At 71.3% G+C, this 56,711-nt stretch carries 55 protein-coding genes (2 of these 55 only partly in view); 36 read left to right on the forward strand and 19 right to left on the reverse strand.

Translation table 11 applies throughout. The annotated features are described in order from the left end of the window. From OG381_RS40205 to OG381_RS40225, 5 genes are all read left to right on the forward strand, one after another. Positions 1-1,158, forward strand: partial view of a glycoside hydrolase family 2 TIM barrel-domain containing protein gene (locus OG381_RS40205; protein WP_327720888.1) — the final stretch only. The gene continues 2,703 nt to the left of window position 1, outside the view; 1,158 of the gene's 3,861 nt are visible here — the last part of the coding sequence; its start codon lies beyond the left edge, outside the window; its stop codon occupies positions 1,156-1,158. A gap of 108 nt (positions 1,159-1,266) precedes the next feature. Further along, the gene (locus OG381_RS40210; protein ID WP_327720889.1) at positions 1,267-1,509 is read left to right on the forward strand and encodes a DUF5302 domain-containing protein; all 243 of its coding nucleotides are present in this window, start codon (positions 1,267-1,269) and stop codon (positions 1,507-1,509) included. 335 nt (positions 1,510-1,844) lie between these two features. Then, complete coding sequence (locus tag OG381_RS40215) at positions 1,845-2,027, forward strand: hypothetical protein (RefSeq protein ID WP_327720890.1); 183 nt, start codon at positions 1,845-1,847, stop codon at positions 2,025-2,027. Between the two features lie 82 nt (positions 2,028-2,109). Further along, positions 2,110-2,529 carry an aspartate 1-decarboxylase gene (gene panD, locus OG381_RS40220; protein ID WP_327720891.1) on the forward strand — a complete coding sequence of 140 codons (420 nt, stop codon included), beginning with the start codon at positions 2,110-2,112 and terminating at the stop codon, positions 2,527-2,529. A gap of 32 nt (positions 2,530-2,561) precedes the next feature. Continuing rightward, positions 2,562-2,906, forward strand: coding sequence for a GNAT family N-acetyltransferase (locus tag OG381_RS40225; RefSeq protein ID WP_327720892.1), 345 nt, complete (start codon positions 2,562-2,564; stop codon positions 2,904-2,906). A gap of 362 nt (positions 2,907-3,268) precedes the next feature. On the opposite strand, the gene gndA is transcribed toward OG381_RS40225, so the two are convergent. Further along, positions 3,269-4,708, reverse strand: a complete 1,440-nt coding sequence (gene gndA, locus OG381_RS40230) for an NADP-dependent phosphogluconate dehydrogenase (RefSeq protein ID WP_327720893.1) — start codon at positions 4,706-4,708, stop codon at positions 3,269-3,271. A 278-nt stretch (positions 4,709-4,986) separates the two neighbouring features. Here gndA and OG381_RS40235 point away from each other — a divergent pair, with 278 nt between their 5' ends. Then, positions 4,987-6,108: a transglycosylase family protein gene (locus tag OG381_RS40235; RefSeq protein ID WP_327720894.1), complete on the forward strand. Its 1,122-nt coding sequence runs from the start codon at positions 4,987-4,989 to the stop codon at positions 6,106-6,108. Between the two features lie 28 nt (positions 6,109-6,136). On the opposite strand, the gene OG381_RS40240 is transcribed toward OG381_RS40235, so the two are convergent. After that, a complete protein-coding gene (locus tag OG381_RS40240; protein ID WP_327720895.1) occupies positions 6,137-7,303 on the reverse strand; it encodes a DMT family transporter in 1,167 nt (388 codons plus the stop codon). A gap of 210 nt (positions 7,304-7,513) precedes the next feature. On the opposite strand from OG381_RS40240, the gene OG381_RS40245 reads away from it, so the two are divergent. From OG381_RS40245 to OG381_RS40265, 5 genes are all read left to right on the forward strand, one after another. Beyond that, the gene (locus OG381_RS40245; protein WP_327720896.1) at positions 7,514-8,263 is read left to right on the forward strand and encodes a (2Fe-2S)-binding protein; all 750 of its coding nucleotides are present in this window, start codon (positions 7,514-7,516) and stop codon (positions 8,261-8,263) included. Positions 8,264-8,303: 40 nt separating this feature from the next. Continuing rightward, a complete protein-coding gene (glgA, locus tag OG381_RS40250; RefSeq protein WP_327720897.1) occupies positions 8,304-9,458 on the forward strand; it encodes a glycogen synthase in 1,155 nt (384 codons plus the stop codon). Positions 9,459-9,506: 48 nt separating this feature from the next. Further along, on the forward strand, positions 9,507-10,727 hold the full coding sequence (glgC, locus tag OG381_RS40255; protein ID WP_327720898.1) for a glucose-1-phosphate adenylyltransferase: 1,221 nt from the start codon (positions 9,507-9,509) through the stop codon (positions 10,725-10,727). 148 nt (positions 10,728-10,875) lie between these two features. Then, on the forward strand, positions 10,876-12,195 hold the full coding sequence (locus OG381_RS40260) for a wax ester/triacylglycerol synthase family O-acyltransferase (protein WP_327720899.1): 1,320 nt from the start codon (positions 10,876-10,878) through the stop codon (positions 12,193-12,195). A 104-nt stretch (positions 12,196-12,299) separates the two neighbouring features. Beyond that, the gene (locus OG381_RS40265) at positions 12,300-13,817 is read left to right on the forward strand and encodes an SDR family NAD(P)-dependent oxidoreductase (protein ID WP_327720900.1); all 1,518 of its coding nucleotides are present in this window, start codon (positions 12,300-12,302) and stop codon (positions 13,815-13,817) included. 174 nt (positions 13,818-13,991) lie between these two features. Here OG381_RS40265 and OG381_RS40270 read toward each other — a convergent pair whose 3' ends face one another. After that, the gene (locus OG381_RS40270; protein ID WP_327720901.1) at positions 13,992-14,798 is read right to left on the reverse strand and encodes an SDR family oxidoreductase; all 807 of its coding nucleotides are present in this window, start codon (positions 14,796-14,798) and stop codon (positions 13,992-13,994) included. 25 nt (positions 14,799-14,823) lie between these two features. Further along, the gene (locus OG381_RS40275) at positions 14,824-15,219 is read right to left on the reverse strand and encodes a hypothetical protein (RefSeq protein WP_327720902.1); all 396 of its coding nucleotides are present in this window, start codon (positions 15,217-15,219) and stop codon (positions 14,824-14,826) included. Positions 15,220-15,682: 463 nt separating this feature from the next. Here OG381_RS40275 and OG381_RS40280 point away from each other — a divergent pair, with 463 nt between their 5' ends. Genes OG381_RS40280 through OG381_RS40290 form a run of 3 tightly spaced genes read left to right on the forward strand, consistent with a single transcriptional unit; the run spans position 15,683 to position 16,943 of the window. After that, positions 15,683-15,856 carry a hypothetical protein gene (locus OG381_RS40280; protein ID WP_107080540.1) on the forward strand — a complete coding sequence of 58 codons (174 nt, stop codon included), beginning with the start codon at positions 15,683-15,685 and terminating at the stop codon, positions 15,854-15,856. A gap of 46 nt (positions 15,857-15,902) precedes the next feature. Beyond that, positions 15,903-16,385, forward strand: a complete 483-nt coding sequence (locus OG381_RS40285; RefSeq protein ID WP_327720903.1) for a GNAT family N-acetyltransferase — start codon at positions 15,903-15,905, stop codon at positions 16,383-16,385. Beyond that, the gene (locus OG381_RS40290; RefSeq protein WP_327720904.1) at positions 16,386-16,943 is read left to right on the forward strand and encodes an SMI1/KNR4 family protein; all 558 of its coding nucleotides are present in this window, start codon (positions 16,386-16,388) and stop codon (positions 16,941-16,943) included. Positions 16,944-16,949: 6 nt separating this feature from the next. Here the strand turns inward: OG381_RS40290 and OG381_RS40295 are convergent, their stop codons facing one another. Next, complete coding sequence (locus OG381_RS40295) at positions 16,950-18,293, reverse strand: amidase (protein WP_327720905.1); 1,344 nt, start codon at positions 18,291-18,293, stop codon at positions 16,950-16,952. Between the two features lie 272 nt (positions 18,294-18,565). On the opposite strand from OG381_RS40295, the gene OG381_RS40300 reads away from it, so the two are divergent. Continuing rightward, positions 18,566-20,398, forward strand: a complete 1,833-nt coding sequence (locus OG381_RS40300; RefSeq protein WP_327720906.1) for a family 20 glycosylhydrolase — start codon at positions 18,566-18,568, stop codon at positions 20,396-20,398. A 14-nt stretch (positions 20,399-20,412) separates the two neighbouring features. Beyond that, entirely contained in the window at positions 20,413-21,957 is a 1,545-nt protein-coding gene (locus OG381_RS40305) for an alpha-L-fucosidase (protein WP_327720907.1), read from the forward strand. A gap of 57 nt (positions 21,958-22,014) precedes the next feature. Here OG381_RS40305 and OG381_RS40310 read toward each other — a convergent pair whose 3' ends face one another. Further along, positions 22,015-23,040: an alpha/beta hydrolase family protein gene (locus OG381_RS40310; RefSeq protein ID WP_327720908.1), complete on the reverse strand. Its 1,026-nt coding sequence runs from the start codon at positions 23,038-23,040 to the stop codon at positions 22,015-22,017. 286 nt (positions 23,041-23,326) lie between these two features. Then, the gene (locus tag OG381_RS40315; protein ID WP_307023267.1) at positions 23,327-24,031 is read right to left on the reverse strand and encodes a FadR/GntR family transcriptional regulator; all 705 of its coding nucleotides are present in this window, start codon (positions 24,029-24,031) and stop codon (positions 23,327-23,329) included. Positions 24,032-24,194: 163 nt separating this feature from the next. Here OG381_RS40315 and OG381_RS40320 point away from each other — a divergent pair, with 163 nt between their 5' ends. Genes OG381_RS40320 through OG381_RS40355 form a run of 8 tightly spaced genes read left to right on the forward strand, consistent with a single transcriptional unit; the run spans position 24,195 to position 32,018 of the window. After that, positions 24,195-25,271 (forward strand): sugar ABC transporter substrate-binding protein, encoded by a 1,077-nt coding sequence (locus OG381_RS40320; RefSeq protein WP_327720909.1) that lies wholly within the window; start codon positions 24,195-24,197, stop codon positions 25,269-25,271. Next, positions 25,268-26,773 carry a sugar ABC transporter ATP-binding protein gene (locus tag OG381_RS40325; protein WP_327720910.1) on the forward strand — a complete coding sequence of 502 codons (1,506 nt, stop codon included), beginning with the start codon at positions 25,268-25,270 and terminating at the stop codon, positions 26,771-26,773. Before OG381_RS40320 ends, OG381_RS40325 begins: the two co-directional genes overlap by 4 nt. Then, on the forward strand, positions 26,766-27,791 hold the full coding sequence (locus OG381_RS40330) for an ABC transporter permease (protein ID WP_327720911.1): 1,026 nt from the start codon (positions 26,766-26,768) through the stop codon (positions 27,789-27,791). Before OG381_RS40325 ends, OG381_RS40330 begins: the two co-directional genes overlap by 8 nt. A gap of 37 nt (positions 27,792-27,828) precedes the next feature. Next, a complete protein-coding gene (locus OG381_RS40335) occupies positions 27,829-29,184 on the forward strand; it encodes an L-fuconate dehydratase (RefSeq protein WP_327720912.1) in 1,356 nt (451 codons plus the stop codon). Beyond that, positions 29,181-29,936, forward strand: coding sequence for an SDR family NAD(P)-dependent oxidoreductase (locus OG381_RS40340; protein ID WP_327720913.1), 756 nt, complete (start codon positions 29,181-29,183; stop codon positions 29,934-29,936). Before OG381_RS40335 ends, OG381_RS40340 begins: the two co-directional genes overlap by 4 nt. Continuing rightward, the gene (locus OG381_RS40345; protein WP_327720914.1) at positions 29,933-30,889 is read left to right on the forward strand and encodes an aldo/keto reductase; all 957 of its coding nucleotides are present in this window, start codon (positions 29,933-29,935) and stop codon (positions 30,887-30,889) included. Before OG381_RS40340 ends, OG381_RS40345 begins: the two co-directional genes overlap by 4 nt. Beyond that, positions 30,886-31,200, forward strand: a complete 315-nt coding sequence (locus tag OG381_RS40350; protein WP_327720915.1) for an L-rhamnose mutarotase — start codon at positions 30,886-30,888, stop codon at positions 31,198-31,200. Before OG381_RS40345 ends, OG381_RS40350 begins: the two co-directional genes overlap by 4 nt. Then, complete coding sequence (locus OG381_RS40355; RefSeq protein WP_327720916.1) at positions 31,197-32,018, forward strand: amidohydrolase family protein; 822 nt, start codon at positions 31,197-31,199, stop codon at positions 32,016-32,018. Before OG381_RS40350 ends, OG381_RS40355 begins: the two co-directional genes overlap by 4 nt. Here OG381_RS40355 and OG381_RS40360 read toward each other — a convergent pair. Further along, positions 32,006-33,427 carry a lipase maturation factor family protein gene (locus tag OG381_RS40360; RefSeq protein WP_327720917.1) on the reverse strand — a complete coding sequence of 474 codons (1,422 nt, stop codon included), beginning with the start codon at positions 33,425-33,427 and terminating at the stop codon, positions 32,006-32,008. The genes OG381_RS40355 and OG381_RS40360 overlap by 13 nt on opposite strands. Positions 33,428-33,561: 134 nt before the next feature. Between OG381_RS40360 and OG381_RS40365 the strand changes: the two genes are divergently transcribed. From OG381_RS40365 to OG381_RS40375, 3 genes are read left to right on the forward strand one after another with little or no spacing between them, the layout of a single operon-like run. After that, positions 33,562-34,761 carry a DUF6777 domain-containing protein gene (locus tag OG381_RS40365; RefSeq protein WP_327720918.1) on the forward strand — a complete coding sequence of 400 codons (1,200 nt, stop codon included), beginning with the start codon at positions 33,562-33,564 and terminating at the stop codon, positions 34,759-34,761. A 59-nt stretch (positions 34,762-34,820) separates the two neighbouring features. Next, a complete protein-coding gene (locus OG381_RS40370) occupies positions 34,821-36,896 on the forward strand; it encodes a SpoIIE family protein phosphatase (protein WP_327720919.1) in 2,076 nt (691 codons plus the stop codon). A gap of 36 nt (positions 36,897-36,932) precedes the next feature. Next, positions 36,933-37,796, forward strand: coding sequence for an Fpg/Nei family DNA glycosylase (locus OG381_RS40375; protein ID WP_327720920.1), 864 nt, complete (start codon positions 36,933-36,935; stop codon positions 37,794-37,796). Positions 37,797-37,800: 4 nt separating this feature from the next. Here the strand turns inward: OG381_RS40375 and OG381_RS40380 are convergent, their stop codons facing one another. The 4 genes from OG381_RS40380 to OG381_RS40395 all read right to left on the reverse strand — a co-directional run bounded on the left by OG381_RS40380 (position 37,801) and on the right by OG381_RS40395 (position 40,795). Continuing rightward, positions 37,801-38,673 carry a hypothetical protein gene (locus tag OG381_RS40380; RefSeq protein WP_327720921.1) on the reverse strand — a complete coding sequence of 291 codons (873 nt, stop codon included), beginning with the start codon at positions 38,671-38,673 and terminating at the stop codon, positions 37,801-37,803. Positions 38,674-38,737: 64 nt separating this feature from the next. Next, on the reverse strand, positions 38,738-39,391 hold the full coding sequence (locus OG381_RS40385; RefSeq protein WP_327720922.1) for an anti-sigma factor family protein: 654 nt from the start codon (positions 39,389-39,391) through the stop codon (positions 38,738-38,740). A gap of 207 nt (positions 39,392-39,598) precedes the next feature. Further along, entirely contained in the window at positions 39,599-40,114 is a 516-nt protein-coding gene (locus OG381_RS40390) for a hypothetical protein (protein ID WP_327720923.1), read from the reverse strand. 135 nt (positions 40,115-40,249) lie between these two features. Further along, positions 40,250-40,795: a sigma-70 family RNA polymerase sigma factor gene (locus OG381_RS40395; RefSeq protein ID WP_266899167.1), complete on the reverse strand. Its 546-nt coding sequence runs from the start codon at positions 40,793-40,795 to the stop codon at positions 40,250-40,252. Positions 40,796-40,997: 202 nt separating this feature from the next. On the opposite strand from OG381_RS40395, the gene OG381_RS40400 reads away from it, so the two are divergent. Beyond that, on the forward strand, positions 40,998-42,155 hold the full coding sequence (locus OG381_RS40400; RefSeq protein ID WP_327720924.1) for a CapA family protein: 1,158 nt from the start codon (positions 40,998-41,000) through the stop codon (positions 42,153-42,155). A 21-nt stretch (positions 42,156-42,176) separates the two neighbouring features. On the opposite strand, the gene OG381_RS40405 is transcribed toward OG381_RS40400, so the two are convergent. Then, entirely contained in the window at positions 42,177-42,650 is a 474-nt protein-coding gene (locus tag OG381_RS40405; RefSeq protein WP_327720925.1) for a MarR family winged helix-turn-helix transcriptional regulator, read from the reverse strand. 57 nt (positions 42,651-42,707) lie between these two features. Between OG381_RS40405 and OG381_RS40410 the strand changes: the two genes are divergently transcribed. Further along, on the forward strand, positions 42,708-43,526 hold the full coding sequence (locus tag OG381_RS40410; protein ID WP_327720926.1) for an alpha/beta fold hydrolase: 819 nt from the start codon (positions 42,708-42,710) through the stop codon (positions 43,524-43,526). 6 nt (positions 43,527-43,532) lie between these two features. Here OG381_RS40410 and OG381_RS40415 read toward each other — a convergent pair whose 3' ends face one another. Further along, entirely contained in the window at positions 43,533-43,994 is a 462-nt protein-coding gene (locus OG381_RS40415) for a universal stress protein (protein WP_327720927.1), read from the reverse strand. Between the two features lie 88 nt (positions 43,995-44,082). On the opposite strand from OG381_RS40415, the gene lysX reads away from it, so the two are divergent. Together lysX and OG381_RS40425 are read left to right on the forward strand one after the other, a co-directional pair. Continuing rightward, positions 44,083-47,355 carry a bifunctional lysylphosphatidylglycerol synthetase/lysine--tRNA ligase LysX gene (gene lysX, locus OG381_RS40420; RefSeq protein WP_327720928.1) on the forward strand — a complete coding sequence of 1,091 codons (3,273 nt, stop codon included), beginning with the start codon at positions 44,083-44,085 and terminating at the stop codon, positions 47,353-47,355. A 90-nt stretch (positions 47,356-47,445) separates the two neighbouring features. Beyond that, the gene (locus tag OG381_RS40425) at positions 47,446-48,294 is read left to right on the forward strand and encodes a polysaccharide deacetylase family protein (RefSeq protein ID WP_327720929.1); all 849 of its coding nucleotides are present in this window, start codon (positions 47,446-47,448) and stop codon (positions 48,292-48,294) included. Positions 48,295-48,324: 30 nt separating this feature from the next. On the opposite strand, the gene OG381_RS40430 is transcribed toward OG381_RS40425, so the two are convergent. Beyond that, the gene (locus OG381_RS40430; protein WP_327720930.1) at positions 48,325-48,993 is read right to left on the reverse strand and encodes a class F sortase; all 669 of its coding nucleotides are present in this window, start codon (positions 48,991-48,993) and stop codon (positions 48,325-48,327) included. Positions 48,994-49,324: 331 nt separating this feature from the next. Between OG381_RS40430 and OG381_RS40435 the strand changes: the two genes are divergently transcribed. Then, positions 49,325-49,837, forward strand: a complete 513-nt coding sequence (locus OG381_RS40435) for a hypothetical protein (RefSeq protein ID WP_327720931.1) — start codon at positions 49,325-49,327, stop codon at positions 49,835-49,837. Between the two features lie 97 nt (positions 49,838-49,934). On the opposite strand, the gene OG381_RS40440 is transcribed toward OG381_RS40435, so the two are convergent. The 3 genes from OG381_RS40440 to OG381_RS40450 form a co-directional block, all read right to left on the reverse strand. Continuing rightward, positions 49,935-50,465, reverse strand: coding sequence for a hypothetical protein (locus OG381_RS40440; protein WP_327720932.1), 531 nt, complete (start codon positions 50,463-50,465; stop codon positions 49,935-49,937). A 202-nt stretch (positions 50,466-50,667) separates the two neighbouring features. Continuing rightward, positions 50,668-51,432, reverse strand: coding sequence for a bestrophin-like domain (locus OG381_RS40445; RefSeq protein WP_327720933.1), 765 nt, complete (start codon positions 51,430-51,432; stop codon positions 50,668-50,670). A 16-nt stretch (positions 51,433-51,448) separates the two neighbouring features. After that, on the reverse strand, positions 51,449-51,577 hold the full coding sequence (locus OG381_RS40450; protein WP_307023220.1) for a hypothetical protein: 129 nt from the start codon (positions 51,575-51,577) through the stop codon (positions 51,449-51,451). A 160-nt stretch (positions 51,578-51,737) separates the two neighbouring features. On the opposite strand from OG381_RS40450, the gene OG381_RS40455 reads away from it, so the two are divergent. The 4 genes from OG381_RS40455 (at position 51,738) to OG381_RS40470 (ending at position 56,490) form a co-directional block, all read left to right on the forward strand. Continuing rightward, on the forward strand, positions 51,738-52,037 hold the full coding sequence (locus OG381_RS40455) for a hypothetical protein (protein WP_327720934.1): 300 nt from the start codon (positions 51,738-51,740) through the stop codon (positions 52,035-52,037). Positions 52,038-52,260: 223 nt separating this feature from the next. After that, the gene (locus tag OG381_RS40460) at positions 52,261-53,232 is read left to right on the forward strand and encodes an SCO0930 family lipoprotein (protein WP_327720935.1); all 972 of its coding nucleotides are present in this window, start codon (positions 52,261-52,263) and stop codon (positions 53,230-53,232) included. Between the two features lie 304 nt (positions 53,233-53,536). Continuing rightward, positions 53,537-54,358: an SAM-dependent methyltransferase gene (locus OG381_RS40465; RefSeq protein ID WP_327720936.1), complete on the forward strand. Its 822-nt coding sequence runs from the start codon at positions 53,537-53,539 to the stop codon at positions 54,356-54,358. Next, the gene (locus OG381_RS40470; RefSeq protein ID WP_327720937.1) at positions 54,355-56,490 is read left to right on the forward strand and encodes a putative bifunctional diguanylate cyclase/phosphodiesterase; all 2,136 of its coding nucleotides are present in this window, start codon (positions 54,355-54,357) and stop codon (positions 56,488-56,490) included. The genes OG381_RS40465 and OG381_RS40470 overlap by 4 nt, the downstream gene beginning before the upstream one ends. Before the next feature lie 40 nt (positions 56,491-56,530). Here OG381_RS40470 and OG381_RS40475 read toward each other — a convergent pair whose 3' ends face one another. Continuing rightward, a protein-coding gene (locus OG381_RS40475; protein ID WP_327720938.1) for a hypothetical protein crosses the window boundary here: on the reverse strand, positions 56,531-56,711 show its 3' portion. 548 nt of this gene lie beyond the right edge of the window; the window shows 181 of its 729 coding nt (coding positions 549-729); its start codon lies beyond the right edge, outside the window — the gene reads right to left on this strand; it ends in the stop codon at positions 56,531-56,533.

Consider the following 56,711-nt stretch of genomic DNA (forward strand, 5'->3'; position numbering starts at 1 on the left):
GTCCGGCGCGGGAAGCTGAGCCGGGCCCAGCTGGACCTCGCGCCGCTGTCGAGCAAGGACATCACCGTGCCCTTGGAGGTGCCGGACGACCCGGCGCCGGGCGCGGAGTACTTCCTGCGGCTGTCCTTCACCACCAGGGAGACCACGAAGTGGGCCAAGGCCGGCTTCGAGGTGGCCAGGCAGCAACTCGCCGTCGACTCCGACAGCCCCGCCGTGACACCGCTGCCACTGGCCCGCGTCCCCGCCCTGAGCCACAAGGACGCCGGCGGGACGGTCACCGTCACGGGCAAGGGCTTCTCCGTCACCGTCGACAAGAAGACCGGCGTCATCACCTCCTACCGGGCCGGACGCGCCGAACTGATCACCTCCGGCCCCGCCCCCAACTTCTGGCGGGCCCCCACCGACAACGACCACGGCAACGGGCAGCACACCCGCAACCAGACCTGGCGCGACGCCGGTACCGGCCGCAAGGTCACCGACGTCGCCGTGAGCACCCTGGGCGACAAGGCCGTCGTGATCAAGGTCGCCGGCACCCTGCCCACCACCACCGAGTCGACGTACACCACCACGTACACGGTCTTCGGGAACGGCGAGATCAAGGTCGACAACACCCTGCACCCGGGCGCCTCCTCGCTGCCGTACATCCCGGAGGTGGGAACCCTGCTCTTCCTGCCCGCCCGGCTGGAGAAGCTGCGCTACTACGGCCGCGGGCCCGAGGAGAACCACTGGGACCGCAACAACGCCACCGACGTGGGCCTGTACTCGGGTACGGTCACCGGCCAGCGGACCTCCTACCTGCGCCCGCAGGAGAGCGGCAACAAGACCGACGTCCGCTGGATCGCCCTCACCGGCGGCGACGGCCCCGGGCTGCTCGTCTCCGGCGAACCGCTCCTGGAGGTCAACGCCTCCCACTTCACCCCGGAGGACCTCTCGGTCGGGGCCCGCCACGACTACCAGCTCACCCCGCGCAAGGAGGTCGTGCTGCGTCTGAGCCACCACCAGATGGGCGTCGGCGGCGACAACAGCTGGGGCGCGCACACCCACGACGAGTACAAACTGTTCGCCGACCGCGACTACGCCTACACCTACCGGCTGCGGCCGCTGACGGACGTGGACGAGGCGATGGAGGCGTCACGGAGGCCCACCGGCCTGGAGTGAGGCGAACCACGACGCGGCGGGGTCCCGGTGCGCGGCCGGGACCCGGCTCCCCGCACCGCCCCCGGCATGACAAGCTGTGCTTCCCCACCCCGAACCCAGGAGGTCACCATGACCGCAGATCCCGCATCCCCGGAAGGTTCGGAACCGGATGCCGCCGAGACGTCCCCTCTGACGCCGGACAGCGACGGCAACTACGACCTCAAGGCCAAGTTCCGCGAAGCCCTGGCCCGCAAGCGCGGTGCCCAGGCGGACGCCGCCGATGTCGCCGCCAACACCGACGCGTCGAAGGTACGTGCCGCACACGGCCCGGCTTCGAGCCAGCGCTCGTTCCGGCGCAAGAGCGGCGGCTGAGCCGACCGGTCGACGTAGCTGACGGCCCGGTGCGACGCCGGCGCGCCCGGCGTCCCCACCGGGGCCGTCCGCGTCACTGATCACTCCGGGGGAGGGGCCGCGGCGGATGACGGCTACGGAAGCGAGCCGGCAGGTCATCGAGCTGCTGCGTGCCCACGAGGACCGTGCCTCCCACGGCCGGGGATGCTCTCCCGAGACCATCGCCCGGGCCGAGCGCGAGATGGGTCTCACCTTCCCGCCGTCGTACCGCCTCCTGATCGAGGAGTTCGGCACGTGGGACGCGCCGCCCACACAGTTCCTCGGCGTCTGCCGAGGTCGACCTGCCACAGGAACTGATGGTGGTCCTCCTCGACGACGTGTGGCTGTTCGCCGTGCTCGACACGTCCCGGCCCGACGAGGACGGCGAGTACCCCGTGTTCGCCTGGAACCCGGGGGTCCTCGACGGCGGCCTGATGGAGAAGATCGCGGACAGTTTTGGCGAGTTCGCGCTCGAGGAGTGTGAGCAGAAGCTTGGCTGATCCGTAGGCGAATGGATGTACGCTGCCGCCAACGCCCTTGACCTCACCGCAGGCAGGGAGCAGACAAAACGGGAGCTTCCTCATGTTTCGTACCATGTTCAAGTCCAAGATCCACCGTGCCACCGTCACCCAGGCCGACCTGCACTACGTGGGATCGGTGACCATCGACGCGGACCTCCTCGACGCCGCCGACCTGCTGCCCGGCGAGCTCGTGCACATCGTCGACATCACCAACGGCGCCCGCCTGGAGACGTACGTCATCGAGGGCGAGCGCGGCTCCGGAGTGATCGGTATCAACGGGGCCGCCGCGCATCTCGTCCACCCCGGCGACCTGGTGATCATCATCAGTTACGCTCAAGTGGCCGATGCCGAGGCGCGGGCGCTGGAGCCGAGGGTCGTGCACGTGGACCGCGACAACCGGATCGTGGCCCTGGGCGCGGACCCGTCGGAGCCGGTGCCGGGCTCCGACCAGGAGCGCAGCCCGCAGTCGGTACCGGTCTGATCCCTGTACGGCATTCGACCAGGAGCATGCCCATGAGCGACATCGAGATCCGCGACGACCGTCCGGCGGGCCGCCTGGAGGCCCTCGGCGACGGTGAAGTCGTGGGCCGTATCGAGTACTTCGTCCTCGAATCGCCCGGGCGCGCCCTGGTCCCCGTCCACACGATCGTGGAACCGGCGCACGAGGGAAAGGGCATCGCGGGCTCCCTGGCCCGCGAGCTCTACGCCACCGCCCAGCGCGAGGGCGTCGTGGTGGCCCCGCTCTGCCCGTACGTCGTCAAGTGGGCCGAACGCCACCCCGAGGAGGCCCCGCCCGCCGACCCCGAGCTGCTCCGCGCGGCGAAGCGCTGGCTGGCGGCCCACCCCGGGCGCTTCTGACGCGGGCCATCCGGGTGACTGGGGCGGCGGACGCCGGGTACGCGGGGGAGTAGTCCAGAGCCGACGTCACCACAGGCTGGAGGACACGATGACCAACCCGTTCCCGGACCCCGTCCACCCGGGCCCGACCCCGGGCCCCCAACCGGACCCCCCACCGCAGCCGACCCCTCCGGCACCGGGCCCGGTCCCGACCCCCGACCCCGTGCCACCGTCCCCGGTCCCCCCGGGCCCGGAGCCGGTACCGAACCCCGAGCCGGGACCTCCGCTCTCGTAGAACACACAGGGTGGGCGGCGTGAAAACGCCGCCCACCCGGGTGTGTCCACAGGGGTGCGAGCAGCCCCCACCGGCCCGCACTACGCCACTACGCGGACACCTCGGACCGGTCCCCGCCCCACAGCGTGTGGAACGACCCCTCCTGGTCCACCCTCCGGTACGTGTGCGCCCCGAAGAAGTCCCGCTGTCCCTGCGTCAGCGCCGCGGGCAGCCGCTCGGAACGCAGCCCGTCGTAGTACGCCAGCGCCGCCGAGAAGCCCGGCGTGGGCACGCCCTGCCGGGTCGCCGCGACGATCACCTCACGCCAGTCGTCCTGCGCGTCGGCGATCTCCCGAGCGAACGTCTCGTCGGACAGCAGACTCGGCAGATCGGCCCGCGTGTCGTACGCGGCCCGGATCCGGTCCAGGAACGCGGCGCGAATGATGCACCCACCGCGCCAGATGGCGGACACCGCGCCGAGGTCGATGTCCCACGAGTACTCCTCGCGGGCGGCCGCGATCTCGTGGAAGCCCTGCGTGTACGACACGATCTTCGAGGCGTACAGCGCCTGCTCGACACGGTCGGCGAACGCGCCGGCCTCCGCCTCGCTCAGCGCGGTCGCCGTGGGCCCCGCCAGGCCCCGCGAGGCCTCCCGCAGTTCGGCGTGCCCGGACAGCGACCGGGCGAAGACCGCCTCGGCGATGCCGGAGACCGGGACGCCGAGGTCGAGGGCGATCTGCACCGTCCACCGCCCGGTGCCCTTCTGCTCCGCCTGGTCCACGACCACGTCCACGAAGGGCTTGCCGGTCGCCGCGTCCACGTGGGACAGCACCTCGGCGGTGATCTCGATCAGGTAGGAGTCCAGCCGGCCCGTGTTCCAGGTCCGGAAGATGTCCGCGATCTGCGCGGGCGAGTACCCGGCGACATCGCGGAGCAGCTGGTACGCCTCGCCGATCAGCTGCATGTCGGCGTACTCGATGCCGTTGTGCACCATCTTCACGAAGTGCCCCGCGCCGTCCGGACCGACGTGCGTCACACAGGGCGCACCGTCGGCCGCCTTCGCGGAGATCTTCTCCAGCATGGGTCCGAGCGAGTCGTACGACTCCTTCGGGCCGCCCGGCATGATGCTCGGTCCGTTGAGCGCGCCCTCCTCGCCGCCGGAGACGCCCATGCCGACGAAGTGGATGCCCTGCTCGCGCAGCGCCTTCTCGCGGCGGCGGGTGTCCGCGAAGTGCGCGTTGCCACCGTCGATGATCATGTCGCCGGGCTCCAGGAGCGGCGCGAACTCGTCGATCACCGCGTCCGTCGGATCGCCCGCCTTGACCATGATGACCAGCCGCCGCGGCCGCTCCAGTGCCGCCACGAACTCCTTGGCGGTCTCCGCCGCGATGAAGTCGCCCTCGTCCCCGAACTCCTCGACCAGGGCGTGCGTACGCGCCGCCGTCCGGTTGTGCAACGCGACCGTGTAGCCGTTGCGCGCGAAGTTCCGGGCGAGATTGCGGCCCATGACCGCGAGTCCGGTGACGCCGATCTGGGCTGTATTGCTCATTCGGTTGGCTCCTAAAGGATCCGGTATCGGTGGTGCCGGTCGTGCTCGTCAGTATCGCCCCACCGGCCATCCTGACGTGCCGCTGTGCCGGGCGCATGTCCGGGGTGCCCGGCGTGACGTACGCAGATACGGACGACGGCCCCGTCCGCCTCAGCCGTTGGTGAAAGCGCGGCGCGTTCCTGCTTGTTCGCGGTGCAGGGCGGCTGATTGCCGTCTTGTCATGGCCTGTTCGGGGCGCTTACTTTTGGCCCTCCTGACGAATGTCGAGGGGGAGCTCCATGGCCGTACGCGGCCGGCACCGCCGGTATCAGCCGAACAGGATCAACCGCGCCTCACTCACCGTCACGGCGGGCGGTGCCGGAATGGCGATGCCGCTCATCGGCGCCGGCACGGCCCAGGCGGCCGACGTGGACACCTGGAACAAGGTCGCCGCGTGCGAGTCGACGAACAACTGGAGCATCAACACCGGCAACGGGTACTACGGCGGACTGCAGTTCACCCAGTCCACCTGGGAGGCGTTCGGCGGCACGCGGTACGCGCCGCGGGCCGATCTCGCCACCAAGGACGAGCAGATCGCCGTGGCCGAGAAGGTGCTGGACGGGCAGGGGCCGGGAGCCTGGCCGGCGTGCTCGGTCGAGGCCGGGCTCACCCGCGGCGGCGACACCCCGGACATCCACCCCGCCGGGTCCACCAAGAGCTCCGTCCAGGACGTACAGCCGCAGACCACGCCCCAGTCCCGGGCCGGGACGGCCGAGATGTACACCGTGGTCCACGGCGACAGCCTCTCCGGCATCGCCGAGCGGGAGGACGTCAAGGGCGGCTGGCAGCGGCTCTACGCCGCGAACCGGAAGGCCATCGGGGCCGATCCCGACCTCATCCTGCCGGGGCAGCGGCTCAGTCTGCGGGGCAAGGCGGTCACGACGACCACCGAGACGTCCTCCAAGTCGACGTCGGAGAAGTCCGGTTCGGACACCGAGGAGACGCGGGAGACGAGTCGTTCCCTCGTGGCGCCGGTCGACGCCCCCACCGGAACGCCGTACCACAAGGCGGGTTCGTCCTGGTCGAAGGGCTATCACACCGGCGTCGACTTCGCCGTCGCCACCGGTACCTCCGTGAAGGCGGTCGCCGCGGGGCGGGTGGTCAGTTCCGGGTGGTCCGGTTCGTTCGGCTACCAGGTGGTGATCCGGCACGGGGACGGCAGGTACACCCAGTACGCGCATCTGTCGGCGATCTCCGTGAAGAGCGGACAGGGCGTCGGCGCCGGCCAGCGGATCGGGCGCTCCGGGTCCACGGGCAACAGCACGGGCCCGCATCTGCACTTCGAGGTGCGGACGGGGCCCGGCTTCGGCACCGACATCGATCCGGTCGCGTATCTGCGGACGGGCGGGGTCAGGCTCTGAGGTCTGTCGGGGCCGGGGTCGCGTGCGGTCAGGATTTGACACGCATGCGATGGCGGTCCGGGACCGGCATCGGGACGTACGACGCGCCGTAGAGCGGGCCGTAGAGGAAGACCGGGGCGTCGTCGGGGTCCTGCGGCGCGAGGTCCTGGACCGACTCCGGCGCCGGGACCAGGACCTCCTCCCGGACCGCCGACTGCTCGGGGAGGCCGGCGAGGAGCTGCTCGGCGGTGACGGGCTCGGCCAGGCCGGCCAGCAGCTTCTGGGCGGTGACCGCTTCCGGGACGTTCACCCTGGCGCTCGGCACGCTCACCCGCGCGGCAGGCTCGGGGAGCGCCGCGGCGGGCTCGGGCAGTGCCGGCGTCTCGGTGCGTGCGAGCCGCTCGGTCGTCAGCAGGATCAGACCGCCCGCCGTCACCACGGCGCAGCCCAGGGCGAGCACGGTGCCCGTGGTGCCGTAGCGGAAGGTCTCACCGAACATCGTGATGCCGACCGCGGCCGCGGCCACCGGGTTCACGACCGTGAGGGTCGCCAGCGGGGCCGCGAGACCGGCGCCGCGGTAGGAGGCCTGGGAGAGCAGCACACCGGCCGTGGCCAGGACGCCGATCACGGCCAGGGAGGGCACGTCCGCCGTGGACACACCGCCGGTCCAGTCGACCGCGACGGTCTTGGTGAAGACCGAGGACATGCCGAACGCGATGCCGGACGCGGTGGCGAGCAGGATGCTGCGCACCGCCGGGTGCCGGTGGGCCGCCCGGCCCGCGATCATCAGCGCGACGACGGCGAGGCCGGTGGCCGTGGCGACCGCCACCCGCTGTGTCGTGCCCAGCGACTGTGCGTCGGAGGTGCCGACCAGGGAGAGCAGACCGGCCAGACCCACGGTCGACATGATCGCGCCGCGCCAGGCCGTCGCCCCGGCCTTGCGGCGCACGAACAGCGCCGCCATGGGCAGGGCGAACACGATGGTCAGGGCGCCCAGCGGCTGCACCAGGCTCAGCGGGCCGTACGCCAGCGCCACCACGTGCAGCAGTCCGCCGAGACCGTTCAGCGCGACCGCCGCCCACCAGCTCGCCCGCCGCAGGGGCGCGAACTGCTGCTCGGGGGAGGACACCGCGACCTGCTCCTGGACGATCGCCCCACCGGCGTACGCGACGGCGGAAACGAGCGACAGGACCACGGACAACGCGAGGGCGCTCATGAGCTGCTCCTCTGCGAGAGGCAGGGGCGGTGGCCCCGGCGCGGCGAACGGTCGGCTTCCATGTGCAACACGATGCCGCGAAAAGCCATTCCCGTCGTCGTACCTGAGCAGGCAATGGGTCCTACTGCCGATGGAGTACTACGGAGGGTGTGTCCTCCCCAAGGTGGGTGACACCACGCAGAGCCCCGCTGGGGGAACCCCCTAGGGGCCTTGGTACTACTGCTCTTCGTGGACCTCGACGCCGATCTCGCCGCGCTCCGCCCGCTCGGCGGCTTCTTCCTCCTACGCACGGGTGCGGCGCCGCGTTCAACACTGCCGACGCTAGCTCAGACGTACGAAGATGGAAAGTGTGATGTTTACGGAAATTCCATGACTTTCCGTATCCAAAAGGTCTCAGCCCTGCTGAGCGCACCCGAGCCGCGCGTCGCCGCCTCGCTCGCCCACCAGGGACTCGCCTCCCGGCTGTGGTCGGCGGCGCTCGGCTGTGCCGTCCTGTACGGCCGCATCCCCGACCTGGACGCCCGGCTCGTGCGCTGGGACGCCGACGGCAGCGCCCCCGACGACCTGTGGCTCACCGAGGTCCGCCCGCTGCCCGGGGACGCCGCGAGCCTCGCCGACGCCGTCCTCGTGGGCCACCTCGAACCGCTGGCGGAGGCGCTGCGCACCCGGTACGGGGTCGCGGCCGGTCTGCTGCGCGGCAACGCGGCCTCCGCGCTGGCCGGCGCCGCCCGGCAGCTGGCGGGATGGGCGCGGGCGAACGGCCGTCCCGAAGCCGTCGACCGCACCGGCGCCCTGCTCGCGGACCTCCTCGCCCATCCCGGTCTCGCCGGAACGCTCGACGCGGGCACCCGCCGGCGGCGCAGTTGCTGCCTCTATTACCGCGTGCCCGGCGGGGGTGTCTGCGGGGACTGTTGCTTCACACGGCCCCCGCGGTCTTCCCCGGGCGCCGCATCTGGGTGACCATGAAGAGCAATCAGCCGCTGAGATCAGGGGGTTCCGGGTGCGAGTGGGACTGCTGACCCGGGAGTACCCGCCGGATGTGTACGGCGGCGCGGGCGTCCATGTCGAGTTCCTCGCCCGGGAGTTGAGCTCCCTGATCGACCTCGACGTGCACTGCTGGGGCGAGGGCCGCGCGGAGGGCGTCGCACGCCATCGCCCCTGGCCCGTCCTGGACACCGCCAACGACGCGCTGCGCACCTTCTCCGTGGACCTCGCGATGACCGCGGGTCTCGAAGGCCGCGAACTCGTCCACTCGCACACCTGGTACGCCAACCTCGCCGGCCACCTCGGCAAGCTGCTGTACGGCATCCCGCACGTGATGACCGCCCACTCGCTGGAGCCGCTGCGCCCCTGGAAGGCCGAGCAGCTCGGCGGCGGGTACGCCCTGTCGAGCTGGGCCGAGCGCACCGCGATCGAGTCCGCCGACGCGGTGATCGCCGTGTCGGGAGCGATGCGCGAGGACATCCTGGCCTGCTACCCGGCCCTGGACCCGGCCCGGGTGCACGTCGTGCACAACGGCATCGACACCGCGCTCTACCGGCCCGACCACGGCACCGAGGCCCTCACCCGCATCGGGGTCGACCCGGACCGCCCCTTCGTGCTCTTCGTCGGCCGCATCACCCGGCAGAAGGGCGTGCCCCATCTGTTGCGCGCGGTGCGCGACATCGATCCGGCCGCTCAGGTCGTGCTGTGCGCCGGGGCGCCGGACACACCGGAGATCGACCGCGAGTTCCGCGAGCTGTTCCAGGAGCTGAGCAGCGTCCGCGAGGGCGTCCACTGGATCCCGCAGATGCTGCCGCGTCCGGATGTGATCCAACTGCTCACACACGCCGCCGTGTTCGTCTGCCCTTCGGTGTACGAACCTCTCGGGATCGTCAACCTGGAGGCCATGGCGTGCGGAACCCCCGTGGTGGCCTCGCGGATCGGTGGTATCCCGGAGGTCGTCGAGGACGGCAAGACCGGTGTGCTCGTCCCGGTGGACGACGATTTCGAGCCCGCGCTGGCACGCGCGCTGGACTCGGTCCTCGGTGATCCGGAGGGCGCCCGGCGGATGGGCGAGGCCGGACGGGAGCGCGCCGTGGGCGAGTTCGGCTGGGACGCGGTGGCGCGGCGGACGGTGCGGCTCTATGAGGAGATCCTCAAACAGGCGTACTAGAGGCCGGTCCAGGGCAGGCATGGATCAATCAGGGTGAGGGGAGCGGCCATGCGTCGTGGCGGACCTTCGGTGCTCGGCATCGTATTGGCGGGCGGAGAAGGCAAACGCCTGATGCCCTTGACCGCGGACCGCGCGAAACCAGCGGTCACTTTCGGAGGAACGTATCGCCTGGTCGATTTCGTCCTCTCCAACCTCGTGAACGGCGACATCCTGCGCATCTGTGTCCTGACGCAGTACAAGTCGCACTCGCTGGACCGGCACATCACCACCACCTGGCGGATGTCGAGCCTGCTCGGCAACTACGTCACCCCGGTCCCGGCCCAGCAGCGGCTCGGCCCGCGCTGGTACCTGGGCAGCGCCGACGCCATCCTGCAGTCGCTGAACCTCGTGCACGACGAGGAGCCCGAGTACGTGGTGGTGTTCGGCGCCGACCACGTGTACCGGATGGACCCGCGGCAGATGCTCACCCAGCACATCGAGAGCGGGGCGGGGGTGACGGTGGCCGGCATCCGGGTGCCGCGCTCGGAGTCCTCGCAGTTCGGTGTGATCACGCCGGGGTCGGACGGGCTGACCGTGGAGCGCTTCCTGGAGAAGCCCGCCGACCCGCCCGGTCTCGCGGACGACCCGGAGTGCGTCTTCGCCTCGATGGGCAACTACATCTTCACCACCAAGGCCCTGATAGAGGCGCTGCAGCGGGACGCCGAGGACGAGAACTCGGTGCACGACATGGGCGGCTCGATCCTGCCCCAGCTCACCGACCGGGGTGAGGCACAGCTGTACGACTTCAGCCTCAACCACGTGCCCGGTGAGACCACCCGCGACCAGGGCTACTGGCGTGACGTCGGCACCCTGGACGCCTACTACGACGCCCATATGGACCTCATCGCCGAGCGCCCCGCGTTCAACCTCTACAACCGGCAGTGGCCCATCTACACCCACTCGGGCCAGCTCTCCCCGGCCCGGTTCAACGCGGGCGGCATGGCCAGCGAGTCGATCATCAGTGCGGGCTGCCTTATCCGCGGTCAGGTCACGCGGTCGATCCTGTCGCCGGGCGTCAGGGTGGACCCGGGGGCGGTGGTCCAGGGCTCGATCCTGCACGACAACGTCCACATAGGCCGGGGCGCGGTGGTGCGCGGTGCCGTCCTCGACAAGAACGTCGAGGTGCCGCCGGGTGCGACGATCGGGGTGAATCCGGAGCGGGACGCGGAGCTCTACACCGTCTCCAAGGGGGGCGTGATCGCGCTCGGGAAGGGCCAGCAGGTGTCCTGAGACACAGGGAAGGGCGCCCTGTGGCTGGTGGGGCGCCCATGGCTGGACTTAATCTGCTGTTAACTGTGCGTAGCTTGATCGTACTTGACCGTAATCGCGTGTGGACGATTGACTGCTTGCCCACCCTTCGTCGACGCGAGGCAAGCCATTGAATTCTGACCTGCTCGCCCCTCTCGACCTGGCTTTCTGGAACATCGAGTCCCCGGAACACCCCATGCACCTGGGCGCCCTCGGCGTCTTCTCGGCCTGCTCGCCCGCCGCGGGCGCCCACGCGGCCGACCTGCTCGCCGCGCGGGCGGCGGCCGTGCCGGGGCTGCGGATGCGCATCCGGGACGTCTGGCAGCCACTGGCCTTCGGGGGCGCCACGCGCGAGCCCGCCCCCGACTTCGACCCCCTGGACCACGTCCGGCTGCACGCCCCCACCGCCGACTTCCACGCCGTGGCCGGGCGGCTCATGGAGCGTCCGCTGGAGCGGGGCCGCCCGCCGTGGGAGGCCCATGTCCTGCCCGGGGAGGACGGCTGCTCCTTCGCCGTGCTCTTCAAGTTCCACCACGCCCTGGCCGACGGACTGCGCGCGCTGACCCTCGCGGCCGCCATCCTCGACCCGATGGACCTGCCGGCCCGCAAGCCGCGTCCCGAGGAGCCCGCGAAAGGCTTCTTCCCCGATGTGCGCAAGCTGCCGGGGTTCATCAAGGACACCGTCTCCGACGTGGGCCGCGCCCTCGACATCGGCGCGTCCGTCGCCCTGTCCACCGTCGGGGTGCGCTCGTCCTCCGCACTGACCTCCGAGCCGAGCGGAACCCGCCGTACCGCGGGCGTCGTCGTCGACCTCGACGACGTGCACCGGGTCCGCAAGGCCCAGGGCGGCACCGTCAACGACGTCCTGATCGCGGTCGTCGCCGGCGCCCTGCGCCGCTGGCTGGACGAGCGCGGCGACGGCAGCGAGGGCGTCGCGCCCCGTGCCCTGATCCCGGTCTCCAGGCGCCGCCCGCGCACCGCGCACCCCCAGGGCAACCGGCTCTCCGGTTACCTGATGCGGCTTCCGGTCGACGACCCCGACCCGCTCGCCCGCCTCCACACGGTCCGCACGGCGATGGACCGCAACAAGGACGCGGGGCCCAACCGGGGCGCGGGCGCGGTCGCCCTGCTCGCGGACCACGTCCCCGCGCTGGGGCACCGCCTCGGCGGGCCGCTGGTGAGCCAGGCCGCCCGGCTCTGGTTCGACATCCTCGTCACCAGCGTCCCCCTGCCCGGCATCGGCCTGAAGCTCGGCGGCAACACGGTCACGGAGGTCTTCCCCTTCGCACCGCTGGCCCGCGGCCAGTCCCTCGCGGTCGCCGTCTCGACGTACCGCGGGCAGGTCCACTACGGCCTCGTCGCCGACGCCGAGGCGGTACCGGACCTCGACGTCCTGGCCAAGGCGATCACCGCGGAGGTGGAGACGCTCATCACCGCCTGCGAGGCTTGACCGTCCCCGTTTTTGGAGGACCGGCCCGGCGCTCCGTAGAATTCCCTGTTCGAAAGCGGACGCGGTCGGAGCGCCGCACGGTGAGCCAAGGAAACGGCAGCGCGATGACGGTGACAGAGGACGGCCCGGCGACCACGGACGAGGTCGTCCACGAGCCCGGTGACGAGGTCGTGTACGGCCCCGGTATCGACCCGGAGCGACTGGCCGTCTGCCTCGGCGTGCTCGACGAGCTGGACAAGCTGGAGGTCGACCACCCGGACGCCATCGCCGTGCGCCGGGCCACCGCCGGCGTCTACCGCACCGTCAAGCAGCGCCGCCGCCAGGAGCGCAGGGCCGCCAAGACCGCGCACGACAAGACGGTCACCGAGGCCACGGCGACCGGCTCCGCCCAGCGCATCGACGACGAGACCGAGGGCATCCTGCCGCAGTCGGTCACCGAGGCCGGGAGGATCGCCGGGATACTCCAGCGCCCCCGCTCCTGCTACACCTGCAAGACCCGGTACGTGGAAGTCGACTACTTCTACCACCAGCTCTGTCCGGACTGCGCCACCCTGAACCGGGACAAGCGCGACGTCCGCGCCGACCTCACCGGCAAGCGCGCCCTGCTCACCGGCGGCCGCGCCAAGATCGGCATGTACATCGCGCTCCGGCTGCTGCGCGACGGCGCGCACACCACGGTCACCACGCGCTTCCCCAAGGACGCCATCCGCCGCTTCAAGGCCATGGACGACTCCGCGGACTGGCTGCACCGCCTGGAGGTCGTCGGCATCGACCTGCGCGACCCGGCCCAGGCCGTGGCCCTCGCCGACCAGGTCGCCGAGGCGGGCCCGCTGGACATCCTGATCAACAACGCGACGCAGACCGTACGCCGGCTGCCCTCCGCCTACGCCGCGCTGGTCGACGGCGAGAGCGCCCCGCTGCCCGCCGGTGAGCTGCCCGCCCACCATGTCATCGGCGCCTTCGGCTCCGGCGCCGTGGACGGCCTCGCCGCACTGCCGGCCGGCATCAGCGGCCTCGACGCCCAGCAGGTCGCCGACCTCGCCCTGGTCGCCGGCAACGCCAGCGTCGCCCGGCACCTGGACGGCACCGCCATCGACGCCGGCGGTCTCGTCCCGGACGTCGTCGACACCAACACCTGGGTGCAGACCATCGAGCAGATCTCCCCGGTGGAACTCCTCGAGACCCAGCTGTGCAACTACACGGCGCCGTTCATCCTCATCAGCAAACTCCGCCCGGCGATGGCCGAAGCGGCGAAGAAGGCGGCGAGCGGCCGCGCCTACGTCGTCAACGTCTCCGCCATGGAAGGCGTCTTCGGCCGCGGCTACAAGGGCGCCGGCCACCCCAACACCAACGCCGCCAAGGCCGCGATGAACATGGTCACGCGGACCAGCGCCCAGGAGATGTTCCAGAGCGACGGCATCCTCATGACCTCCGTCGACACCGGCTGGATCACCGACGAGCGCCCCCACTACGACAAGCTGCGCCTGGCCGAGGAGGGCTTCCACGCCCCGCTCGACCTGGTCGACGGCGCGGCCCGCGTCTACGACCCGGTCGTGCGCGGTGAGGCGGGCGAGGACGTGTACGGCGTCTTCCTGAAGGACTACGCGCCGGGCAAGTGGTAGGTCCTTATTCGCTCGCGGGCCCGGGTGCCGGCGTTCTACCGTGACGGTGGAGCGCCGGTGTGCCCGGTGCGATGGTCACGCGTTCTTCAGGTTCGATCCCAGACAGGCCCACCCACGGGCCTGCCGCCCAGTCGGAGGGCACCGCGTAACCGCCTTGATCTCGGGCACACCCGCTCAGCCGGCCTCCGGCGCCTGCGACCGCAGTCGCTCGTGCACCGCGTACGTCCCGGAGGAGTACGCGGCCCGCACTCTGGTCCCCCCGTCCACGAGCAGGTCCGCCCCGGTCACCCATTCGGCCGCGTCCGAGGCCAGCCAGACGACGGCCCGGGCCACGTCCGCCGGCTCCCCGATCCGTCCGAGCGGCAGCCCCGCCGCGAGGTCGTCCTCGCCCGCCTCCCATACGAAACGGGCCATTTCCGTGCGTACGAGACCGGGGGAGACGGAGTTGACCCGGACCCGCGGGGCCAGTTCGCCCGCGAGCTGCCGGGTGAGATGGAGCAGGGCCGCCTTGCTGGTCCCGTAGGCACCGATCTGCGGGCCCACATGTTCCGCGCCCTCCGTGCAGATGTTGACGACCGCGCCGCCGTGCTCGCGCATCCACGCCCGCCACGCGCCCTGCACCAGCCGCAGCGGCGCCTCCACGTTGACCAGGAACGCCTCGCGCCAGGCCCGCGGATCGGCGTCCATGAGCGGGCCGTACGGCTGGTTGGTCGCCGCGTTGTTGACGACGACGTCGATCCGGCCGAACGCGTCCAGGGCGAGCCGGACGACCTCGTCCAGGTGTGCCGGATCCGCCACACTGCCCGCCACGCCGATGCCGCCCAGCTCGGCGGCGACCCGCCGCACCTCCGCCGCGTCGCGCGCGGTCACGCACACCAGCGCGCCCGCCGACGCCAGTTGCCCGGCGACCGCCCGACCGATGCCGCGGGTGCCGCCGGTGACGATCGCGGCCCTGCCCTGAAGTCCGTACGGCGACGTCATCGGCGTACCGTCTCATGACGGACCGTCAGTCGACAGCCCCGAGACGGGAGTTCCGGGCCGCCACCAGTTCCAGCACGGTGCGCCAGTCCTCCAGGATCCCGGCGTCGAAGCCCGCCGTCCGGCCCTCCTCGTCCGCCAGCCGCAGGCGCAGCAGGTCGTCGTCGCCGACGGGGCCCTGGCGGCGTACGAGGTGGAAGACCCGCTCGCCCAGCAGGGACCGTACGGCTTCGGCCGCGCGCTCGGCCCGAAGGGTCTCGTCGCCCGGGCACAGCAGCTGCCCGATGCCGTGCACCAGCCCCGCCACTTGGAGCTCCTTGTCGGCGGGCCGACCACGGCGCAGCAGCGCGGCGGTCCGCAGCGCGTGCTGATGCCGGCAGGCGTACAGCAGATCCATCAGCTCTTCGACACTGCGCAGCTCCATGCGTCAGTCCTCCCGCCGGACAAGCCGTTGCCGTCCGTCAGCAGATCATGGCCGCCTTGCGATTCGGCCAACGGGACTTGAACTGCGCTGTCGGGGCCCTCGAAGACACGAGCGCCGATGTAGGCCGAACGGGTGAGGTCTCGACGGGGCATCAGATGACAAAACCCCACATAGTAGGACCGAGTGCACACAGGCGACTTGGGAAAGTTACCCCTTGTTTTCAGCCCCATCGAGCGGGCCTGCGCTCATCTGGTTAATCTGTAGCGGACGGACAGCAGTACGGGGTCCCACCCACACCCACGGTCCGTCCTGGGGCAGCCGATCACCACGGCCTGTTCTGACATGAGTGACCGGCGCCACCGCGTCCGAGCTGTTCTCGACTCAGACCCGAGCGGGCGTCCGGCGACAGACCGCACACTGACCGGTATGCCCCGAGGGTGACCCGACACATAAGGAGTGCGCGGTGACACCGGAGAAGACGAATCGCGATCAACGGCCCAAGGAACGCCCCGAGCGAGCGGGCCGCCGGCCCGGACAGCTCGGCAGCCTCGACGTGTGGGCGCGGTCCGCCCCCATCCGTCTCGCGGGATACGAGGACGACCTGGCCGAACCCCACATCCTGCCCAGCGTGGACTGAGCCCCGTCGCGATCGCCGTCAGCATGGGCGTGCCAGACTCACGCCCATGCTGATCAGAGAAGCCGCGGCCGACGACTGGCCGCGGATCTGGCCTTTCTGGCACCGGATCGTCGCCGCGGGGGAGACCTACGCCTGGGATCCGGACACCTCCGAGGAGGCGGCACGGGCACTGTGGATGAGCCCTGCCAAGCGCGTCCACGTCGTCGAGGACGAGACCGGCGCCGTCGTCGCCTCCGCCTACACCACCCCCAACTACGGTGGCCCCGCAGCCCGTGTGGCCAACGCGGGCTTCATGGTCGACCCCGACCACACCGGCCGGGGCATCGGCCGCGCTCTCGCCGAGCACGTCCTGACCGCCGCCAAGTCCGACGGATACCGCGGCATGGTCTTCAACGCCGTCGTCGAGACGAACCCCGCCGTCGCCCTGTGGACCTCCCTCGGCTTCACCGTCCTGGGCACGGTGCCGGACGCGTACGAGCATCCGCGGCAGGGACTGGTGGGGCTGCACGTGATGTACAAGGCGCTGTAGATGGAGACGCCGCCTTTGAGCGAGGCCGAGGTGGCCGCGGCCGAGCGGGAGTTGGGCGTCTCGTTCCCTGCCGAGTACCGCGCGTATCTGCTGGAGGTGAGCGCGGGCGGGACCGTCTCCCGGCTGGTGCGGACGGAACAGGGCTGGTGGTGGGAGAACAACTCCCGTGCCGCGCGCGAGCTGCTCGCCGTCCCCTTTCCGCACCCCGACTCCTACGTCGTCGAGGACGACGAGCTGGGTGACCGTGAACCGCGCGCCGAGGACTTCGCCGACGACGGCGCCTACCAGGCCGCCTGGCGGGCCTGGGACGACGAGTGCGGAGTGTTCGAGGACCGCAAGACGGCCGGCGCGATCGTCATCCAGGAGCACGGCTGCGGCTTCGCCACGCTTCTGGCGTTGACCGGCCCGCTCGCCGGCACCGTGTGGTGGGACGGGCGGGCCACCTGCGATCTGATCGTGCCGCTCTCCCTCGACCACCTGCGTGGCGCCCGCCCCGTCACCTTCGGCGAGTGGCTCGGCCGGAGCTCCCAGGAGCTCCGGCCGCCCGGCTGGGGCTGAGCCGGGTCAGTCCAGCGGTGCCGTCCGCTCCCACGGGTGCAGCTTCTCCAGCTGCTCCGCGACCTCCAGCAGTACCGCCTCCGAGCCCGGCCGTCCCACCAGTTGTACGGCGGTGGGGGCGCCGGAGGGGAGCTTGCCGAAGGGGACGGACATCGCGGGCCAGCCGGTGAGGTTCCAGGGCGGCGTGAGCGGCGAGTAGTTGGTGTTGGCGAGGACGTTGCGGAGCCAGCCCCGCTCGTGCCAGGGCGCCGACTTGGGGGAGCGGCGGGCCAGGGCCGGGGTGAGCAGGACGTCGTACTCCTCGAAGAACGGCTCCAGCCGGCCGCGCAGTGCGTCGCGGCTCGCCCCCGTGCGCACGCCCTTCACGAAGCGGCGGCCCACGGCCGCGTGGACCCGGGTGCGGCGGGTCAGCTGTCGCGGGTCCAGGCCCTGGGCGTCCTCGGAGGTGCCCGCCGTCCAGTGGGCGAGCGAGGTGAAGCTCAGTGACATCGGGTAGGACGGGTCGGCGCGGCGGACCTGGTGGCCTGCCTTCATCAGGACTCCGGCGGCCTCCCGGGCGGCGGCCGTGTAGGGCTTGGTGATGGCGATGCCGGCGATCGGGCTGCGCAGGGAGAGCGCGATCGTGTGCGTCGCGGCGGCGGACGGGGACGCCGGCTCCGTGTCCGCCAGGATGGCCAGCATCAGCCGGGCGTCCTCGACCGTCGTGGCCAGGGGCCCGTTCTCGGACATGCCGAACCAGTCGCCGTCGCTGACGCCCGCCGGGACCACGCCGTGGCCGGGCTTGATGGTGACGAGGCCGCAGTTGGCCGCCGGGATGCGCAGGGAGCCCATGCCGTCGTTGCCCAGCGCGATCGGCACCAGGCCCGCGGCGACCGCGGCCGCGCTGCCGCCCGAGGAGCCGCCCGCGGTGCGCGAGGTGTCCCAGGGGTTGCGGGCGGTGCCGTGGACGCCCTCCGTCGTACCGAAGACGCACAGCTCCGGCACGTTGGTCAGACCCACGACCACGGCACCCGCCGCCCGCAGCCGGGCCACCGTGACGTGGTCCTCGGCGGAGGGGGTGTCCGGCGTGGCCGCGGAGCCGACGCGCTTGGACTCGCCGCGTACGGCGAGGTTGTCCTTGACGGCGATCGGCACACCCGCGAGGGGCAGCTCGGCCAGGTCGGCGCGGGCACCCACCTCGTCGGCCTCGGCGAGCGCGGCCTCGGCCCGGACCGTCCGGAAGGCCCCGATACGGCCGTCGAGCCGCTCGATCCGGGCGAGGTGCTCGGCCACCACCTCACGGGGCGTGGCCCGCTTCTCCTGCACGGCGGCGGCGATCTCGGCGGCGGTCCGGCCGATCCAGCTGGTCACGGGTGCTCCTCGGGGGGTACTGGCGAGTACGTAGGGAGAACTGTGCCTCTGCTCGGGCGTCACGTCGAGAGGGGGACGGGCCCGGGGCGGGCCTTCGGGCGCGTGGAGGACCGCCTTGGACATTCGCGGCGGTGTTCTTGGACTTTTGGTGGCCTGGCATCCGAAGAAGCCCAGGTCATCCGATCACTGGCTCAACTCGGCCGACTTCTCGTTCCATTGACAGTCCCTGGGGGCCGCCCAATCATCAGTCATCCGATGAATGGGAGTCGCTCGTGAGAACGTTTCCGAGACGTCAGATCCTGGGCGTCGCCGCCGCACTGGCCCTGCTCCTGGCGCCGGTCCCGGCGGTCGCCCAGGAGGAGACCCGGCCGCCGGTCACGGTGCCCGCACTGGGCAACTGGACGCCGGAACCCGGCCGTTACGAATTCGGACCCGGCACCCGCCTCGTGGCGGACGGTCCGGCCGAGCGCAGGGTCGCCGACACCCTCGCCGACGATCTGCGGGAAGCCGGACACGGCACCGTGCCCGTCGTCGGCGGCTCGGCGCGCGCCGGGGACATCGTTGTCGACGTCCAGCCGTCGCGGAAGCCGCTCGGAGCCGAGGGCTACGAACTCCGGTCCGGGAAACGGCTGTCGGTGACCGGCGCCACCGAGACCGGTGCCTTCTACGGCACCCGGACCCTCCTCCAGCTCCTCGCCCAGGGCGACACGATCCCCGCCGGACGCACGGTCGACGTACCGCGCTACAAGGAACGCGGAGTCGGCGTCTGCGCGTGCTACATCCACATCTCCCTGCCCTGGCTGGAGAACCTCGTCCGGGAGATGGCGTACCACAAGGTCAACCAGCTGCTCCTCGAACTGAAGGTGAAGAGCGACGCCCACCCCGAGGCGAACACCTGGGGCTACTACACCAAGGACGAGATCCGCCGGCTCGTCGCCCTCGGCGAGAAGTACCACGTCGAGATCATCCCGGAGATCAACTCCCCGGGGCACATGGACCCGTGGATCGAGAACCGCCCCGATCTCCAGCTCACCGACGCCGACGGCGCCAAGCAGCCCGCACGGCTCGACATCACCCGGCCCGCCGCCTTCGACTACTACACCGGCCTGATCGACGAGTACGCCCAGGTCTTCAAGGCCCCGGCCTGGCACATGGGCGCCGACGAGTACATGCTCGGCTCCGACTTCGCCAAGTACCCGCAGATCCTCGAGTACGCCCAGGACAGGTACGGTTCCGGCGCCACCCCGCAGGACGCCTTCATCGACTTCGTCAACCGCGTCCACGCCTACGCGGCGGGCAAGGGCAAGAGGCTGCGCATCTGGAACGACGGGCTCACCGGCGCCAACACCGTCCCGGTGACGGCCGGCACGACCGTCGAGCACTGGCTGAACGTGACGGTCAAGCCCAGCCGGATCATCGCCCAGGGCTATCCGTTGATGAACGCGGCCTACGCCCTCTACCTCGTCCGCGGCGGCTTCCACAGCGACACCGAGGGTCTGTACGACCAGAGTTGGGACCCGCGCAGCTTCGAGGGCGAGAAGCTCACCTCCGCCGAGGGCATCACCGGCGCCAAGATCAGCCTCTGGCCGGACAACGGGCGCGGGGAGACCGAGAACGAGGTCGCGGTACGGCTGTGGCCCGCCCTGCGCCACATCGCCCAGGCCACCTGGGGCGACCCGCATCCGGACGCCACGTACGACGAGTTCACCGCGCGCGCTACGGCTGTCGGGCACGCGCCGGGATGGCGGGACCTGACGAAGCCGCCGGTGGTGGACGGGACGTACACCTTCGAGGCGGACGGTGTGTCCTTCGACGCCGACGTCGCGCGCACCCCGGACGGCTATGTGACCCTGCGCGGCCCGGCCGGCTGCCTCGCCGTGAGCGGCGGCAAGCTCACGCTCAACGTGCCGCTCCAGCCCGGCGTCGAGGCGACCTGGGACACCTGCGCCGCCGCGAACACGCTCCAGCGCTGGGAGTTGCGGCGCACCGGGGACGGATACCGCCTCGTCAACGCCATCACGCGGATGGCCATGAGCGTGACGCACGGCCGGATCGTGCAGTACCCGCCCGACCAGCACCCGCCCGCCGTATGGCAGTTGACCTGAGGAGCCCCACCTTCATGACCGTCTCCAGACGCACCTTCGTCGCCGGCTCGGTCTCGGCGTTCCTCGCGACCGGCCTCACCCCGACATCCGCCGCCGGAGCCCCTCTCCCGGCCGAACCCGGCTACCGCATCCCCGTCGGCCCCGACGACACGGCCGAGGACCTGGTGCGCAAGGCGTCCGACGTCCGGCCCACCCCACGGCAGATCGCCTGGCAGGCCCTGGAGCGCACCGCGTTCCTGCACTTCGGCGTCAACACCTTCACCGGCCTGGAATGGGGGACGGGGGACGAGGACCCGGACGTCTTCCAGCCCGCCGGCCTGGACACCGACCAGTGGGCCAGGGCCCTGCGCGACGGCGGCTTCAAGCTGGCCATCCTCACCGTCAAGCACCACGACGGCTTCGTCCTCTACCCCTCCCGCTACTCCGGCCACACCGTCGCCTCCAGCAGCTGGCGGGACGGACAGGGCGACGTCCTGCGCTCCTTCGCCGACTCCATGAGGCGCCACGGCATCAAGGTCGGCGTCTACATCTCACCCGCCGACGAGAACCAGTACCTGGACGGCGTCTACGCCAACGGCAGCGCCCGCTCCACACGCACCATCCCCACCCTCGTCGAGGGCGACGACCGCACCCCCGCGCGGACGTACACGCTGGACGCCACCGACTACGGCGCCCACATGCTCAACCAGCTCTACGAAGTCCTCACCGAATACGGCCCGGTCGACGAGGTGTGGTTCGACGGCGCCCAGGGCCGCATCCCGCCGGACAAGGTGGAGAGCTACGACTGGGACAGCTGGTACACCCTGGTGCGCGCGCTCGCGCCGGACGCGGCGATCGCCGTCACCGGCCCCGACCTGCGCTGGGTCGGCAACGAGAGCGGGCTGGCGCGCGAGGACGAGTGGAGCGTCGTGCCGGTCAAGGAGAACCAGTACGGGCGCACCGACTGGGCCCTGTCCTACGACACCGCCGACCAGGGCAGCCGTGCCGCGCTGGTGCGGGCGCAGCCCGACACCGACTACCTCCAGTGGTGGCCCGCGGAGTGCGATGTGTCCATCAGGGACGGCTGGTTCTACCACGCCGACCAACAACCCAAGAGCGTCGACCAGTTGACGGACATCTACTTCGGGTCCGTGGGGCGCAACGCGGTGCTCCTCCTCAACATCCCGCCGGACACCGACGGGTTGCTGCCCGCCGCGGACGTGACCCGGCTGCGTGAGTTCCGTGAACGCATCGACCGGGAGCTGCCCGAGGACCTGGCACGCGGCGCCCGTACGACCGTCGCACCCGGCCTGGTGACCGTTGACCTCGGCACCGCCCGCGAGGTGGACCGGTTCCGGCTGGCCGAGGACATCGCGCACGGTCAGCAGGTCGAGAGCTTCGTGGTGGAGGCGCTGCGCGACGGGGCCTGGACGGAGGTGACCCGGGCCGGGACGGTCGGGGCGAGCCGGATCCTGCTGCTGCCGGTTCCGGTGCGGGCCCGGCGGTGGCGGGTGCGGGTCACCGGGTCCCGGAGCACCGTACGGATGGCGCAGTTCGCCATGTACAGGTCGCGCCGCTGAGGGTACTCGGGCAGGGCGGTCACCAGGGCGTCGGCGATCTGGTGGCCGCCTGTCGCCTCACCGCAGATGCCGGGAGAAGAAGTCCATGGTGGCGTCCATGGAGGCCGTCCACCGTGGGTAGAAGGTGTGGCCCTCGCCCTGGTACGTGCGGAGCTCGACGCGTTTGCCGGCCGCGCTCAGGGCGGCGGCCATCCGCTCCGACCAGACGATCGGGCAGGTGTCGTCCGCGGTGCCGTGGTGGATCAGCAGCGGCTCGGTCACCCGGTCCACGTAGGTGCGGGGCGAGACCTCCCGCCAGAACACCGGATTCTCCTCGGGCGTGCCGTACTTGGCGTCGATCTCGGCGACGAGCGGGTCGCCCTCCGCGCGCTGGAAGTGGTCGATGTTCTCGTCCGGGCGGGAGCTGACCGGCGCGAAGGCGACCGCCGCGTCGAACAGACCCGGTGCCACCACCAGGGTGTTGTAGACGACGCCGCCGCCCATCGAGCGGCCGAGCAGCCCGAGCCTGTCGCCGTCGATCTCCGGGCGTCCGGAGCCGCGCAGCGCCAGCGCGGCGCCGATGACGTCCTCGGTGTAGCCGAGACGCAGGTCGATGTCACTGTCGGGGTCGTCGTCCGAGGCCGCGTGATTGCGGTAGTCGGTGTGCAGGACGACGTAGCCGTTGCGGGCCAGGAGGTCCTGCTCCCGGGCGAGCCCGCGGCCGGTCGTGTAGACGGCGGGGTCGATGTAGCCGTGCGCCAGCACCAGCGCCGGGAAGGGGCCCTTGCCACGGGGGATGTTCATGAGCCCGGAGATCGTCAGACCGTTCGACTCGTACGTCACCCGGTAACTGGTGTAGGCGTCGGTGCGGGCCAGGACGGTGCCGAGGCGGAGGCCGGAACCCCGGTGCTCCTTCCGCATGAGGGCGGGCAGGGAGACCGGGTTGACGGGCTTCCTGCTGGGGGAGGGCGTGGCGGTGGAGGGTCGGTCCGACGCGGAGGTCTTCTCCGGTGCCGGCGCGGTCTCGTCGTCGCCCCCGGTGCAGCCGATCGCGACGACCAGCGTCAGCCCGGCGGCGGCACAGGCCGTTCCCCGTATCCGCATGGGGCCCATTGTCTCCCGCGGGAGCGCGGAAGGGACGGGCCCGTTTCAGTTGGCCTGAGCCGCATCCGCGACGGCACCACTCATGCGCCGCACGCCCGTCCCGTACTGCCCCGCTCGATCAGCCGCGGCACCGGCACCCGGACGGGCTGACAAGAGCCTGCGACCACGCAGGTCCGGCTGGGACCCTGGCGGCCGGATCGCCGGCCCCTCGCAGGTGACAGCCCAGGCGGAACACCGGACGGGCATCAGTGCCGAACCGCTCGTCGCGCCGCTGTACGGGGTGCGGTCACGTACCGAGCTGCGCCCGCAGCCACTGCTCCACTTCGCCCACATGCGCGGCCGCCGCGGCCCGTGCCGCCTCCGGGTCATGGGCCAGCAGCGCCCGGTGGATCGCGGCATGCTCGCGTCGCGTCCGCTCGAAGGCCCCCTCTTCCTGGTAGCCCCGCCAGACCCGGGCGCGGAACGTCCTCGAGGACAGGCCGTCCAGGATCGCCGCCATGGTCTCGTTGCCGGCGGCCGTCGCGATCTCGCGGTGGAAGGCGATGTCGTGGGCGAGGATCTCCTCGGGGTCCTCCGTGGCGTTCATCGCCGTCAGGTGTTTCTCCACCTCGGCCAGCTGATCCGGTGTGATCCGCGCCGCCGCTAGGGCCGTCGCCGTCGACTCCAGGATGCGCCGCACCTCGAGGAGCTCCACCAGACGCGGTCCCCGGGACAGATCGGCGACCACACCGAACGTCTCCAGCAGATCCCCGGCCTCCAGCTGGGTGACGTAGATGCCCGACCCGTGCCGTGCCTCCAGCACCCCCATCACCGTGAGCGCGCGGATCGCCTCGCGCATCGAGCTGCGGGAGATGCCGAGCTGGACCGCGAGATCGCGCTCGGTGGGCAGCCGCTGCCCCGGCTCCAGGCGGCCCTCGCCGATCATCGCCTTGATCCGGTCGATGGCGCGCTGGGTCACGGTGCCCTTCTGCGGGGCCGTCTCGTCGTCCACGCCATTCCTCCACTCACCAGGTGGCGGAAGTCTAGCCACGGATGTGGTCCGACCACTACGGCCCAAACTCCGGAAAATTCGCCGTCGGAGGGTGTTCTTCTGGCCGAGTGGTCTGATAAGTATGCGGTCATCTGCTCGAACACGCTCAACGAGGAGCCGTCAGATGCCGTGCAGGACAGTGCGAAAGCGGAACAGTTCCCGGATGGTCGGCGCGGTGGCAGCGGCCGCGGTCGCCTCGCTCGTGCTCGGCGCGTGCGGGAGCACCAAGGACAGCGCCGGCTCGGCCGACAGCGGGAAAGGGGACGGCACCGGCAAGGTCGGGGTGATCCTGCCCCTGCTCACCTCGCCGTTCTGGCAGTCGTACAACGACTACGTCCCGAAGATGGCGAAGTCCGAGGAGGTGGACGCGCTGAAGACCGTCAACTCCAACAGTGACCCCTCACAGCAGATCACCGACATCAACAACCAGCTCAACCAGGGCGTCGAGGGCCTGGTCGTCGCCCCGCTGGACAGTGCCGCCATCGAGGCCGGCCTCGAGCAGGCCGAACGCAAGGGCGTCCCCGTGGTCGCCGTCGACGTCGCGCCCGACAAGGGCAAGGTCGCCATGGTCGTCCGCGCGAACAACGTCGCCTACGGCGAGAAGGCCTGCGACTACCTCGGCAAGCAGATCCCCTCCGGCAAGGTCGTGCAGATCATGGGCGACCTCGCCTCGGTCAACGGCCGGGACCGCTCGGAGGCGTTCCGCGCCTGTGTGAAGGAGAAGTTCCCCAAGCTGAAGGTGCTGGAGATCCCCGCCAAGTGGGAGTCCGACACCGCGGCCTCCAAACTGGACACCCTCCTGAACGCCAACCCCGACATCAAGGGCATCTACATGCAGGCCGGCGGCGTCTATCTCGCGCCGACCCTGCAGACCCTGAAGTCAAAGGGAATGCTCAAGAAGGCCGGCCAGGCGGGCCACATCACGATCGTCTCCAACGACGGCATCCCGCAGGAGTTCGACGCCATCCGCAAGGGCCAGATCGACGCCACCGTCTCCCAGCCCGCCGACCTGTACGCCAAGTACGGCATGTACTACATCAAGGCGGCGATGCAGGGGAAGACCTTCCGCCCCGGCCCGACGGACCACGACTCCACGATCGTCAAGCTGCCCAGCGGCATCCTCGAGGACCAGCTGCCCGCCCCCCTGGTCACCAAGGAGAACGTCGACGACCCCGAGCTGTGGGGCAACACGGTCGGATGAGCAGCCAGACCATCACCCCCCTCGTCGAGGCCCGCGGCATCGTCAAGCGCTACGGCCCCACCACCGCACTCGCCGACGGCAGGCTCACCGTCCTGCCCGGCGAGTCCCACGCCCTCGTCGGCCGCAACGGCGCCGGCAAGTCGACCCTGGTCACCGTGCTCACCGGCCTCCAGGCGCCCGACGAGGGCGAGGTCCGCTTCGACGGCGAGCCCGCACCCGGGCTCGCCGACCGGGACGCGTGGCGCCGCAAGGTCGCCTGCGTCTACCAGAAGCCGACCGTCGTCCCCGAACTCACCGTCGCCGAGAACCTGTTCATCAACCGGCAGCCCCTCAAGGGCCGGTTCATCAGCTGGCGCCGCCTCAGAGAAGAGGCCGCGGCACTCCTGGACACCTGGGACGTGCACGTCGACCCGGAGGCGCGCACCTCCGACCTCAAGGTCGAGGACCGCCAAATGGTGGAGATCGCCCGGGCGTTGAGCTTCGGCGCCCGCTTCATCGTCCTCGACGAACCGACCGCCCAGCTCGACAAGCGGGAGATCGAACGGCTCTTCGCCCGGATGCGGGCCCTCCAGGAGAACGGGGTCACCTTCCTCTTCATCTCCCACCATCTCCAGGAGGTCTACGAGGTCTGCCAGACCGTCACCGTCCTGCGGGACGCCCGCTGGATCACCACGGCACCCGTGGCCGACATGCCCCGCGCGGCCCTCGTCGAGGCCATGGCCGGAGAGAGCATCGCCGAGCAGACCATGGCGGTGAGGGACGTGGACAGCACCGCACCCGTCGTCCTGGAAGCCCGCGGCCTCACCTCGGACGCCTACCAGGACGTCGACCTGACCGTCCGCCGCGGCGAGGTCGTCGGGCTCGCCGGCATCAGCGGCAGCGGCAAGACCGAGCTCGCCGAATCGTTCACGGGACTGCACACGCCCACCGGCGGCACCGCCCGGCTCGACGGCGAGCGGCTGCCGTTCGGGGACGTACGCCGCTCCCTGGAGGCCGGCGTCGGCTGCGTTCCGCGCGACCGGCACGGCCAGGGCCTGGTGTTCGGCATGACCATCGGCGACAACGCCACCATGACCGTCCTCGACCGGCTCGGCCGCTTCGGCTTCGTCGCCAGCGACCGCAAGCGCGGCTTCGCCACCGAGCTGATCGAGCGTCTCGACATCCACACCGAGGGTCCCGACCAGCCGGTCTCCGACCTCTCCGGCGGCAACGCGCAGAAGGTCGTCATGGCCCGCGCCCTGGCCTCCGACCCCCGCCTGCTGGTGCTCATCAACCCCACCGCGGGCGTCGACGTGAAGTCCAAGGAATCCCTGCTGTCCCGCGTGGACACCGCCCGCGAGGACGGCACCGCCGTCCTCGTCGTCTCCGACGAACTCGACGACCTGCGCCGCTGCGACCGCGTCCTCGTCCTCTTCCACGGCCGCGTGGTCGCCGAGCACCCGGCGGGCTGGCGCGACCACGAGCTGATCGCCTCCATCGAAGGAGTGGACCAACATGGCTGACACCAAGGCGCCGCCGGTGAAGCTGCCGCGCGTGCCCGAGGCGCGGGTGGCCCGTACGGTCCTGCTGCGCCGCGCCCGCGAACTGGCCCTCGTGCCCGCCCTGCTGGTGCTCATGGTGCTGGGTACGATCGTCAACGACTCGTTCCTCACCGAACGCAACCTGATCTCGATCCTCGGCGCCTCCGCCGCACTCGCCATGGTCGTGCTGGCCGAGTCGCTGGTGCTGATCACCGGCAAGTTCGACCTGTCCCTGGAGTCCGTCGTCGGCATCGCGCCCGCCGTGGGCGCGCTGCTGGTGCTGCCGGCCGCCCAGTCCGGCTGGGGCACCGAACTCCCGGCCCCACTCGCCCTGTTGGCGGTTCTGCTGGTGGGCGCCGGCGTCGGCGCCTTCAACGGCGTCCTCGTCGTCAAGTTCAAGCTCAACGCGTTCATCGTGACGCTCGCGATGCTGATCGTGCTGCGCGGACTGCTGGTCGGAGCGACCAAGGGCAAGACGCTGTTCGGGATGCCCGACAGCTTCTACTCCCTGGCGACCACCACCTTCCTGACCGTCCCGATGTCGGTGTGGGTCGCGGCGATCGCCTTCGCCGTCGCCGGACTCGTCCTGAAGTACCACCGCATCGGCCGCGCCCTGTACGCCATCGGCGGCAACGCCGACGCGGCCCGCGCCGCCGGTATCCGCGTGGAACGCGTGATGCTCGGCGTGTTCGTGGTCGCGGGCACCCTGGCCGCGGTCGGCGGGATCATGCAGACCGGGTACGTGGGCGCGATCAGCGCCAACCAGGGCAACAACATGATCTTCACCGTGTTCGCGGCCGCGGTGATCGGCGGCATCAGCCTCGACGGCGGCAAGGGCACCATGTTCGGCGCCCTGACCGGCGTACTCCTCCTCGGAGTCGTCCAGAACCTGCTCACCCTCGCCCAGGTGCCGTCCTTCTGGATCCAGGCCATCTACGGCGGCATCATCCTGCTCGCCCTGATCATCGCCCGGGTGACGACCGGCCGCGCCCAGGACTGACCCGCCTGTTCCCACGACCCCGACCGAGAGGCCCTCAGTGTCACCGACCCCCGGCCCCCCTGCCCGTATCACCGCGCTCGACACCTACGACATCCGCTTCCCGACCTCGCGCGAGCTCGACGGCTCCGACGCGATGAACCCGGACCCCGACTACTCGGCCGCGTACGTCGTCCTGCGCACCGACGGGACCGACGGACACGAGGGGCACGGCTTCAGCTTCACCATCGGGCGGGGCAACGAGGTCCAGGTGGCCGCCATCCACGCGCTCAGGCACCACGTGATCGGCCGGGACGTCGACGAACTCTGCGCCGACCCGGGGACCCTCAACCGCGACCTGATCGGCGACAGCCAGCTGCGCTGGCTCGGCCCCGAGAAGGGCGTGATGCACATGGCGATCGGGGCCGTCATGAACGCCGTGTGGGACCTGGCCGCCAAGCGCGCCGGCAAGCCGCTGTGGCGGCTGCTCGCCGACGCGGACCCCGAGTGGCTGGTCGCCCAGATCGACTTCCGCTACCTCACCGACGTCCTCACCCCGCAGGAGGCGCTGGAGATCCTCCGCAAGGGCCGCGAGGGCGCCGGGGAACGCACGGCCAGGCTGCTGGAGCGCGGCTACCCCGCCTACACGACCTCCCCCGGCTGGCTCGGCTACAGCGACGAGAAGCTCACCCGGCTCGCCACCCAGGCCGTCGCCGACGGCTTCCGGCAGATCAAGCTGAAGGTCGGCGCGGACCTCGACGACGACGTACGGCGCTGCCGCGTCGCCCGCCAGGTCGTCGGCCCCGGCGTCCGCATCGCCATCGACGCCAACCAGCGCTGGGACGTCGACGAGGCGATCCGCTGGACCAAGGCCCTCGCCGAGTTCGACCCCTACTGGATCGAGGAGCCCACCAGCCCCGACGACATCCTCGGCCACGCGACGATCCGTCAGGCCGTCGCCCCGGTGAAGGTGGCCACCGGCGAACACGTCCAGAACCGTGTCGTCTTCAAGCAGCTCCTCCAGGCCGGCGCCCTCGACGTCGTCCAGATCGACGCGGCCCGCGTCGGCGGCGTCCACGAGAACCTCGCGATCCTGCTGCTCGCCGCGAAGTTCGGCGTACCGGTGTGCCCCCACGCGGGCGGCGTCGGTCTGTGCGAACTTGTCCAGCACCTGTCGATGTTCGACTACGTGGCGGTCACCGGCACCACCGAGGACCGGGTCATCGAGTACGTCGATCATCTGCACGACCACTTCCTCGACCCGGTGGTGATCAGGGAGGGTCACTACACGGCACCCGCCTCGCCGGGCTTCTCGGCCGCCATGAAGGCCGAGTCGATCGCGCGGTACACGTTCCCGGACGGCGCCTTCTGGGCCGCCGACCTCGAGACCTCGGGCAAGAAGGGGCACGCGGCATGAGTGACTTCGAGGGGCTGAGGGCCCTGGTGACCGGCGGCGCCTCCGGCATCGGCCGGTCCACCGCCGAACTCCTGGCCGCGCGCGGCGCCCGGGTCGCCGTCCTCGACCTGGACCCCTCGTCGGTGGCGGAGCCGCTGCTCGGCTTCAAGGCCGACGTCAGCGACGACGCCTCGGTGCGCGAGGCGGTCGCCGCCGCCGTCGCGTGGCTCGGCGGCCTCGACATACTGGTCAACAACGCGGGCATCGGCGCCCAGGGCACCGTCGAGGACAACGACGACGCCGAGTGGCACCGCGTCCTGGACGTCAATGTGGTGGGCATGGTCCGCGCGGCCCGTGCCGCACTCCCGCACCTGCGCCGGTCGGAGCATGCGGCGATCGTCAACACCTGCTCCATCGCCGCCACCGCGGGCCTGCCGCAACGCGCCCTCTACAGCGCGACCAAGGGTGCCGTGCACTCCCTCACCCTCGCGATGGCCGCCGACCACGTCCGCGAGGGCATCCGCGTCAACTGCGTCAACCCCGGCACCGCCGACACGCCCTGGATCGGCCGCCTCCTCGACAGGGCCCCCGACCCCGCCGCCGAGCGCGCCGCCCTGGAGGCCCGTCAGCCCAGCGGCCGTCTCGTCTCGGCGGACGAGGTCGCGGGCGCCATCGCCTATCTGGCGAGCCCGCTGTCCGGCGCCACCACCGGCACCTCCCTCGCGGTCGACGGCGGCATGCACGGCCTGCGACTGCGCCCGGCGGGCCAGTGAGAACCCCCCGCACCCCCAGCGGCCTGGGGTTCGGAGCGGCCGGCATCGGCAACCTCTTCACCGAGGTCACCGACGAGCAGGCGTACGAGGCCGTGTCCGCCGCCTGGCAGCGCGGCATCCGCTACTACGACACCGCGCCCCACTACGGCATCGGCCTCTCCGAACGCCGCCTCGGCGCGGCCCTGCGCGAGCACCCGCGCGAGCAGTACACGATCTCGACGAAGGTCGGCCGCCGCCTGGAACCGAGGGCCGGCGGCGGTGACGACCTCGCGGACGGCTTCGCGGTCCCCGCCACGCACCGCCGCGTCTGGGACTTCACCGAGGACGGCATCCGACGCACCCTGGACGCCAGCCTGGAACGGCTCGGCCTCGACCGCGTCGACGTCGTCTACCTCCACGACCCCGACGACCATGCCGAAGCGGCCTTCCGGGAGGGCTACCCGGCCCTGGAGAAGCTCCGCTCGGAGGGCGTGGTCGGCGCGATCGGCGCCGGCATGAACCAGACGGAGATGCTCACCCGCTTCGTCCGCGACACCGACGTCGACGTGGTGCTGTGCGCGGGCCGCTACACGCTGCTGGACCACAGCGCGCTGACCGACCTGCTGCCGGCGGCCGTGGCCCGCGGCACCTCCGTCGTCGTCGGGGGTGCCTTCAACTCCGGCCTGCTGGCCGACCCGCGCCCGGGAGCGACGTACGACTACGCCGACGCGCCGCCCGAGTTGCTGGACCGGGCGCTGCGCCTGAAGTCGGTCGCCGAACGTCACGGCATCACCCTGCGGGCCGCCGCCCTGGCCTTCTGCGCGGCCCACCCCGCGGTGACCAGCGTCCTCGTCGGCGCCCGCTCGGCCGCCGAAGTCCACGACTGCGCGGACCAGTTCGAGACCGCAGTACCACCGGAGTTCTGGCAGGAGCTCAGGGACACCGGTTTCCTGCCGGCGAAGGAGCCGTCATGAGAGTCGCCCTGCACACCAAGGTCCGCGCCGACCGCGTCGCCGAGTACGACGCGGCCCACCGCGAGGTCCCGAGGGAACTCACCGACGCGATCCGCGCCGGCGGCGCCACCTCCTGGACCATCTGGCGCAGCGGCACCGACCTCTTCCACGTCCTGGAGTGCGAGGACTACGGCCGGCTCCTCGCCGAACTGGAGAAACTGCCGGTCAACGTCGCCTGGCAGGCCCGTATGGCCGAGCTCCTCGACGTCGTGCACGACTACTCCGACGAGGGCGCGGCCGCCGGTCTGCCCGTCGTATGGGAGCTGCCGTGACCGTCGACGCGCACCACCACCTCTGGGACCTGTCGGTGCGCGACCAGGACTGGATCGCCGAGGACAGCCCGATCCGGCGGGACTTCACCGTCGCCGACCTCGCCCCCGAGGCAGCCGCCGCCGGAGTGGACCGGACGGTACTCGTCCAGACGGTCACCGTCGCCGAGGAGACCCCGGAGTTCCTGGCGCTGGCCGCCGCACACGACCTGATCGCCGGTGTCGTCGGCTGGACCGATCTCACCCGTCCCGACATCGCCGACGAACTGGCCCGCCTCAAGGAACTCCCCGGCGGCCGGTACCTCAAGGGCATCCGCCACCAGGTCCAGGGCGAGCCCGACCCGGAGTGGCTGCTGCGGGCGGACGTACGACGGGGTCTCGCCGCCGTGGCCGCGGCAGGCCTCGTCTACGACCTCCTCGTCCTGCCCCACCAGCTGCCCGCCTGCGTCAAAGCCGCCGCCGCACTGCCCCAACTCACCTTTGTCCTGGACCACTTGGGAAAGCCCTCCATCGCCTCCGGCACCCTCGAACCGTGGGCCGGCGACCTCCGCGCCCTCGCCGCGCACCCCAACACGGTCTGCAAGCTCTCCGGCATGGTCACCGAGGCCGACCTCGCCGCCTGGACCGTCGAGGACCTGCGCCCGTACGCCGACGTCGTCCTGGACGCCTTCGGCCCGGACCGTCTGATGTTCGGCTCGGACTGGCCGGTGTGCGGCCTGGCGGCGACCTACGCCCAAGTCCTGGACGCGGCACGGGAACTGGTCGGCTCCCCCGACCGGCGGATCTTCGAGACGACCGCCACCCGGGTCTACGACCTCTGAGCCACCCCCGCCAGCCTCGTCGGCGGCAGATACTCCCGCACGAACGTCCGCTCCCAGCAGGCCCCCGTCTCCCGCAGCTCCCGCCAGCTCGTGTACCGGTAGCGGAAGAGACGGGCGCGGATGAACCGGGGCGGCGCGTCGGGCGGGAAGGGTGAACGGCGCAGCAGCTTGAGGGTGTCGCGGTCGTTCTCCAGGAGCCGTTCCACGAAGGTGCCGAACCAGGAGCCGGCGTAGGACGGGGACAGCGCGGCGAACCACATCAGCCAGTCCAGGCGCAGGTGGTACGGCGCGAACTGACGCGGCCAGTGCCGGGGGTCGCCGGGCTTGCCCTTGAACTCGTACTCCCGCCAGTCCGAGTCCTCGCGCGGCACCTCGTCGGCCGTGCCCTCGACCACCACCTCGTACCGGAACCGGCTGACACTGCCGAACGCCCCGTAGGTGTTGACCAGATGGAGCGGGTCGAAGGAACGGTTCATGATCTGGCGGCGGGAGATCATGTTCGTCACCGGATGGTAGCTGAGGTACGCGAGCAGCGCCGCGACCGCCAGGACCACGATCTCGTACCAGAGCGGGGCGGCGGGCCGGGCGGGCGGGTCGCCCGGGAGCTCCAGCGCCGAGACCGCGAGCACGATCGTGATCCAGTTCAGCCAGGAGAAGTTGCCCGACAGGACCAGCCACAGCTGGGTGACGATCATCAGGGACGCGGCCGCCGTGGCGATCGGCTGCGGGGTGAACAGCAGGACCGGGACGACGAGTTGGGTGAAGTGGTTCGCCGCCACCTCGGCCCGGTGCAGCGGTCGGGGGAGATGGTGGAAGAACCAGCTCAGCGGGCCCGGCATCGGCTGAGTCTCGTGGTGGTAGTCCAGGCAGGTCAGCTTCCGCCAGCACGCGTCGCCGCGCATCTTGATCAGCCCTGCCCCGAACTCCACCCGGAACAGGATCCAGCGCAGCAGGAACAGCACGACGATCGGCGGGGCCACCTCGTCGTTGCCGAGGAACACGGCGAGGAAGCCGACCTCGAGGAGCAGGGACTCCCAGCCGAAGCTGTACCAGGTCTGGCCGACGTTGACGATCGACAGATACAGCACCCACGGCACCAGCCACAGCACCATGCCGCCCCACAACGGCAGTTGCGAGTCGAGCCCGGCGAGCAGCGCCGCCGAGATCGCGCAGCCCGACCAGGCGCAGACCGCGAAGAAGCGGTCCGAGTAGTGCAGATGGAACAGGCTCGGTGCCGCCTTGAAAGGAACCCGCTGGACATAGCGGGGGATGGGCAGCATGCCGCGCGCGCCGAGCAGCGCCCGGAATTGAAGGGCCGCTGTCAGGAACGCGACGAGGTACACGCCGGCCAGGGCCCGCTGGAAGACCAGCCGGCTCAGCCAGTAGTCGGGTGCGGTGAACCAGTCCACGGCGAGTACTCCTCTGCCCATTGTCGCGCCGGAACCCTATGTCACGCTCCGTGTACCGCACCTCCGCTTGCGTAACCCAAGTGAGGGAAGCAGACAATGGTGACGAAATGCCCGGCTTGAGGCGGGAGAGCGCGGTGCGTCCAACCACCGGAACCTTCGTCACGGCCTGCGCGCTCGCGACGGCGCTGATCGTCGTCGGCTGCGTCGGCTCCGGCGACGAGAGCACGCAGTCCAGCGGAGAACTCTTTCTCCAGCCTGTCGCGGCCCAGGGCCCCGACCCCTTCACGGACTCGACGCAGACCTCGACGGCCACACCCGCGCCCGTCACCCGGACGCAGCAACCGGCGCGGTCGGGCGTGCGGTCGATCTCCGGCGGGACGCCCGGCCTGTACGGCGGCACCGCCGGGTCCGGCAGCTGTGACGTGAACCGGCAGATCGGCGAGCTCACGGCGGATCGGGCCAAGGGGCGGGCCTTCGCACAGGTCGAGGGCGTCTCCGAGGACTCGATCCCGTCGTATCTGCGCTCGCTGACCTCGGTCGTGCTGCGCGCCGACACCCGCGTCACCAACCACGGCTACCGGGACGGGCGCACCACCACCTACCAGTCCGTCCTCCAGAGCGGCACCGCGGTCCTCGTCGACACCCGGGGCGTACCGCGGGTCCGCTGTGCCTGCGGCAACCCGCTCACGCCCGCGCGGGCGACGAGCGGCGACGCGGTCACCAGCGGGCGGCCGTGGTCCGGCTACCGGCACGGTCAGGTGGTCGTGGTGGCTCCGACGCCCCGGGTGATCACCCACATCACGATCATCGACATCGTCGAAAACACCTGGATCGAGCGGCGCTGCGGGCACGACACCCGGCACGACCACGTCGTACCGCCTCCGCAACCGGTGGCGCCGACGTTCACACATCCGCCGAGCCCCTCCGAGAGCGACGCCGGCGCGCCGCCGAGCCGGTCCGACGCGAGTCCGCATACAGACGCGAGCGCCGGTGAGAGCGCCTCCCCGAGCGACGAGAGCTCCGCGCCCGACAGTCCGGCGACCGACTGCGCCACCCCGACCGCCACCGTCACCCCGGGCGTCCCCGTGACGGGCACTCCCGCCCCCGAGGACCCCGCCTGCCCCGCCGCGACGGTCACGGCGACGCCTCCGGCCGAGGCGGTGCCCGACGAGCCCACGGTCGGGGAACCGTCGGGTACGGGGGAGGTCGGTCCGCAGACCGTCCCGGACGCCCCCGACGTCCCCGACGGCGGAGGCCTGATCCCCGACGGTCCCGACGAGCCGACGGTGACCGACAGCATCTTCGACAGTCCCGCCGGCGTATTCGGAGGCTGACTCCCACGCGTCGGTCCCTACCAGTCGAAGAATCGGACAAACCCTGGCAAGGTGGGCCCATGGTTGATCGGGGTGCGAGCGCCCTGTCACTCCCGGACGACTGGCCCGCCCACCCGGACCCGATCCTGGCGCTCAACCGCATGGGCAGCTTCGACTGGGACCTGGACACCGGTCTGTTCCACATGGACGCCCAGGCCCACGAGGTCTTCGACCTGCGCCCCGACGAATACAACGGCCACCCCGAGACCCTCGCGATCCGGGTCCCCTCGCCGGAGGCCTACCGGCTCGACGCCCTGGTCGCGCAGGCGATGAAGGACGGCAGCGAGAACTACGGCACCTACTTCCGCATCCGCTGCCGCAACGGCGCGCTGCGCTGGACCCACACCCAGGGCTACATCCGGCGCGACGAGACGGGCCGCCCGCGCCGCATCGTCGGGATCGTCCGTGACGCCACCCAGGAAGTCCAGGACATCGAGGACCGCCGCAGACAGGCCAGCCGGGACGAGGCCCGGCAGGAGCAGACCAACGTCGTCCAGCTCACCACGGCGGCCCTCGCGTACGCCCGCACCATCGACGACGTCATCGACGTCCTCAAGGACACCCACGGCCTCACCCACCTCGGCGCCACCAGCCTGGTCATGGGTCTGGTCGAGGCGGGCCGCATCCGGCTGGTCGCGGAGGGCCCGGCGGGCAGCTTCGTCCCCGGCACCGATGTCACCCGCATCGACGAGCAGTACCCGATGAGCGAGGTCGTGCGCACCCTGACCCCGCGCTTCATCGAGTCGCCGCAGGAGTTCGCCGAGAGGTATCCGCTGCTGTGGCCGCACATCACGGACCTCAACATCACCTCGGCCGCCTACCTCCCGCTGATCGCCCAGGCCCGGCCCATCGGCGCCATGGGCCTGCTCTACAGCGACCGGCGCGGCTTCTCGCCCGAGGACCGCAACGTCCTCGTCGCACTGGGCTCCAGCATCGCGCAGAGCCTGCAACGGGCCATGTTCTACGAGCAGGAGAAGGACCTCGCCAGCGGGCTCCAGCAGGCCATGCTGCCGCGCACCATCCCCAGCGTGCGCGGCGCCGACGTCGCCGTCCGCTACCGCTCGGCCGCCTTCGGCCGGGACATCGGCGGCGACTGGTACGACCTCATCCCGTTGCCCGGCGGCCGGGTCGGCGCCGTCATCGGCGACGTCCAGGGCCACGACACCCACGCCGCCGCCGTCATGGGCCAGCTGCGGATCGTCCTGCGCGCCTACGCCGCCGAGGGGCACACGCCCGCCACCGTGATGGCCCGCGCCTCCGTCTTCCTGCACGAACTGGACACCGACCGCTTCGCGACCTGCCTGTACGCCGAGGCGGACCTCGCCACCGGAGTCGTCCAGGTCGTCCGGGCAGGCCATATCGACCCCCTTGTCCGGCGGGCCGACGGCAGCTGCCGCCGTGTCCCCGTCGAGGGCGGGCTGCCGCTCGGTCTGTCCGCCGAGTTCGGGAGTCTGGAGTACCCCGTCGGCACGGTCGAGCTCGACCCCGGCAACACGCTGATGCTGTGCACCGACGGCCTGGTCGAGACGCCCGGCGCCGATCTCGACGACGGCATGCAGACCCTCACCGCCCTCATCGCCTCCGGTCCCGCGGACGTCCGTGACCTCGCGGACCGGCTGATCGACGTGGCCGAGGAACGCGGCGGCGACGACGACGTGGCCCTGCTCCTGCTGCGCCGCCGGGGCCTGGACGTCCCGCAGTCCGGCGGCCGGCTCCAGCAGCACGTCGCCTCGGGCGATCCGGAGGCGCTGGCCGAGGCCCGGCACATGATCCGCGCGGCGGTCCGGGGCTGGGGCGCACGGGACCGGGCCGACGAGATCGAGCTGGTCGCCGACGAACTGGTCACCAACGCCCTCATGCACACCGAGGGCTCCGCCATCGTCACCCTGCGGGTCCTGGCCGGCTCCGACCGCCGGCTCCGCGTCGAGGTCGAGGACTCCTCCAGCGCCCTGCCGCGCCGCCGCGAGGCGGGGGAGTCGGGGGTCTCGGGGCGGGGCCTGCTCCTGGTCGACCTGCTCACCGACGTGTGGGGCGTGGAGGCGCGGGGCGGCGGCAAGTGCGTGTGGTGCGAGTTCGTGGTGCGGGAACGGAGCTGAGCTGAGCACTGCGGCCTCCGGTGGCACTCTGGACGTATGCCGGAACTCCCCGAGGTCGAAGCGCTCAAGGACTTCCTGACCGAGAACCTGGTCGGCCACGAGATCGTGCGGGTGCTGCCCGTGGCGATCAGCGTCCTGAAGACGTACGACCCTCCGCTCAGCGCCCTGGAGGGCCACGAGGTCACTGCGGTGCACCGGCACGGCAAGTTCCTGGACCTCGTCACGGGCGGCGGCCCGCACTTCGTGACCCACCTGGCCCGCGCCGGCTGGCTGCACTGGAAGGACCGGCTCCCCGACGGCCCGCCCCGCCCCGGCAAGGGACCCCTCGCCCTGCGGGTGGCCCTGGAGACGGGCGCCGGCTTCGACCTGACCGAGGCGGGCACGCAGAAGCGCCTCGCCGTGTACGTCGTCGGGGACCCCCAGGACGTTCCGGGCGTGGCCCGGCTGGGCCCCGACCCGCTCGCGGACGGCTTCGACGAGCGGCGGTTCGCGGACCTGCTGAAGGACGAACGCCGCCGGCTCAAGGGCGCCCTGCGCGACCAGAGCCTGATCGCCGGGGTCGGCAACGCCTACAGCGACGAGATCCTCCACGCGGCGAAGATGTCCCCCTTCAAACTGGCCGCCTCCCTCACCCCGGAGGAGACGGGACGTCTGTACGAGGCCCTGAGAAGCACCCTCACGGAGGCGGTCGAACGCTCCCGCGGTGTCGCGGCCGGGCGCCTGAAGGCCGAGAAGAAGAGCGGTCTGCGGGTCCACGGCCGCACCGGCGAGCCCTGTCCCGTGTGCGGCGACACCGTCCGCGAGGTGTCCTTCAGCGACTCCTCCCTCCAGTACTGCCCGACCTGCCAGACGGGCGGGAAGCCCCTGGCGGACCGCAGGATGTCGAGGCTGCTCAAGTAGCGCGTCAGCCGTGTTCGGTCTGGCGCCCGTACGTCACCGGCGCGCCCGTGAACGCGTCGAGGAGGACCCGTTCGCCGAGCTTGCCCTTCAGCTTCACGGTCACGTTCTCCATGAGCAGGTTGGAAGTGCACGCACCGTCGTTCGTTCCGACGATCGCCGCGGACAGCACCACACTGCCGTCGGTCTCCAGGGCGCGCACGGCGGGCCCGTCGTCGCAGGCTCCGTGGCCCGCGAGGACGGTGACGGACCGGCCGTCCGCGCCGGCCCTGATGAACTGCTCCAGCGGCATCTGCTCGTCCGTGGGAGTCTCCCGGGCGGGTCCGATCGGGGACTCGGGAAGTTCCGAGGGTTCGATCGCGACGCGCTTGAGCGGGGTGTCGTACCCCTTCAGCGTGAACAGCCAGGCCGGGACGGTGGCCGGACCCCGGCTGGTGACCAGGGTCGTCTCTCCCAACGTCGCCTCGGTCACGGTCAGATGCGGTCCGTCGTCGCCGCCGCGGGCCACGCTGTCGTAGGCCTGCCGGGCGTCCATGAGGGGCAGGGTGAGCGAACCGCCGCTCCTCCACTCGACCTTGCCCTTCTCGGGCGAGGTGGTGGGCAGTTCACCGTCGAGGACGAAGTTCCGTGCCCCGTAGGCCGTCTTGTCGGCGGTGTTGCGGAAGGCGTTGTCGGGCAGCTGGACCACGTCCGCCATCGGGTAGTACCCCTTGCGCCACACCTCGGCCGCCCGTGAACCGTCCCAGGCGTCGGCCACCTTCTGGGCCCGGGACCTGGACTCGCCGCTCTGCGCGCGTGAGCCGTGTTCGCTGCCGCAACCGGCAAGGAGCAGTGCGAGCGCAACCAATAGACCGGCAGTTCGTGCGACGTGTGTACGCATGTGTTCCCCCAGGACCGAACGGTTGTCGCTCCTGAGACGCCGGGACCCTGCTCGGCGTTCGTTCTCAGCCGGAGTTGAGTGTCACCAGGTGCTCGCCGTCCATGGTGCGGACCTCGTACCGGGCGATCTGGTCGGGGTGGTAGGACGAGGCGCCGTTCATGATCAGCTCACGGGCGTCGTGGCGCGGGACGCTCCAGGTGGTGACCGTCTCCTCGGTGCCGTCGTGGCCGACGATCACCAGGAGACAGGTGCGGGGGCCGGCCCCGTCCTTCACCTTCAGCTCCACCTGGGCGCCCGCGGTCTCGTCCGCGGCCGTGACCTGGGCCCATACGCCGGACCGTGCGTCGGTCGCCTCGATCCGCCGGGCGGCCTTGTCCCCGCCGCCGGCGGCGACCACGATCCCGGGTCCGGCCACCGCGATGGCGACGGTCGCCGCCACGGCGAACAGGAACCTCCTGCGTCCGGACCGATGGCGCGCCCCCACCTCGGAGAGCAGCCGGTCCAGCATCCGGGGGCCGGGCTTGGCCAGCGGACTCACGAACTGGGGGGTGGAGCGCCGGTACAGCATCAGCTGACGGGTTATGGGGCCGAATTCGGTGACGTGCGCCGCGCACCGAGGGCACTCCATGAGGTGATCCTCGAAGCGGAAGGCGTCCGCCTCGTCCAGCACGCCGAGCGCGTACGCGGCGACGTCGCGATGCCTCTCCTGGGACCTCATGCGGAATCCTCGTGCCGTTGGGTGTGGGTGGGGTTACTCCTTGCTCCCACCCGTACGCACCGGACCGTCGAATCACTCAAGCCCCGCACAGAATCGCAACCATTGGATTCGGAGCGGCCAAACACGAGGATTGGTCCCGTTCGAAAAAAGTCCGGGACCACGTCCTACGGGGCCGCGCACGGCCGGAATCCCCCGGTTGCGCATGGCTCAGAACAGATGGATGGCGAGATGCCCGAGCGGCAGCCCGAGCTGCCAGGCCTTCGTCCACACCTGCGGACCCTCGTCGTCGCCGACGCCCGAACCGCCGCCGGGGACCGCGTTGAGGTCCGGGGCGAGGAGTTCGGTCTCCTCCAACCATTGCCAGGCCGCCTCGGCCAGGTCCAAGTCGGGTGCGGGAGCCCCGGATTCGATCGCCTCGGCCGTGAGCCCCGCCATCCGCTCGCGCACCCAGTCCTGCCACGGCTGGTCGTACGCCGTCAGCGACAGCCAGGTCTCCAGCTGGGAGACGACCCGGATGCCGGAGAGCTCCCCGTCGGTGTCGGACAGGAAGATGGTCAGCGCCAGCGCGTCGCGCCCGGCGCGGAACTCGAAGGACGTCGGCGGCATCAGATCGCCGGTCCGCAGCAGCTCGTCGGCGATGTACTCGGCGTACAACCAGGCCATGGGGACGGTGAGTTCACCGCCGCCGGCGCCGTCCGTGCTCTCTTGACCTCTGTGCAGCATCCCTTCCTGCCTTCCTCCGGTGCGTGCGCGTCGCCCGTTGCCGGGCCCCAGTGCGGAACACGGATGAAGACAGCCGATTACTCAACCATGGTCCTCAGCAAGGCGCTTTGCGAAGGCTTTGCCGCAACATGGGTTTCAGCGCAGGTCGGCCGCATATCCGGGCAGGACCCGGCGCAGGGCACGCAGCGCGTAGTACGCGCGGGACTTCACGGTACCGGGCGGAATCCCGAGCGTTGCCGCGGCCTCCGCCACACTCGCCCCCTGGAAATACACCAGCACCAGGACTTCACGGTGCTCCGGAGTGAGTGTCTTCACAGCCTCGCGCACATCGAGGGTCGCCGCCGCCCGCTCGGCGTGATCGGCGCAGACCCGCGCGTTCTCCAGGATCGCGTCCCCGACCTCCGGCGGACGCGCCTGCCGGGCCCGCCGCGCGTCGATCGCCAGCCGCCGTCCCACGGTCAGCAGCCAGGGCCGTACGGAATCGAAGTCGTCGGCGCGCAGCGCCTCGGGGTGCTGCCAGGCCCGTACGAGGGTCTCCTGGACGAGGTCCTCGGCGCGCTGCCGGTCTCCGTCGCACAGCCGGAGCAGCAGCGCGAAGAGAGGCCGGCCGTGCTCCCGCTGCAGTGCGGCGAGCTCGTGCTCGGCGGTCGTCCCGTTCGTGAGTGTGGTTCCGGCCGTCATGGCCGTATGGCATCGCAGCGCGCGGGTGAGGGACAGGCCACGTACCCGGATCTGCGCTGGACGGTCGATCGCGTCGACGAACGGTACGGCGAACGGTTCCCTCCACATCGCCCATAGGGCGAATGAACGGCCCGGGCAGTTTGCGGCTGTGCTGATCTTCGTACCTATTTGTGCGTAAATATGATCACAGTGGGGTGAGCTGATGATTGCACGCAGACGACAGGTGGCCCTGGCCCTCACGGCCCTCCTGGCCGCGGGCGCCGCCTGCCAGGCCCAGGACCACGAACCTCCCGAACGCCCGGGCCGTCCGGCCCCGTCCGCCGACGGGTCCCGCGGCTTCACGCTCGTCGCCTCCGGCGACGTCCTCCCGCACAGCTCCATCATCGACCGCGCCCGCTTCGACGCGGGCGGTACCGGCTACGACTTCCGCCCGATGCTGTCCGGGGTCGAACCTGTGGTCTCCCGCGCCGATCTGGCGCTGTGTCACATGGAGACCGTCTACGGCGCCGACGGCGACTACACCGGATACCCCGCCTTCAAATCCCCGCCCGAAGTCGCCGCGGGCCTCGCCGCCACCGGCTACGACGGCTGCTCCACCGCCTCCAACCACAGCCTCGACGACGGCGCCCAGGGCATCGGCCGCACCCTCGACGCCCTCGACCGCCAGGGCGTACGGCACGCCGGCAGCGCCCGCACCGAGGCCGAGGCACGGACCGTCACGGTCCTGCGCGCGGGCGCCGCGAAGGTCGCCCACCTCGCGTACACCTACGACACCAACGGCTACCCGCTGCCGCCGGGGCAGCCCTGGGCCGTCAACCTCATCGACGAGGCCAAGATCCTCGCCGACGCCCGCGCCGCCCGGCATGCCGGTGCCGACGTGGTCGTGGTGTCCGTGCACTGGGGCACCGAATGGCAGGACGCCCCCGACGACCGGCAGCTCACGCTGGCGCGCTCCCTCACCGCGGCCCGTACCGGCGGCCGTCCCGACATCGACCTGATCCTCGGCACCCATGCCCATGTCCCGCAGGCGTACGAGAAGGTGAACGGCACCTGGGTCGTCTACGGCATGGGTGACCAGGTCGCCGGCGAGATGTTCAACCACGAGGGCGCGCAGGATCCGCGCGGCAACCAGTCCACCCTCGGCCGCTTCACCTTCGTCGCGCCGGTGAAGCCGGGTGGCCGCTGGGAGGTGAAGAAGGCCGAGTTCATCCCGCAGCTGTTCGACGTCGACGCCGGCCGGGTGCTGAACCTCAACGAGGTGATCGCGGCGGGCGCCGAGCTGACCGGCGTGCGCGACCGCATCCGGGAGGTGGTGCTGAGCCGGGGCGCGGCGAAGGACGGGCTGACGATGGGGCAGTAGGGAAGGAGGGGGCGCCGGAGGTCAGTCCACGTCCACGTGGTCGAACGTCCGCAGCATCTCCTTCAGTACGCGCGCGCACGCCGTGAGCTCGGCCTCGGTCAGATCGCCGCCGACCTGCCGGTTCAGGGCGTGCTCGCGCGCGAGGATCGCGGTGATGACGGCCTCGCCGTCCCCCGTGATGCGGATGAGCGAGGACCGCTGGTGCGCGGGGTTGGGCGTGGCCTCCGCCCAGCCGCGCTCCATCGCCTCGTTGGTCATCCGCTGTACGAACTGCCGGGTCAGCGTCATGAGCCGGCTCATCTGAGGCACCGTCATGGGTCCGTACCGGTGCAGCAGGGTGAGCACGGAACGCACCCCGACGGAGACCCCCTCGACCGCCTCGCTCTGCTCCAGCTTGCGCAGGCCGCGCCGGTAGAGCGCGCCGACCAGGTCGAACACCTCGCTGACGCGGTGGCCGAGTTCGTCGGGCGGCAGTGGTTCGTCGATGTCGTTCACCCCGCCATTGTGACACCTCGGTTGTCAAAATCGCCAGAAGGTGACACCTTGGTTGTCATGACAGTCACTTCGGAACTGAGCTACCACCCGTCCACCGACGGAGACCTCGCCTACCGCGACATGGGCACCGGGGACCTCGTGGTGCTGGTGCACTCCGGATTCGCCGACCACCGCGTCTTCGACGAGCAGATACCGGCGCTGGTCTCCGCGGGCTACCGGGTCGTCGCACCCGACGTGCGCGGCCACGGCTTCTCCGCCAACGCGAGCAAGCCGTTCCGCTGGGCGGACGACCTCGGCGGCCTGCTGCGCGGGCTCGACGCCGGGCCCGCGGTCCTCGTCGGCCTGTGCATGGGCTCGGCGGTGGTGACCGACACCGTGCTGGAGTACCCCGAGCTGGTCCGTGCCGTGGCCGTCTGCGGCGCCGGGACCAGCGCCTTCGAGTACGCCGATCCGTGGACGCTGGAGCGCGCGGGCGAGTCGGCCCGCATGCTGGCCGCAGGCGACCTCGACGGCTGGGTCGAGGCCTTCGGAAGGAACGCGGCCGGACCGCACCGCACGGTCGACGACGTCGCCCCGGACGTCGTACGACGGCTGCGGGAGATGGCCGCGCACACCCTCTCCAAGCACACGGCCGGCGAGAAGGACTGGCTCACGCCCCTGGCCGACCCCTGGTCACGGGTCCCGGAGATCGCGGTACCGGTCCTCGCCGTGCACGGAGCCCTCGACGCCTCCGACGCCATAGCCATGGCGGACCGGCTGGTGAACACCGTGCCCGACGGCCGCTCGGTCACCATCGAGGACGTCGGCCACTACCCGCACATGGAGAAGCCCGAGCGGTTCAACGAGATCCTGCTCGACTTCCTCCGCACCCTCTGAACGGGCCTACGGGACCACGGTCACCGGCCACCGTCCGGCCTTCACCAGTCGCACCGCGACCGAGCCGACGATCCGGTGACCGGCCTGTTCGGAGGCGCCCACCACCACGGCGTCCGCCTTGAGTTCGTCCGCGGCCCGCACCAGGCCGCTGTAGGGGTCCCCGCGGAACGTGTGGAACTCCCACCGCACATCGAATATCCCCTTGGTGCGCTCGGTCGCCTCCCGGATCTGGGCGACCAGATCCTCGGCGATCTCGTCGGTCGTCTCCGCGACCGGAGCCCCGAGCGCCGCGCCCGCCGACATCACCGGCTGCACGTACACGACCGCCAGGAGAGCGTGCTGGCGGCGGGCCAGCCCGCCCGCGTACGCCGCCGCCCGGAAGGAGGAGTCGGAGCCGTCCACCCCGACCACGATGACCTTCGGCCCGTCCGTGCCCCGCTCGAACTGGTGCGAGTGCTGTTCCGTCACGGCTGGAGGCTATCGGAATCACCGCCTCCCGCCGCCGGCCGGGGCCTCCCGACGGGCGGTACGGCCCCGCTGTTCCTACAGTCGGAACATGAGTGCCACCGTCGAGGCCGTACCGGCGAAGGACACCACGGGCCCGACACGACGGCCCGGCAGCGGCCTCCTCAGCAGGGTGCCGGAAGCCTTCGCGGCCTTCTTCGGCGCCCTCGGACTGCTGTGCCTGCTGCTCGCCCTCATCCCGCCGCTGCGCCGACTCCTGCGCCCCGTCGTCCGCTTCCTCGACCTGCTGATCGTCCCGGTCAGTGCCAACCTCGCCTACGCCGTCTTCCTCTTCCTGCTCGCCGGCGCCACCGCCGCCCGCAAGAAGGTCGCCTGGTGGCTGGTCGTCGTCTACCTGGGCCTGCTCGTCCTCGTCGACGCCCTGGGCGTAGCCGTCGGCCTGTACGCCGACTCCGTCCCGTCCCTCGTCGTGTGCGGACTCGCACTGGCCCTGCTCGTCGTCGCCCGCAAGGAGTTCTACGGCGCCTCCCGCCGCGCCGCCGTCCGACGGGCGGTCCTCGTCCTGCTGGCCGGCCTCGTCCTGGGCATCCTGGCCGGCTGGGGCCTGGTCGAACTCTTCCCCGGCACGCTGCCGCGCGGCCAGCGCCTGCTGTGGGCCGCCAACCGGGTCTGCGGTGGCCTGGTCTCCGGCCGCTCCTTCGACGGCGCACCGCCCCGCGCCCTGTTCTTCCTCCTCGGCCTGTTCGGCGCCCTCGCCCTCCTCAACGCCGCCGCCACCCTCTTCCGCTCCCAGCGCATGGAGGCGTCCCTCCACGACGACGAGGAGGCCCGGATCAGGGCGCTGCTCAAGGCCTACGGCGAGAAGGACTCCCTCGGCTACTTCGCCACCCGGCGCGACAAGGCCGTCGTCTTCTCGCCCAGCGGCAAGGCCGCCGTCACCTACCGCGTCGAGGCCGGCGTCTGTCTCGCCAGCGGCGACCCCGTCGGCGACCGCGAGGCCTGGCCGCACGCCATCGCCGCCTGGCTCGACGCGGCCCGCCGGCACGCCTGGGCGCCCGCCGCGATGGGCGCCTCCGAGGACGGCGCCAAGGCCTACGCCCGCGCCGGACTCGGCGCACTCCAGCTCGGCGACGAGGCGATCCTGAACGTGGCCGACTTCGACCTGGGCGGCCGCGACATGCGGGTCACCCGGCAGGCCGTGAACCGGGTCCGCCGCACCGGCGCGCACTGCCGCATCCGCCGTCACGCCGCCCTCACCGACACGGAGATGGAGGAGATCGTCGACAAGGCCGACGCCTGGCGCGACACCGAGACCGAACGCGGCTTCTCCATGGCCCTGGACCGCCTCGGCGACCCCGCCGACGGCGACTGTCTCCTCGTGGAGGCCCTCGGCGAGGACGGCGAGCTGCTCGCCCTGCTGTCCTTCGTGCCCTGGGGCACCGACGGCGTCTCCCTCGACCTGATGCGCCGTGACCGCAGCGCACCCAACGGCGTCATGGAGTTCATGGTCGCCGAACTGTGCGCCGTGGCACCCAAGTCGGGCGTCCGCCGGATCTCCCTCAACTTCGCCGTCTTCCGCTCGGTCTTCGAGGAGGGCGCCCGCATCGGCGCCGGACCGGTGCTCCGTCTCTGGCGCCGACTGCTGCTGTTCTTCTCCAAGTGGTGGCAGCTGGAAGCCCTCTACCGCTCCAACGCCAAATACCACCCCGAGTGGTACCCGCGCTTCATCTGCTACGGCGACACCGGCGCCCTCGCCCGCATCGGCCTCGCCTCCGGGATCGCCGAGGGCTTCGTCTCCGTACCCTCGCTGCGCAAACTCTGGGGAAAAGGGCACCCGAAGACCCAGCCGCGGCCGGCCACCACCGAGGGCCTGCCGCCGCTGTCGGCGCTCGGCCTCGACGGAGGGGACGGGACCGGGACAGCCGGCCCGGATGCGGGCCTGCCCGAACAGGCCCGCATCCGGCACCGGAAGCTGGACCGGCTGCGCGCCCGGGGCATCGACCCCTACCCCGTCGGCATCCCGCAGCGCACCCACACCCTCGCCGAGGTCCGCGACGGCGAACACGTCACCGTCGCGGGCCGGGTCATGCGGGTGCGGGATCTCGGCGGCATCGTCTTCGTCACCCTGCGGGACTGGTCCGGAGACCACCAACTCGCCCTGACCCGCGACCGCGGCGGCCTCGACGACTTCCGCACCGACATCGACATCGGCGACCAGATCACCGTGACGGGCACGGCCGGCGCCAGCGACACGGGCGAACCCACCGTCTTCGTCACCTCCTGGCAGCTCACCGGCAAGTGCCTGCGCCCGCTCCCCGACAAACGCCGCGGCCTGACCGACCCCGAGGCCAAGGTCCGCATGCGCTATCTCGACCTCGTCTCCAGCCCGGCCGCCCGCGACGTCGTCCGCGCCCGCTCCACCGCCGTACAGGCGCTGCGCCAGGGATTGCTGAGCCGCGGCTACCTCGAGGTCGAGACCCCGATGCTCCAGCAGATCCACGGCGGCGCCAACGCCCGCCCCTTCACCACCCACATCAACGCCTACGACCTCGACCTGTATCTGCGCATCGCCCCCGAGCTGTACCTGAAACGGCTGTGCGTCGGCGGCCTGGAGAAGGTCTTCGAAATGGGCCGCACCTTCCGCAACGAAGGCGTCTCCTACAAGCACAACCCCGAGTTCACGATGCTGGAGGCCTACCAGGCCTTCGCCGACTACGACGTCATGCTCGACCTCACCCGCGAACTCATCCAGGGCGCCGCCACCGCCGCCTTCGGCTCGCCGATCGCCCGCAAGGACGGCACCGAGTACGACATCTCCGGTGACTGGCCGGTCAAGACCGTCCACGGCGCCATCTCCGAGGCGCTCGGGGAGGAGATCGACGCCGGCACGGACCTGCTGCGACTGCACCGGCACTGCGACCGCGCGGGCGTGCCGTACACCGGCGACGACGGCCGCGGCGACGTCGTCCTGGAGATGTACGAGCGGCTCGTCGAGGAGAAGACCCAGCTGCCCACCTTCTACAAGGACTTCCCGACCGACGTCTCCCCGCTCACCCGCCAGCACCGGGGGGACCCGAGGCTCGCCGAGCGCTGGGACCTCGTCGCCTTCGGCACCGAACTCGGCACCGCCTACTCCGAGCTCACCGACCCCGTCGAGCAGCGCCGCCGCCTCACCGCACAGTCCCTGCTCGCCGCCGGGGGAGACCCCGAGGCGATGGAGCTCGACGAGGACTTCCTCGACGCCCTCGAGTACGCGATGCCGCCCACCGGGGGCCTCGGCATCGGCGTCGACCGGCTCGTCATGTTCCTCACCGGCCTGACGATCCGGGAGACGCTGCCCTTCCCGCTGGTGCGCCGCCGCTGACGGTTCCGTACTGGGCCGGGCGGGTGCTTTCCCGCCGCCGCACCGGTGTAGTCCTGGTGCGTCGGCCATGGTTGGGGCGACTGATGAGTCATGACGAAGGATCAGTTCCTCACACGGCTGCTCTCCCGACGCCGGGCCCTGCTCGCCGGCGCCGCCGCCGTCGGCGCGGCCGGCACGGCCGGACTGTTCGCGGCCGGCACCGGCGACACCCCGAAGCGGCCCGTCCTCCCCGCCGCCGGCCCCCCGGCGCGCCGCCCGCTCAAGCCGTCCGCCTACCGCCTCCAGCCCCTGACCGGCTACGGCCCCCCGCGCGCCGCCCCCCGCCGCACCCTGGTGCGCCACGAGCCTCTGCTGAAGGTGTCCGGGCGCGGCCGCACCATGGTGCTGACCTTCGACGACGGACCCGACCCCCGCTACACCCCCGACATCCTGGACACCCTGGCGGAGTACGACGTCCGCGCGATGTTCTTCGTGTGCGGCGAGATGGCGGTCGACAACAAGGATTTGCTGACCCGCATGTCCGACGAGGGGCATACCGTCGGCAACCACACCTGGTCCCACCCCCTGCTCACCCGGCTGAGCCGCGGTCGCATCCGCTCCGAGATGGAACGCACCTGCGACGTCATCGAGGAGGCGTACGGCGAACGCCCCCAGTGGTTCCGCGCGCCCTACGGCGCCTGGAACCGGGCCGCCTTCCAGCTCGGCGCGGAACTCGGCATGGAACCCCTCGCCTGGACCGTGGACACCCTCGACTGGACCGCCCCCGCGGCCCGCACCATTGCCGGCCGGGTCGAGAACGGAGCCGCCCCCGGCGTCGTGGTGCTCTCGCACGACGCCGGGGGCGACCGCTCCCAGAGCGTCCGGGCGCTGCGCGACTATCTGCCGCAACTCCTGGACTCCGGCTATCACATCACCGTCCCGAGACGGCACTACGCATAACGCCGGACGGGCCCGCCCGGTCGGGGACGCTCAGCGGACCTCGACCAGGCGGGCGAAGGTGACGACATTCCCCTCGTAACCGTTCTGCTTGGAGAAACCTCCGCCGCAGGTGATCACGCGCAATTCCGGTGTGCCCTTGGAGCCGTAGACGCGGTCGCCCGGGAAGTTGTTCTTCTCGAAGACCTCGATGCCGTAGATCTCGAACACGGCCGTCTTTCCGTCCTTGCGCTGCACCTCGATCCGATTTCCCTTCTTCAGGGCCCCGAGTCCGTAGAACACCGCGGGGCCCAGTTTGTTGTCGACATGGCCCACAAGGATGGCGGTGCCCTTCTCACCGGGAGAGACGGCGCCGGTGAACCAGCCGGCCAGATTCGGGTCCTCCGGCGGCGGGGCGCCCACCCAGCCGTCGGCGTCCAGGCCGACGGGCATGACCGGCGCGTCGACCTGGATCGCCGGGATCCTGATGCGGTCGGGCTCGGAGAACGGCTGCGGTGCCGCCGATCCGGCGAAGGTGCCGGGAACACGGCTGTCCGCCGCGGCGGCGGTCGCCGGCTGCGGCGGGCCCACATCGAACTCTCCCGAACCGTTCCGAATGAGAGCGAGGCCGGTCAGCAGAACAAGCGCTATCACGCCCCAAGGAGCGCGCTTCTTCCGCCGCTCCTCCTCCTCGGCCAGTTCGGCCAGCTCGGACGCAGACATTCGACTTCCCCTCTCGACGCGACCGTCGCCCCGTCATTCGCGCATACGAGAACGCTAAGTACCGAGAGCAGAACCGGCGACGCGACAGCAGCGAACGGGTGGCCCCGCCGCCATCGGTGCGCCATCCGAGTTGACGACGGCAGGAATTTTCTGACGGTCCGTGACCTGCGGCAATATCCGATTGTGTGCTCATCGCTCGGCGTGTCCTCTCACCAGGACGGACCATCGCCGAAATGCGCCCGCGCGCACGGCATCTGAGGGTCGTTGTGGGAGGCGCTTTCTCGCCGATCCACCGGGGACCGTTCCCGGGGCGCCTTCCGCGGAGGATCACATGCGTACCACCCGTGCCCTGGCGGCCTCTGTCGCCGCGGTCGCCGCCCTCGGACTCGCCGCCCCCGCCGCCGTAGCGCGCGACGGGATGCCGGGCGGTTCGGGCAGCGCCGTCAGCCCGAGCAACATCGTCGCCCTGCCCAGCGTCATCGCCCGCGGCGGCCAGTTGACGATCACCGTCGACAACTGCTCCAACGGCGGCACCGCCACCTCACCGGCGTTCACCGCTCCGGTGACCCTGGCCCCCGGCAACCCGGCCAGGGGCACCGCCACCGTCAGCTCGACCGCCAACCCGGGCCTTTACTCCATCACGGTCAACTGCACCAACGGCCGGAATCCGCTCACCAGGGACGACGCCTTCACCGTCATCGGCGGTGTCCGCGGCGGCCTCGGCGGCAGCAGCTCCAACGGGGCGACCCCGACCGACATGGCCATCGGCGGCGGGCTCGTGGCCGCGGCCGCCGTCGGCGGTGGGGTGTTCTGGATGCGCCGCCGCTCGGAGAAGCGCATCTGATCTGCCTCTTCGGAGACAACAGCTGCGCGCACGTGACAGGCCGTCGCCCCGGAACCCCTTCCCAGGGTCCGGGGCGACGGCCTGTCCGGGGGAGCGGTCAGGTGCCGTCCTCGCCGGTGCGGCGGCGCGAGAAGTGGTACGCCGCCCCGACCGAGCCCGCGATGAGCGCGGCACCGAGTCCGATCTCCTTCAGGTCGAACCCGGCGATCGTGCCGCCCTCACCTGCGTGCACACCCTGGTCGGGGTACGGGTAGGGGTAGGGCGTGGGGTTCGTGCGGCCGGTGGCGATGGTCAGGTGCGTCGAACCGCTGACCCCGTCGCAGGAGAACGTCACCTTGTACGTGGCGCCCGGTTTGGCGTCCCAGTCGACCACCGCCGTCGCGGACGAGCGGTGGCCCGGGATGGAGATCGTGTCGAACACCCCCGAGCTGACCGTCGCGGACCCGACACAGCCGCCCTTGTCCCGGTCCAGTTGCAGGGTGACCTGGCCGCCCGCCGCGACGGTCGAGGGCAGGACGCTGAAGCCGAACGGCGTGATGTTGTCGCCCTGGGCGACGGCGGCCGGTGCGGCGAGGGCGAGGGCACTGACGCCCAGCAGAGCGGCCGAAGCTACGCGTATCGCGCGCATGGTGAATCCTCCGGGTCCCCGAGGAGCAGCAGCGGACCTTTTCCGCTTGCGCCAGAAATGCACCTCGATGATCGGAACGCTAGGAAGGTACGCACATGTGCGCGAACGCTGTCGGGCGAATGGGGCACAGATGTGGGCCGGCCGGGGGACGCCGACGGCGTGGCGGCCGCCCCCCCCGGCGGCCCGGTGGGGTGAGGACGCGTCAGGACCTGGCGTCGGGGAAGAGGTTCAGGAACGGCTCCGCGGACGCCGTGATGCCCCGGCTGTAGGGCGCGTCGAAGTCCCAGATCAGGAAGAGCAGGAAGGCGATCAGCGCGGAGAAGATCCCGGCGAGGATCAGCTCGCGCGCCGTGCGCCGGATCTGCAGGGCCAGGACCATGCCGATGGTGACGACGGCCCCGCCGATCAGCCCGAACCACACCACGCCCGGCATCGTCGCCCCCATCGAGTTGATACGGGCGGTGCGCGCCTGGTCGGCCGCGGCCACCTGGTCGACGAGCGGCTGGTAGGCCTGGGCCTGGAAGTCCGTCCGCGGCTCGTAGTCGGTGACGTCGTGGCGGAGCCGCTCGAGGAGGTCGGCGCCCCGCTGGGTGGCCTCGCCGTTGTCGGCCATCGCCTTCCACTCGGTGTTCACCACGTGTCCGACATAGGCGTTGACATCGTCGCGAATGCGGTCACGGGCGTCGGCCGGATAGACCCGCACACGCTCCGAGATCTCGTGCAGGGCCACGGCCTCCGCCTGGACGTGGTCCTGGGCGGCGCTGCGTCCCTCCCAGACGCCCGCGATGGCCAGGCCCAGGACGATGGCGTACACCACGCCGATCCACATCGTCATGTACTCGATGACGTCCGGGGTCTCGCTGGGGTCCTCGTCCTGGGCCGCCGCCTTGTGGCGGAAGACCGAGATGACGACCACCGCGCCACAGGCGGCCAGCATCGCGAGGGTGAGAACAAGCCATTCCGGCAAGGGATGCCTCCAGGGATCAGCGCGGACGCAGCGCGGCGACGGCGACCAGCGCGGGCACCGTGATGAGCAGGACGAAGGTGAGCGGCGACGTGCCCCTGCGGGGGGCTTGCCGGGGTGGCGGGGCTTTGTACACCGGGTAGTGCACGGGGGCCGCCGCGGGCGCCGGGGCCGGCTCGGCCGTCGGCGTGGGGGGCGGGGTCGGACGTGGTGTGGGGGTGGGTGTGGGGGTAGGGCGGGGGGTCGGTTGTGGCCGGGGTGGCGCCGGCCGTGGGGCGGGAGGAGCCGGCTCCGGTGGCGGTGGCGGCGTGGGTGTCGGTGTCGGTGTGGGCTTCGGCTTCGGGGGTGGGGGAGGAGGCGGGGGTGGCGTAGGTGACGGCTCGGGTGGGCAGGTCGGGGCCGGGGTGGGCGTGGGGCTCGGCGAAGGCGACGGGCAGGACGGGGGCGTCGGCCAGGTGAGGCTTCCGGCGACCGCCACCGCCTTGATTCCGTCCGGCCCGGTCGAGGCGGAGGCGCAGGCGTCGGCCGCCGCCGTGTTCGCCGGTACGCCGACCGCCAGCCATGTCAGGGTCAGGAGCAACAACACCCGTATGGTCGGGGCGTATTGAGTCGATTCGGGTCGCTGCACGACGGAGATCATGAACCCAGAACGCTCCGCACCGCTCCCGGGTACCGATGGATTGCCCCGAACGAGTGAGCGGCCCCTGTCACAGGCTCCCAAAAGAAAAATGTGTCTCCGCTGAACACAACAGCCACTTCCGTCCGTACTCATGGCCGTGCGGCGGCGCAGAAGGCGCGCTGCAACACCCGTACAACTTTTGGGAGTTGACGATGAAGACCTCCTGGCGGAGTGCATCGCTCGTGGCGAGCGCTGCGGCGGTGCTGGCGCTGACGACGGCGTGCGGCCAGGAAGCAGCCCCGTCCGCTAGCAGCCAGAACGTCGGCGCGACGGCCGCGGCCGGCGGTTACGGCAGCGCGGGCGCCGGCATCGGGTCCGGCCTGGGCAACGGGAGCGCGACTCCCTCGGCTTCCGCTTCCGCGGCGGCCCCGGCCGCTTCCGCGGGCAAGCTGGCCGTCGTCACCAATCCCGAGCTCGGCAAGGTGCTGACGGACAGCGGCGGGCTGACTCTCTACCGCTTCGACACGGACACCGCCGAGCCGCCGAAGTCCAGCTGTGACGGCGACTGCGCGAAGACCTGGCCGCCCGTGCCCGCGGACGACGCCACGGCCGGCGACGGCATCGACAAGTCGCTGCTCGGCGAGGTCACCCGCTCCGACGGCAGCAAGCAGCTGACGATCGGCGGCTGGCCGGCGTACCGCTATGTGAAGGACGTCAACGCGGGCGACGTCAACGGCCAGGGTGTGGGCGGCAAGTGGTACGCGCTGGCCGCCGACGGCAAGAAGGCCGGCGGCGGAGGCGGGGGCGGCGCCGAGGCGGCCGACCTGCCCGGGCTGTCCACCCGCCAGGACCCGAACCTGGGCGAGATCGTCGTCGACAAGAACGGCATGACGGTCTACCGCTTCATCAAGGACGTGGCCTGGCCCGACCCGATCTCGAAGTGCGAAGGAGCCTGCCTCGAGAAGTGGCCGGCCGTCGCACCGGTCGAGGCCAACGACACCAAGGGCATCGAGAAGAAGGGCCTGATGAGCTTCACCCGGCCCGACGGGGTCAAGCAGCAGACCATCGACTGCTGGCCCATCTACACCTTCGCCCAGGACAAGGCGCCCGGGGACACCAACGGCCAGGGCGTCGGCGGCACCTGGTACGTCGTGGCACCCGACGGCAAGCCGATCAAGAAGTAGGTCATCTCCCCAGGCCCGAGCAGCCCCACCCCGTCAGAACCGCACCGCGGAAGGGAGGTTCGAGGCGACAGCGGAGTCCGGACAGCGCGCACCGCGCGCGGTCCACCGGCCCGCCCCCTGCGCACCGCACGCAGGGGGCGGGCCGTTTTGCCTTGTTTCAGCGGGACTTGGGCATGCTCAACCAGGCACGTGCCGCAGGCAGTGACCGGGAACGGACGGTCAATTTCCGGTTCGGGTCGCTCCTTTGGCAGGCGATCAGTAGCCTCAGCTCGAACACCGGATCGCCTACGCCTTGGAGAGATAGATGGAGCGTCCCGCCTGGGCCCCACGGAGCATCGACATCTCGGTGCCTAGCGTTTCGCGGATCTACGACTTCTACCTGGGCGGTTCGCACAACTTCGAGGTCGACCGCGAGGCGGCCCGCAAGGCGATGGAGTTCATGCCGGGACTCCCCAAGATCATGCAGGCGAACCGGGCGTTCATGCGCCGCGCGGTGCGCTTCGCGGCGGACCAGGGCATCACCCAGTTCCTGGACATCGGTTCGGGCATCCCGACCTTCGGCAGCGTCCACGAGGTGGCCCAGTCCGCCAGCCCCGGCGCCCGGGTCGTCTACGTCGACCACGACCCGGTGGCGGTCGCCCACAGCGAGGCCGTCCTGCGGGACAACGCGGACACGGGCGTCGTCGCCGCGGACCTCCGCAAGCCCCAGGAGATCCTCGCGAGCGCCGAAGTACAGCAACTGATCGACCTGAACCGGCCGGTGGCCCTGCTTCTCGTTGCCATACTGCACTTCGTGGAAGACGAGGACGACCCGTACGATGCGGTGGCCGAGCTGCGTGACGCGCTCGCGCCCGGCAGCCTGCTGGTGCTCACACACGCCTCCTACGAGGGAATCCCGCTGCCGGCCGAGCGGGCCACCGGCGCGGTCGACGTGTACAAGGACATCCGCAACCCGCTGATCATGCGCTCGCGCGACGACATCGCGCGGTTCTTCGAGGGGTACGACATGGTGGAACCGGGACTGGTGCCGATGCCGCACTGGCGGCCGGAGTCGGAGACCTGGGACCCCGACGACGAGGATCCCTGGGCCTTCTCCGGGTTCGCCGGCGTGGGGCGTACCGCGTGATCGCCGAGCCGGACGGGCCGGAGGGCAGACTGCGCCGGTTCGCGACGATCTGGAGCCGGGCCGTCTTCCCGGTGACCACGACGTCCTCGACCCGGCCCGAGTTCGAGGAACAACTCCTGCCGCTGGCCCGCCGGTTGAGCGAGGCGCTGCGGGCGAGGACCTTCGACGCGGACGAGGGCCGTGCGCTGGGCGCCGCGCTCGTCACGGTGCACTGCACCGACCCGGAGGCGCTCAGCCGGACACTGGACTGCGTCGACGCCTACCTCGTGCTGTACTGCGGCGGCGACGGCGACCAGGAGGACCTGCGGGTACGTGCCTCGCGGCTCCAGCACGCCATGGCCGCCGGGTTCGCCTCGGCGCTGCGCGAGCGGACCCTGGCCGAGCAGGAGGCCATCTCGGCGGCCGCGCTGACGGCGCAGGGCGTGGTGGCGCAGGCGCTGCACGCGAGCGAGGCCCGCTTCCGCGCGGTCTTCGAGGGCGCCGCCATAGGGATCGGCATGGCCGACCTGGAGGGCAACATCCTCCAGGTCAACGAGGCGCTGCTGCGCATGTTCGGCATCAACGAGCAGATGATGCGCGGCCGCAACGTCATGGAGTGGACGCACCCCGAGGACGCGCCCCAGACCTGGACCCTCTACGACGAACTCGTCCGCGGCGAGCGCGAGCACTACCACCTGGAAAAGGCGTTCTCCCGCTCTGACGGAACGGTCCTGTGGACCAATCTGACCGTCTCCCTGCTCCGGGACGCGGACGGCAACCCGCAGTACCAGCTCGCGCTGATGGAGGACACGACCGAGCGCCGGCTGCTCAACCTCCGGCTGCGATACGAGGCCACGCACGACGCGCTCACCGGCCTGCCGAACCGCACGTTCTTCTTCGAACGGCTGGAGAAGGCGCTGGGCGCCGGCCCCGGCCAGCGCTTCGGCCTGTGCTACCTCGACCTGGACGGCTTCAAGACCATCAACGACAGCCTCGGCCACGCGGCCGGCGACCGGCTGCTCGTCGAGGTCGCCGACCGGCTCCAGTCCTGCACGACCGCGCCCGGCGAGATGGTCGCCCGTCTGGGCGGTGACGAGTTCGTCGCGCTGACGACGGGCACCGACACCCAGCGCGAGGTCGACGAGCTGGCCTCGCGGATCATGAACGCGCTGCTCGCCCCGATCAGCGTCGACGGCCGGGAACTGACCGTGCGCGGCAGCATCGGCATCGTCGAGGGCCCGGCGGGGGAGCGCAGCGCGGCGGAGGTGCTGCGCAGCGCGGACATCACGATGTACCGGGCCAAGGCGTCGGGCGGCAACCGCTTCGAGCTCGCCGACGCGGAGGCGGACGCCCGCGCGATCACCCGCCACGGTCTGACCACCGCCCTGCCGACGGCCCTGGAACGCGGCGAGTTCTTCATCGAGTACCAGCCGCTGGTGCACCTCGGCGACGGCAGCGTGCGCGGCGCGGAGGCGCTGGTGCGCTGGCTGCATCCGCAGCACGGCGTCCTGGGCCCGGACCGCTTCATCCCGCTCGCCGAACACACCGGCCTGATCGTCCCGTTGGGCCGCTGGGTCCTGGAGCAGTCGGTCCGCCAGGCCCGCGCGTGGCGCGAGCGCCACGAGGAAGCCGGCCCGCTCCGCATCAACGTCAACCTGTCGCCGTGCCAGCTCACCCACCCCGGTCTGGTCCAGGACACGGTGGACATCCTGGAGCGCGCGGGGGTGGAGCCGGACGCGCTGTGCCTGGAGGTCACGGAGTCGGCGCTGATCGGCGCCGACGACGACCTGCTGAAGCCGCTGCGCCGACTGGCCGAGATGGGCGTCGACATCGCCCTGGACGACTTCGGCACCGGCTACTCCAACCTCGCCAACCTGCGCCGCCTCCCGGTGAGCGTCCTCAAACTGGACCGCTCCTTCACCCAGAGCATGCAGCAGTTCCCGGCGGACCCCGTCGACCTCAAGATCGTCGAGGGGATCGTCTCCCTGGCCCACAGCCTCGACCTCGCGGTCACGGTCGAGGGCGTGGAGACGGGCGCCCAGGCCGAACAGCTGCGGATACTGGGCTGCGACACGGCCCAGGGCTGGTACTACGCCCGGCCGGGGCCGCCGGAACGGCTGCACCAGCTGGCGCTGGTGGACGCGACGGGCTGAACCGTCACGGTCGTACGGCGACGCGGGACGGGGCGAGCCGTCACGGCCCCGCGACGCCGGCCGGCGGCACCCGCGTCAGCGCCTGCCACCGCGCCGCCTCCTCCGCGTGCGAGCCGGTCGCGGTGGCCCGCGCGACCGGATCCGGCGCGTCCGGCGCGAGCGGGTTGCCGCCCCGGGCGAGCAGGGTCAACGGCCACACGGGGATGCCCGGCCCCGCCCCG

This window comes from Streptomyces sp. NBC_00490 (assembly GCF_036013645.1).
Classification (GTDB): Bacteria; Actinomycetota; Actinomycetes; order Streptomycetales; family Streptomycetaceae; genus Streptomyces; species Streptomyces canus_F.

Coding starts and splice junctions, on each gene's coding strand:
- OG381_RS40210 (WP_327720889.1), top strand. CDS start 1,267: ATGACCGCAGATCCCGCATCCCCGGAAGGTTCGGAACCGGATGCCGCC.
- OG381_RS40215 (WP_327720890.1), top strand. CDS start 1,845: ATGGTGGTCCTCCTCGACGACGTGTGGCTGTTCGCCGTGCTCGACACG.
- panD (WP_327720891.1), top strand. CDS start 2,110: ATGTTTCGTACCATGTTCAAGTCCAAGATCCACCGTGCCACCGTCACC.
- OG381_RS40225 (WP_327720892.1), top strand. CDS start 2,562: ATGAGCGACATCGAGATCCGCGACGACCGTCCGGCGGGCCGCCTGGAG.
- gndA (WP_327720893.1), bottom strand. CDS start 4,708: ATGAGCAATACAGCCCAGATCGGCGTCACCGGACTCGCGGTCATGGGC.
- OG381_RS40235 (WP_327720894.1), top strand. CDS start 4,987: ATGGCCGTACGCGGCCGGCACCGCCGGTATCAGCCGAACAGGATCAAC.
- OG381_RS40240 (WP_327720895.1), bottom strand. CDS start 7,303: ATGAGCGCCCTCGCGTTGTCCGTGGTCCTGTCGCTCGTTTCCGCCGTC.
- glgC (WP_327720898.1), top strand. CDS start 9,507: ATGCGTCGTGGCGGACCTTCGGTGCTCGGCATCGTATTGGCGGGCGGA.
- OG381_RS40265 (WP_327720900.1), top strand. CDS start 12,300: ATGACGGTGACAGAGGACGGCCCGGCGACCACGGACGAGGTCGTCCAC.
- OG381_RS40270 (WP_327720901.1), bottom strand. CDS start 14,798: ATGACGTCGCCGTACGGACTTCAGGGCAGGGCCGCGATCGTCACCGGC.
- OG381_RS40275 (WP_327720902.1), bottom strand. CDS start 15,219: ATGGAGCTGCGCAGTGTCGAAGAGCTGATGGATCTGCTGTACGCCTGC.
- OG381_RS40285 (WP_327720903.1), top strand. CDS start 15,903: ATGCTGATCAGAGAAGCCGCGGCCGACGACTGGCCGCGGATCTGGCCT.
- OG381_RS40290 (WP_327720904.1), top strand. CDS start 16,386: ATGGAGACGCCGCCTTTGAGCGAGGCCGAGGTGGCCGCGGCCGAGCGG.
- OG381_RS40305 (WP_327720907.1), top strand. CDS start 20,413: ATGACCGTCTCCAGACGCACCTTCGTCGCCGGCTCGGTCTCGGCGTTC.
- OG381_RS40310 (WP_327720908.1), bottom strand. CDS start 23,040: ATGCGGATACGGGGAACGGCCTGTGCCGCCGCCGGGCTGACGCTGGTC.
- OG381_RS40320 (WP_327720909.1), top strand. CDS start 24,195: ATGCCGTGCAGGACAGTGCGAAAGCGGAACAGTTCCCGGATGGTCGGC.
- OG381_RS40325 (WP_327720910.1), top strand. CDS start 25,268: ATGAGCAGCCAGACCATCACCCCCCTCGTCGAGGCCCGCGGCATCGTC.
- OG381_RS40330 (WP_327720911.1), top strand. CDS start 26,766: ATGGCTGACACCAAGGCGCCGCCGGTGAAGCTGCCGCGCGTGCCCGAG.
- OG381_RS40340 (WP_327720913.1), top strand. CDS start 29,181: ATGAGTGACTTCGAGGGGCTGAGGGCCCTGGTGACCGGCGGCGCCTCC.
- OG381_RS40350 (WP_327720915.1), top strand. CDS start 30,886: ATGAGAGTCGCCCTGCACACCAAGGTCCGCGCCGACCGCGTCGCCGAG.
- OG381_RS40370 (WP_327720919.1), top strand. CDS start 34,821: ATGGTTGATCGGGGTGCGAGCGCCCTGTCACTCCCGGACGACTGGCCC.
- OG381_RS40375 (WP_327720920.1), top strand. CDS start 36,933: ATGCCGGAACTCCCCGAGGTCGAAGCGCTCAAGGACTTCCTGACCGAG.
- OG381_RS40380 (WP_327720921.1), bottom strand. CDS start 38,673: ATGCGTACACACGTCGCACGAACTGCCGGTCTATTGGTTGCGCTCGCA.
- OG381_RS40385 (WP_327720922.1), bottom strand. CDS start 39,391: ATGAGGTCCCAGGAGAGGCATCGCGACGTCGCCGCGTACGCGCTCGGC.
- OG381_RS40390 (WP_327720923.1), bottom strand. CDS start 40,114: ATGCTGCACAGAGGTCAAGAGAGCACGGACGGCGCCGGCGGCGGTGAA.
- OG381_RS40395 (WP_266899167.1), bottom strand. CDS start 40,795: ATGACGGCCGGAACCACACTCACGAACGGGACGACCGCCGAGCACGAG.
- OG381_RS40400 (WP_327720924.1), top strand. CDS start 40,998: ATGATTGCACGCAGACGACAGGTGGCCCTGGCCCTCACGGCCCTCCTG.
- OG381_RS40410 (WP_327720926.1), top strand. CDS start 42,708: ATGACAGTCACTTCGGAACTGAGCTACCACCCGTCCACCGACGGAGAC.
- lysX (WP_327720928.1), top strand. CDS start 44,083: ATGAGTGCCACCGTCGAGGCCGTACCGGCGAAGGACACCACGGGCCCG.
- OG381_RS40425 (WP_327720929.1), top strand. CDS start 47,446: ATGACGAAGGATCAGTTCCTCACACGGCTGCTCTCCCGACGCCGGGCC.
- OG381_RS40430 (WP_327720930.1), bottom strand. CDS start 48,993: ATGTCTGCGTCCGAGCTGGCCGAACTGGCCGAGGAGGAGGAGCGGCGG.
- OG381_RS40435 (WP_327720931.1), top strand. CDS start 49,325: ATGCGTACCACCCGTGCCCTGGCGGCCTCTGTCGCCGCGGTCGCCGCC.
- OG381_RS40440 (WP_327720932.1), bottom strand. CDS start 50,465: ATGCGCGCGATACGCGTAGCTTCGGCCGCTCTGCTGGGCGTCAGTGCC.
- OG381_RS40460 (WP_327720935.1), top strand. CDS start 52,261: ATGAAGACCTCCTGGCGGAGTGCATCGCTCGTGGCGAGCGCTGCGGCG.
- OG381_RS40465 (WP_327720936.1), top strand. CDS start 53,537: ATGGAGCGTCCCGCCTGGGCCCCACGGAGCATCGACATCTCGGTGCCT.